The 42,625-nt window shown below is 67.4% G+C and carries 42 protein-coding genes and 1 riboswitch; of the genes, 18 read left to right on the plus strand and 24 right to left on the minus strand.

Going from position 1 to position 42,625, the window contains the following annotated elements:
• On the plus strand, positions 1-230 hold a 230-nt coding region (locus ACAM49_RS16765; RefSeq protein WP_369636442.1), incomplete at its 5' end, for a cytochrome P450.
• Positions 231-368: 138 nt separating this feature from the next.
• Here ACAM49_RS16765 and ACAM49_RS16770 read toward each other — a convergent pair.
• The 4 genes from ACAM49_RS16770 to ACAM49_RS16785 form a co-directional block, all read right to left on the minus strand.
• Positions 369-752, minus strand: coding sequence for a response regulator transcription factor (locus ACAM49_RS16770; RefSeq protein WP_369636443.1), 384 nt, complete (start codon positions 750-752; stop codon positions 369-371).
• Positions 753-935: 183 nt separating this feature from the next.
• Complete coding sequence (locus ACAM49_RS16775; RefSeq protein ID WP_369636444.1) at positions 936-1,658, minus strand: MFS transporter; 723 nt, start codon at positions 1,656-1,658, stop codon at positions 936-938.
• A 10-nt stretch (positions 1,659-1,668) separates the two neighbouring features.
• A complete protein-coding gene (locus tag ACAM49_RS16780; RefSeq protein WP_369636445.1) occupies positions 1,669-1,845 on the minus strand; it encodes a hypothetical protein in 177 nt (58 codons plus the stop codon).
• 75 nt (positions 1,846-1,920) lie between these two features.
• Positions 1,921-2,448: a YiiD C-terminal domain-containing protein gene (locus tag ACAM49_RS16785; RefSeq protein ID WP_369636446.1), complete on the minus strand. Its 528-nt coding sequence runs from the start codon at positions 2,446-2,448 to the stop codon at positions 1,921-1,923.
• A 185-nt stretch (positions 2,449-2,633) separates the two neighbouring features.
• Here ACAM49_RS16785 and ACAM49_RS16790 point away from each other — a divergent pair, with 185 nt between their 5' ends.
• Complete coding sequence (locus tag ACAM49_RS16790; RefSeq protein WP_369636447.1) at positions 2,634-3,824, plus strand: NAD(P)/FAD-dependent oxidoreductase; 1,191 nt, start codon at positions 2,634-2,636, stop codon at positions 3,822-3,824.
• A 67-nt stretch (positions 3,825-3,891) separates the two neighbouring features.
• Here the strand turns inward: ACAM49_RS16790 and ACAM49_RS16795 are convergent, their stop codons facing one another.
• The 3 genes from ACAM49_RS16795 to ACAM49_RS16805 form a co-directional block, all read right to left on the minus strand.
• On the minus strand, positions 3,892-5,934 hold the full coding sequence (locus ACAM49_RS16795; RefSeq protein WP_369636448.1) for an MMPL family transporter: 2,043 nt from the start codon (positions 5,932-5,934) through the stop codon (positions 3,892-3,894).
• Positions 5,935-6,116: 182 nt separating this feature from the next.
• Positions 6,117-6,929: an amidohydrolase family protein gene (locus ACAM49_RS16800; RefSeq protein WP_369636449.1), complete on the minus strand. Its 813-nt coding sequence runs from the start codon at positions 6,927-6,929 to the stop codon at positions 6,117-6,119.
• A 39-nt stretch (positions 6,930-6,968) separates the two neighbouring features.
• On the minus strand, positions 6,969-7,886 hold the full coding sequence (locus ACAM49_RS16805; RefSeq protein WP_369636450.1) for a LysR family transcriptional regulator: 918 nt from the start codon (positions 7,884-7,886) through the stop codon (positions 6,969-6,971).
• A gap of 394 nt (positions 7,887-8,280) precedes the next feature.
• On the opposite strand from ACAM49_RS16805, the gene ACAM49_RS16810 reads away from it, so the two are divergent.
• The 4 genes from ACAM49_RS16810 to ACAM49_RS16825 all read left to right on the plus strand — a co-directional run bounded on the left by ACAM49_RS16810 (position 8,281) and on the right by ACAM49_RS16825 (position 11,470).
• Complete coding sequence (locus ACAM49_RS16810) at positions 8,281-8,826, plus strand: HNH endonuclease (protein WP_369636451.1); 546 nt, start codon at positions 8,281-8,283, stop codon at positions 8,824-8,826.
• A gap of 63 nt (positions 8,827-8,889) precedes the next feature.
• Complete coding sequence (locus ACAM49_RS16815; RefSeq protein WP_369636452.1) at positions 8,890-9,156, plus strand: WhiB family transcriptional regulator; 267 nt, start codon at positions 8,890-8,892, stop codon at positions 9,154-9,156.
• A 208-nt stretch (positions 9,157-9,364) separates the two neighbouring features.
• Positions 9,365-10,969 carry a substrate-binding domain-containing protein gene (locus tag ACAM49_RS16820; protein ID WP_369636453.1) on the plus strand — a complete coding sequence of 535 codons (1,605 nt, stop codon included), beginning with the start codon at positions 9,365-9,367 and terminating at the stop codon, positions 10,967-10,969.
• 90 nt (positions 10,970-11,059) lie between these two features.
• On the plus strand, positions 11,060-11,470 hold the full coding sequence (locus ACAM49_RS16825; protein WP_369636454.1) for a hypothetical protein: 411 nt from the start codon (positions 11,060-11,062) through the stop codon (positions 11,468-11,470).
• A gap of 80 nt (positions 11,471-11,550) precedes the next feature.
• Here ACAM49_RS16825 and ACAM49_RS16830 read toward each other — a convergent pair whose 3' ends face one another.
• Positions 11,551-12,444, minus strand: coding sequence for an NAD(P)H-binding protein (locus tag ACAM49_RS16830; RefSeq protein WP_369636455.1), 894 nt, complete (start codon positions 12,442-12,444; stop codon positions 11,551-11,553).
• 67 nt (positions 12,445-12,511) lie between these two features.
• On the opposite strand from ACAM49_RS16830, the gene ACAM49_RS16835 reads away from it, so the two are divergent.
• From ACAM49_RS16835 to ACAM49_RS16845, 3 genes are all read left to right on the plus strand, one after another.
• Positions 12,512-13,318 carry a LysR family transcriptional regulator gene (locus ACAM49_RS16835; RefSeq protein WP_369636456.1) on the plus strand — a complete coding sequence of 269 codons (807 nt, stop codon included), beginning with the start codon at positions 12,512-12,514 and terminating at the stop codon, positions 13,316-13,318.
• Positions 13,319-13,405: 87 nt separating this feature from the next.
• Positions 13,406-13,903, plus strand: a complete 498-nt coding sequence (locus ACAM49_RS16840; RefSeq protein WP_369636457.1) for a DUF2510 domain-containing protein — start codon at positions 13,406-13,408, stop codon at positions 13,901-13,903.
• 37 nt (positions 13,904-13,940) lie between these two features.
• Positions 13,941-14,087, plus strand: coding sequence for a hypothetical protein (locus tag ACAM49_RS16845; RefSeq protein WP_369636458.1), 147 nt, complete (start codon positions 13,941-13,943; stop codon positions 14,085-14,087).
• A 1-nt stretch (position 14,088) separates the two neighbouring features.
• Here the strand turns inward: ACAM49_RS16845 and ACAM49_RS16850 are convergent, their stop codons facing one another.
• A complete protein-coding gene (locus ACAM49_RS16850) occupies positions 14,089-14,586 on the minus strand; it encodes an Lrp/AsnC family transcriptional regulator (RefSeq protein ID WP_369636459.1) in 498 nt (165 codons plus the stop codon).
• 99 nt (positions 14,587-14,685) lie between these two features.
• On the opposite strand from ACAM49_RS16850, the gene ACAM49_RS16855 reads away from it, so the two are divergent.
• Positions 14,686-15,888, plus strand: coding sequence for an MFS transporter (locus tag ACAM49_RS16855; RefSeq protein WP_369636460.1), 1,203 nt, complete (start codon positions 14,686-14,688; stop codon positions 15,886-15,888).
• Here ACAM49_RS16855 and ACAM49_RS16860 read toward each other — a convergent pair.
• On the minus strand, positions 15,824-16,540 hold the full coding sequence (locus ACAM49_RS16860; protein WP_369636461.1) for an alpha/beta fold hydrolase: 717 nt from the start codon (positions 16,538-16,540) through the stop codon (positions 15,824-15,826). The genes ACAM49_RS16855 and ACAM49_RS16860 overlap by 65 nt on opposite strands.
• 111 nt (positions 16,541-16,651) lie before the next feature.
• The gene (locus ACAM49_RS16865) at positions 16,652-17,674 is read right to left on the minus strand and encodes a GlxA family transcriptional regulator (protein WP_369636462.1); all 1,023 of its coding nucleotides are present in this window, start codon (positions 17,672-17,674) and stop codon (positions 16,652-16,654) included.
• 75 nt (positions 17,675-17,749) lie between these two features.
• Here ACAM49_RS16865 and ACAM49_RS16870 point away from each other — a divergent pair, with 75 nt between their 5' ends.
• Both ACAM49_RS16870 and ACAM49_RS16875 read left to right on the plus strand, forming a co-directional pair.
• Complete coding sequence (locus ACAM49_RS16870) at positions 17,750-18,358, plus strand: TetR/AcrR family transcriptional regulator (protein ID WP_369636463.1); 609 nt, start codon at positions 17,750-17,752, stop codon at positions 18,356-18,358.
• A 93-nt stretch (positions 18,359-18,451) separates the two neighbouring features.
• The gene (locus ACAM49_RS16875) at positions 18,452-18,775 is read left to right on the plus strand and encodes a nuclear transport factor 2 family protein (RefSeq protein ID WP_369636464.1); all 324 of its coding nucleotides are present in this window, start codon (positions 18,452-18,454) and stop codon (positions 18,773-18,775) included.
• A gap of 74 nt (positions 18,776-18,849) precedes the next feature.
• On the opposite strand, the gene gcvP is transcribed toward ACAM49_RS16875, so the two are convergent.
• The 7 genes from gcvP to ACAM49_RS16910 all read right to left on the minus strand — a co-directional run bounded on the left by gcvP (position 18,850) and on the right by ACAM49_RS16910 (position 25,971).
• Positions 18,850-21,690: an aminomethyl-transferring glycine dehydrogenase gene (gene gcvP / locus ACAM49_RS16880; RefSeq protein ID WP_369636465.1), complete on the minus strand. Its 2,841-nt coding sequence runs from the start codon at positions 21,688-21,690 to the stop codon at positions 18,850-18,852.
• Between the two features lie 160 nt (positions 21,691-21,850).
• A riboswitch (glycine riboswitch) is annotated at positions 21,851-21,946 on the minus strand.
• Between the two features lie 129 nt (positions 21,947-22,075).
• Positions 22,076-22,642 (minus strand): MerR family transcriptional regulator, encoded by a 567-nt coding sequence (locus ACAM49_RS16885; RefSeq protein WP_040807816.1) that lies wholly within the window; start codon positions 22,640-22,642, stop codon positions 22,076-22,078.
• A gap of 218 nt (positions 22,643-22,860) precedes the next feature.
• A complete protein-coding gene (locus tag ACAM49_RS16890; protein ID WP_040807814.1) occupies positions 22,861-23,334 on the minus strand; it encodes a bifunctional nuclease family protein in 474 nt (157 codons plus the stop codon).
• Positions 23,335-23,401: 67 nt separating this feature from the next.
• Complete coding sequence (locus tag ACAM49_RS16895; RefSeq protein ID WP_369636477.1) at positions 23,402-24,175, minus strand: MerR family transcriptional regulator; 774 nt, start codon at positions 24,173-24,175, stop codon at positions 23,402-23,404.
• Positions 24,176-24,219: 44 nt separating this feature from the next.
• The gene (garA, locus tag ACAM49_RS16900) at positions 24,220-24,687 is read right to left on the minus strand and encodes a glycogen accumulation regulator GarA (protein ID WP_213555026.1); all 468 of its coding nucleotides are present in this window, start codon (positions 24,685-24,687) and stop codon (positions 24,220-24,222) included.
• A gap of 185 nt (positions 24,688-24,872) precedes the next feature.
• Positions 24,873-25,277, minus strand: coding sequence for a glycine cleavage system protein GcvH (gcvH, locus tag ACAM49_RS16905; protein WP_369636478.1), 405 nt, complete (start codon positions 25,275-25,277; stop codon positions 24,873-24,875).
• A gap of 67 nt (positions 25,278-25,344) precedes the next feature.
• Complete coding sequence (locus ACAM49_RS16910; protein ID WP_369636466.1) at positions 25,345-25,971, minus strand: CDP-alcohol phosphatidyltransferase family protein; 627 nt, start codon at positions 25,969-25,971, stop codon at positions 25,345-25,347.
• A gap of 150 nt (positions 25,972-26,121) precedes the next feature.
• Between ACAM49_RS16910 and ACAM49_RS16915 the strand changes: the two genes are divergently transcribed.
• Together ACAM49_RS16915 and ACAM49_RS16920 are read left to right on the plus strand one after the other, a co-directional pair.
• Positions 26,122-27,828: a GMC oxidoreductase gene (locus ACAM49_RS16915; protein WP_369636467.1), complete on the plus strand. Its 1,707-nt coding sequence runs from the start codon at positions 26,122-26,124 to the stop codon at positions 27,826-27,828.
• 106 nt (positions 27,829-27,934) lie between these two features.
• Positions 27,935-28,828 (plus strand): nuclease-related domain-containing protein, encoded by an 894-nt coding sequence (locus ACAM49_RS16920; protein WP_369636468.1) that lies wholly within the window; start codon positions 27,935-27,937, stop codon positions 28,826-28,828.
• A gap of 1 nt (position 28,829) precedes the next feature.
• On the opposite strand, the gene ACAM49_RS16925 is transcribed toward ACAM49_RS16920, so the two are convergent.
• The 3 genes from ACAM49_RS16925 to ACAM49_RS16935 all read right to left on the minus strand — a co-directional run bounded on the left by ACAM49_RS16925 (position 28,830) and on the right by ACAM49_RS16935 (position 33,783).
• Positions 28,830-29,483 (minus strand): phosphatase PAP2 family protein, encoded by a 654-nt coding sequence (locus ACAM49_RS16925; RefSeq protein ID WP_369636469.1) that lies wholly within the window; start codon positions 29,481-29,483, stop codon positions 28,830-28,832.
• 47 nt (positions 29,484-29,530) lie between these two features.
• Positions 29,531-31,681, minus strand: coding sequence for an efflux RND transporter permease subunit (locus ACAM49_RS16930; RefSeq protein ID WP_369636470.1), 2,151 nt, complete (start codon positions 31,679-31,681; stop codon positions 29,531-29,533).
• A 194-nt stretch (positions 31,682-31,875) separates the two neighbouring features.
• On the minus strand, positions 31,876-33,783 hold the full coding sequence (locus ACAM49_RS16935; RefSeq protein ID WP_369636471.1) for an acyl-CoA dehydrogenase: 1,908 nt from the start codon (positions 33,781-33,783) through the stop codon (positions 31,876-31,878).
• A gap of 99 nt (positions 33,784-33,882) precedes the next feature.
• On the opposite strand from ACAM49_RS16935, the gene ACAM49_RS16940 reads away from it, so the two are divergent.
• From ACAM49_RS16940 to ACAM49_RS16955, 4 genes are all read left to right on the plus strand, one after another.
• A complete protein-coding gene (locus ACAM49_RS16940; RefSeq protein WP_369636479.1) occupies positions 33,883-35,313 on the plus strand; it encodes a threonine/serine exporter ThrE family protein in 1,431 nt (476 codons plus the stop codon).
• A gap of 54 nt (positions 35,314-35,367) precedes the next feature.
• Positions 35,368-36,357: a hypothetical protein gene (locus tag ACAM49_RS16945; RefSeq protein WP_369636472.1), complete on the plus strand. Its 990-nt coding sequence runs from the start codon at positions 35,368-35,370 to the stop codon at positions 36,355-36,357.
• A 101-nt stretch (positions 36,358-36,458) separates the two neighbouring features.
• Positions 36,459-38,669: an MMPL family transporter gene (locus ACAM49_RS16950; protein WP_369636480.1), complete on the plus strand. Its 2,211-nt coding sequence runs from the start codon at positions 36,459-36,461 to the stop codon at positions 38,667-38,669.
• Positions 38,670-38,671: 2 nt separating this feature from the next.
• Positions 38,672-40,087 (plus strand): DUF2252 domain-containing protein, encoded by a 1,416-nt coding sequence (locus ACAM49_RS16955; RefSeq protein ID WP_369636473.1) that lies wholly within the window; start codon positions 38,672-38,674, stop codon positions 40,085-40,087.
• A gap of 3 nt (positions 40,088-40,090) precedes the next feature.
• On the opposite strand, the gene ACAM49_RS16960 is transcribed toward ACAM49_RS16955, so the two are convergent.
• The 3 genes from ACAM49_RS16960 to ACAM49_RS16970 form a co-directional block, all read right to left on the minus strand.
• Positions 40,091-40,819: a TetR/AcrR family transcriptional regulator gene (locus ACAM49_RS16960; RefSeq protein ID WP_369636474.1), complete on the minus strand. Its 729-nt coding sequence runs from the start codon at positions 40,817-40,819 to the stop codon at positions 40,091-40,093.
• A 15-nt stretch (positions 40,820-40,834) separates the two neighbouring features.
• Positions 40,835-42,070 carry a cytochrome P450 gene (locus ACAM49_RS16965; RefSeq protein WP_369636475.1) on the minus strand — a complete coding sequence of 412 codons (1,236 nt, stop codon included), beginning with the start codon at positions 42,068-42,070 and terminating at the stop codon, positions 40,835-40,837.
• Positions 42,071-42,187: 117 nt separating this feature from the next.
• Positions 42,188-42,514, minus strand: a complete 327-nt coding sequence (locus tag ACAM49_RS16970; protein ID WP_369636476.1) for a hypothetical protein — start codon at positions 42,512-42,514, stop codon at positions 42,188-42,190.
• Positions 42,515-42,625 lie beyond the last annotated feature (111 nt).

The following is a 42,625-nucleotide window of genomic DNA, read 5'->3' on the forward strand; positions in this document are numbered from 1 at the left end:
CCCAACGCCACTCCACCCTCCCCTTCGGCGCCGGCAAACGCATGTGCGTAGCCCACGTCTTCGCCAACACCGAAGCCGCCCTCTCCCTGGCCACCATCGCCCAACACCTCACCCTCACCTCCGCCACAACCACCCCCATCCACCCCCAGTTCTCCTTCACCGGCGGCCCCGACGGCCCAATCCCCATGCGGGTGACCCCGCGACACTCCGAAATGCCAAGTGAGCGTTGAATCCGTACGCCGATACACGAAGGCAGGACCTTGCAGACTCTTGCCGCCCGCAGCCGACGCTACTCAGTTACGAGGCCGGAACACCTCCGGCCCAACGTTTCTCGGTGGACATCGGCGATGCCGATCATTCGAGACCTGTCAGGCAGACGTACTTTGCACCAAGGGACGCCCCCTGTCCCGGCACGCCGCACCCTCGGGCGACAGCTGGAACGCGTACGAGACAAGCCCGGCTTGGAGTCTGGACTCGACTTCCAGCTTCGACAGAATCTGCGTGACATGCGCTTTGACGGTGCGCTCGGCGATGCTGAGCTGTTGCGCCATGGCGCGGTTGGACTTTCCCGCGCCGAGCATGAGAAACACGTCGAGTTCCCGCTCGGACAGATCCTTCACACGCTCGACCTGATCACGCCAGTACTCGACACCAACCTGATTCGATGGTTCGGTCGCGCCTACCGGTTGCTGCCACCCTGCGTTCTCAGTCGCTGCAATGAGATCCAACCGAAAATCATCCATCTTCGACATCCCCCACACTCGAAGGTCGCACTGATGCCTCCGACGAAGAACGCGCACGCAGCCGCGATCCAACCGCCACGACGCTGCCATTGAAATACCTTGCCCCCCAATACTATTCGAGCTCTAGCCACAGGACCAGCACCTACCGATAGCCACAGGTCGGCGACCCGCGGCTATCGGTATGCACATCACCTAGTGCTGACCAGCCAGATCAGGCTGGACCTCCTTTTCGACCGTCGGGGCCGGCGTGGTAGCGACCGGCTTCATGACAGCGAAGAACGCCGCGGTGACGACGCAGACCACCAACAGGATCACGGTGAGGTACAGCGAGTCGGTCAGCGCCGAAGCGTACGGCGCCTTCAAAAGATCTGGCAGTGGTCCGGACTCGCCAGCCGATGCGGGAAGCGAATGCGCCGCCAGGCGTGCGGTCAGCAACGCACCGATGCCGGCACTGCCTAGTACCGAACCGACTTGGCGGGTGGTGTTGTAGACACCGGAGGCCGCGCCCATCTGCTCCAGGGGCAGGCTCCGGAGCGCGGTCGCCGGCAACGGCGCCCAGATACAGGAACTGCCGATGCCGCAGAGTACCGACATGACGAGCATCAGCGGAATGGACCCGTCCGGAGTGGCGAGGTACACGAACCAAAGCACCGCCAGCGTGAACAGGCCGAAGCCGAAGGTCAGCAGGTAGCGCGGCTGCACCTTGTCCGAGATCTTGCCAACCACCGGGGACAGAATGGCGGAAACGACTGCCATCGGCGCGAATACGAGCGCCGCCTTGGTCGGGGACAAGTCGCGTACGGCCTGCAGGTAGAAGTACGACGGCACCATCTGAGCGGTCATGGCCGCGCCGAGCGCACCCGTCGCCACATGGCCGAGCGAGAAGTTGCGGTTACGAAACAGACCCAGCGGCACAAGCCGAGATTCACTGCGCGGCAGCGGTTTCGACCGCTGGTACAACACCGCACAAGACCTCGGCAAGGGCGCTGATCAGTGCCTCCGCGCGCGCCGCGGACATCAGGCCCTCGACATAGCCGAGATGCAACGACAGCTCCTCGGCGCCGATGCCGACGGTCAGCATCAGCAGGCCGCTGATGGACATGCCGGAGACAAACTCCGCACCCGAGATCTCCCAGTCGCCGATGCGGGACGGAAACCGGAGCGCGCGCAGACGTGACTATGTGGCGTTGGAGTTTCCGGCGATGATCACATCGCACACGTAGTCGAAGGTGAACTCGGCGACCAGCGTGGCGTTGTCGTCCAGTAGTGACACCTTGCCCGGTAGTTCGAAGCGTGCCGATTCCGTCGCGGACAGGATCGGTGCGAGGTCGGGTCCGGCTACGGTCGCGATGGCGCGGATGCGGGCCAGTGCCGGTTTGCGATAGGTGGCGGTGGCGGCGCGCAGTACCAGGCGCTCGATCGTGTGGAGGCGCTGGGCGGCCGCGCCGACGACGGCCGCGGCGCCGGCGATGTCGGCGGCGGTGAACAGGGCGCCGGCGTGGACCGTGCCCATGTGGTTGCGGACCTGCTCCACGGCGGGAATTTCCACCACTGCCCGCTGGGGGCTGATCTCGGTGATGAGGGTGCCGACGTGGGCGCCGAAGGGCACCATCGTCTGCGATACCGCGCGTAGGTATTCGTAATCGATTGCGGAGTAATCCAATTCCGGATAGGCGGCGGCCAATCCGGCCAGTGTTCCAGTCATCTCCGCCTTCCCTTCCGGCTTTCCGTGACGGTGCTCATGGCGCCAGTCTCGGCCGGAGACGGGGCGGTTCGGCGGGACGATCGCCGATGTCTATCGGTTGAATCGATTCGGGCAATCACCGCGCCGCATGGCGTACGTCACATCAGGATGTGTCATGTTTCGGTGGTCCGCGGTGTCTCGAGGGCATGACTGAACACAACACACACCACAAGGTTGTCGTTATCGGGGGCGGCTATTCGGGCACGGTCGCGGCCAATCGGCTGCGGCTGCGCGCCGATGTCGATGTCGCGCTGGTGAATCCCCGTCCCAGGTTTGTCGATCGGGTTCGATTGCACCAGTTGGTGGCCGGGACCGGGGAGGCGACGATCGATTACGGCACGCTGCTCGGTACAGGCATCGAGCTGGTGGTCGACAGCGCCACGCGCATCGAAACCGCCTCTCGTAAGGTGCAATTGGCGTCCGGCGGCGCGCTGGACTATGACCACGTGATCTACGCGGTCGGCAGCACCGCCGCGATTCCGTCGATACCCGGTGCCGCCGAGTTCGCCTACCCCATAGCCGAATTCGAGTCCGCCCGGCGGGTGCACGCCAGGCTGGACGAGTTGCCGCTCGATGCCCCGATCACCATCGTCGGCGGCGGGGCAACTGGTATCGAGACGGCCGCCGAACTGGCGGAACGGGGACGTGTGGTCACGCTGGTGTGCGGCGGCACCCTGATGCCGTCACTGAGCGCGCCCGGTCGCCGCTACGTCGCCAAATGGCTGACGCGGCACGGCGTCGTCATACTCGAGGCCGCCAGAGTCACCGAGGTTCGGCCGGACGCAGTCGTTCTCGCCGACGGCGGGGTGCATCCGAGCGCACTCACCATCTGGACAACCGGCTTCGGAGTCCCGAAGCTGGCCGCCGACAGCGGGCTGCGCACCGATGCCCTCGGCCGTCTGCTCACCGACGAGACACTGACCAGCCTCGACGACCAGCGCATCGTCGCGACCGGCGACGCCGCCGCACCCTCGGGCCACCCCCTGCGAATGAGCGGCCAAGGCGCCGGCCCACTCGGCGCCCAGGCCGCCGACACCGTACTGAGCCACATCGCGGGCACCGAACCCGCACCGATCGACATGGCCCTGCTGGGAACCTGCGTCAGCCTCGGCCGCCGCAGCGGCATCCGACAGCTCGCGCGCAAGGACGACATCGCGATCAACCTCTACATCGGCGGCCGCGCAGGCGCCAAAATCAAGGAAATGACCTGCAACATCGGAGTAACCAAGATCCGCCGCGAGGCCCGCACCCCGGGCTCACTGTCCTGGGTCAAAGGCGGCCCACGCCCCGAACAACCCGCCCCCACCGCACATCTGACGCCCGCGAATCGGCGATGAGATGGTGCGTCGTGAGGCGGACGATCAGAGCGGATCGTCCGCCTCACGAGCCCTGCTGGGTGAGTGGTCAGGCGTTTGATTCGGCCAGTTCAGGCTCAGGTTCGAGCGGTTGGGTTCGGCGGGACAGGGCGCTGGGCCACCAGATTCGGTCGCCCAGGTCGAGGTTGAGGGCGGTGACGAGGATGGAGCGGACTACCAGGGTGTCCAGGAGGACACCTACGGCGATGACGATGCCCATCTGCGCGAAGGTCACGATGGGCATGGTGGTGAAGACGGCGAAGGTACCCGCCAAAACCAGGCCGGCGGAGGTGATTACGCCGCCGGTCGCGGACAGGCCGATGAGTGCGCCTCGGCGGGTGCCGAACTGCTTGGCTTCCTCGTGCACGCGGGACATCAGGAAGATGTTGTAGTCGATGCCCAAGGCGACGAGGAACACGAAGGTGATCAGCGGCAATCCGGGGTCGGCGCCGTGGAAGTCGAGCGCGTGGAACAGCAACGTGCTCGCTCCTAGCGCCGCGAAGAAGGACAGCACCACGGTCAGGGTCAGCAGCACCGGCGCGAGCAGGGAGCGCAGGAGCAGCATGAGGATCGCCATCACGACCACCAGGACCAGCGGGACGATCACCTTGTTGTCGTGTGACGCAGAGCGTTTGATGTCCAGTTGGATCGCGGTCGTACCGCCGACCTTGGCCTCGGCCCCGTCCACGGCGTGCACTCGCTCCCGCACCCGGTCGATGGTCGCGTCGGCGGCGCGGCTGTCCGGTGCGTCGGCCAAGGTGCCTTCCAGGTACGCGTAGCCGTCCTTGGTCACGGCGGGAGTCGCGGACACGATGCCCGGCGTCCCGGCCAACGCCTCCCGAACCGCCTCTGCCCGAGTCTGTTTCGCGACCACGACCACCGGGCTACCGGTGCCGATGTCGAAGTGCTTCTGCATCACCTCGGTGCCGCGCACGGCGTCGACCTTGGTGGTGAACGAGTCCTGGCCCGCGACGCCGTTGGTGTCGAGCCCGGTCATTCCGAATGCCAAGGCCACCAAGGCCACTCCGGTGACCGCCCACACGGTCCGCGGCCGCTTCGCGACGAAATTGCCTATCCGCGCCCACACCCCGGTCGCGGTGTGATCCTCGGTGCCGAAGTTCGGGTGACGCGGCCAGAAGATCCACCGACCGGCGATGACCAGCAGGGCGGGCAGCAGCGTCAACATCGCGAGCAGACCCACGGCGATGCCGATCGCCGCGACCGGCCCGATTCCGGCGGTGGAATTCAATTCCGCGACAAGCAATGTCAGCATCGCGATGATCACGGTGGCGCCGCTGGCCAGCACCGCGGGCCCGGCCCGATGCAGTGCCACGGCCATCGCCTCGTGCTTGTCCTCGTGCCGCCGCAGCTCCTCCCGATACCGCGCGATCAGCAGCAGCGCGTAATCGGTTCCGGCGCCGAACACCAGGATCATCAGGATCGCCGCGCTCTGCGCGTTCACCGTCAATCCCAGCTTGGTCGCCCCGAACACCGCGCTCTGGGCAATGGTCAACGCGACCGCCGCCGCGATGATCGGCAGCAGCCACAGCATCGGCCCGTAGGTCACCAGCAGGACCACGATCACGACCGCCGCCGCGGAATACAGCAGCATTCCGTCGATCCCCTTGAACGCCTGCCCGAACTCGGCGGCGTAACCCGCCGGGCCGGTCGGCAGGAACGACAGCCCGTCCGGCCGTTCGCCGGCCGAGTTCTTCAGGGCTTTCACGGTGTCCGCCAGCAGATTCCAGCCGCCGCTGCCCATTCGGATCGGCACCACGGTTTCGAGCGCCTGACCGTCCTTGGCGACGATCGGCCCGAACACCTTCTCCTCCACGACGTGGTTCACCGTCTTGAATTTCGCCGCGTCGGCCTCGGCGACGACCTTGTCCGCGTCGGTGATGCCTCCGGGCCGTTCGTAGACGATCACTACCGGAGCTTCGTCGGCGTTGCCGAACTGTTCGGCGAGATGGTAGGCCTGCGTGGATTCGGCCCCGCCGGGAAGCCAGGCCACATTGTCGTTCTTCTGCGCACCGGTGAGCTGCTGCGCGAAGGCGGCCAACGCGATGAACGCGATGACCCACACCCCCACCACAACCCACTTGCTGCGACGGCCACTCGGAATTCTGGACAATCGACCTAATAAGTCGGTCATATCGGGATCAGTCGGCGCAGACATACGCCCCCCTGTCAGTCATGTGGACGATGACGCGAATAACTATGGTCGCCAGCGGCTTCCACCGCATCCGGGGAAACCCTGAGGGGGTCGTCTGGTGTTTACAGGCCGAAGACGCGGCGCGCGTTGCCGTCGAGATAGAGGGCACGCGTTTCGTCGTCGAGGCCCAAGGCGTCGAGGTCGTCGAGGGCGTGCTGGGGGAAGATCATCGGGTAGTTGGTGCCGAAGAGGACCTTGTGACGGCCGGTGCCGGATTTCATGTATGAGATCAGTTCGGGCGGAATGCGTTTAGTGGTGCAGGCCGAGGTATCGATTACGACGCCGGGGTGTTTGCGGGCTACGGCGATCATTTCTTCGGTCCAGGGATAGCCGATGTGGCCGCAGACAATGGTCAGTTCCGGGAAATCGATAGCTACCTGATCGATGTATGGGATGGGGCGGCCGACTTCGGAGGGACGGAGGGGTCCGGTGTGGCCTACCTGCGTGCAGAAGGGGATGCCAAGGTCTACGCAGGCGGCATAGAGCGGGTAGAAACGGCGGTCGGTGGGTGGGGTTTCCCAGAGCCACGGCAGTACTCGCAAGGCCCTGAAACCCTGATCCTGTACACGGTGCCGGAGTTCGCGGACGGCCTCCATGGGGCGGCGCAGATCCACCGAGGCGATGCCGGAGAAGCGGTCGGGCGCTTCGGAAACCCATTCGGCCACTTCGTCATTGGAGATGAGGACACCCTCGGGTGCGGTCCAGGCCGAGAGCAGGGCGTGGTCGACGCCGGCCGCGTCCATGGCGGCCAGGGTCGACTTCAACGGGATCTCGCCGGTCGGGATTTCCGTGCCGGACCAGCGACGCAGGGAGTCGAACATGTCATGGGCGAGAAAGCGGGCGGTGGGGTGCTGAGCCCAGGCGTCGACGGTCATCTGCGCATGCTCCTTCGCGTGGCGGGCGGCCGCCCTCCATCATGCCGGGGCGAGCGCGGCGGGTTCCTCCGATTCCACACATTCCAGGAAGGCGGCCACGGCCGGATTCTGTTCCTCCGCCCGCCACACCGCGTACAAATCGAGAGTGGGTACCGGATCCAGAAGTTTGACCGCGACCGAATTGCTGCCGGGCGCACCCATTCCCATGGAAATCGCGCGCGGCAGCGAGGCGAACCCGACCATGGGCCGCACCGACACCATGTGTGCCGTCGCACCCGGATCGTCGGCGTGATGGGCCACATTGAGCGTGATCCGCGTCTGGGCCGCGGCGCGGAAGATGGTGTCGTACATGGCCGGACACTGCTCGCGCGCGAACAGCACGCAATCCTGCCCCTGTAGCTCCGCGAACGGCACACCCGGCCGGTCGGCCCAGCGATGTCTTCGCCCGACCACCGCCACCAGCGGCACCCGGTGCAGCAGCCGTCGATAGCGGAATTCCGCCGTGCTCGGATGCCAGTACACCAGGGCGATGTCGAGGGAGCCGTCCGAGAGCGCCGCCAGCTGCGGCCCGGTCCGCTTCTCCCACAACGACACCACGATGTCGGGATGCCGCTCGGTCATCCGGACCAGCGTCTCCGGCAGTACATGCCGACTCGCGGGCAGGTTGTAGCCGATGGCCAGGCTGCCCGACCACCCCTCGGCGGTGGCCTTGGCCGCCCGTGCCGCCCGGTCCATCTGGGCGACGATCTGCCGGGCCTGTAACTCGAATTCGCGCCCGGCCGCGGTCAGCCGAACCTCGTGGGAATTCCGGGCGACCAACTGGACCCCGAGCGACTTCTCCAGCTTCTGCAACTGTGCGCTGAGACTGGGTTGGGTGAGGTGGAGGCGCTGCGCTGCGCGGCCGAAGTGCAACTCTTCGGCAATCGTGATGAACGAAACGAGATGTCGGAACTCCATGACGCCAGGCTCCTTCCGAGTAACCCTGACGGTAGCGGCGGCAAGTAACCGATGATGAATCGCGACCGCACAGCCACCCCCGATTCGGTTGCCTCCCAGTGAACCCCCACTGTGATTCCCGTCTCCCCGGAACAAGCCGGGGCGCTCGGTCGTTGTCTCTACACGGGGAGAAATCCGCTCGCATACGGCACGGCCGTTGTGCCACCATGTGTTTCACCGAAGATCAACCGACCGCCACGGTCGTGACCAGCAGGAAAGGAGGAGACGGCTTGATTACCGAGAGCCCCAAGCGCGGCGATGACCGAACGTTCGGCCGTCTCCAGGCCCGCGCGTAAAACCCAGGCCCCACCCTCTTCCCGCTAGTTCCCCTTTTTCACGAAACATGGTGACCCCCATGCTGTTCCGTCATGCCGAAGACCCGGAGATAACCACCGACAACTGGATACACGCCGGAGTGCTGCTGCTCAACGCCTCCTACGAGGCGCTGACCACGATCCGCGCCGACCGTGCCGTGGTGCTGCTGCTCAGCGGCGCCGCCGAGACGGTCACCGATCGCGCGCCGCACTTCCCCGTCCGCTCGAAGCACCTGGAGCTGGCGCTGCCGGAAACCATCCGCCTGCACCGCTACATCTACCTCGAGCACCGGATCCTCGTGCACGACGACGACAGCCGCGCGACCCTGCCCGCGATTCTGCGGCGTGATCGCTACCGCTGCGGGTACTGCAACGGCTGGGCGCGCACCGTCGACCACATCCGCCCGCGGTCCAAGGGCGGGCCCAATACCTGGGCCAACCTGATCGCCGCGTGCGGTCCCTGCAATACCTACAAGGCGGACCGGACTCCGGAGGAGGCCGGGATGCGCCTGCTGTGGGAGCCCAAGGCCCCCAATGACAGAGAGCGTGCGCAGCGCCAGGTCTGGAAGGAACTGGCCGCCTCGTGAACCGAATCGACTGAACAGAAGTAATCCATCACGCGTGATCGGACATGAAAGGAGCGAGATCCGATGACGAACACTGCACTTCGGGAGCCGACCCTGGCGGATCTGCTCCCCATCTCCGACTCGAAGGACTACTGGCAGCACGCGGCCTGCAAGGGTGACCCGAACCACGAGGCGTGGTTCCCGTACCCCTCGCAGGACTTCGACTACGCCCGTTCGATCTGCGAGTCCTGCCCGATCCGCCGCGAATGCGGTGACTTCGCGGCCCGCACCGGCCAGTCGGGCGTCTGGGGCGGGCACGAATACGACCGCGGCAAGATGATTCGCGATTAACCCACATCGGGTGCGGCGGTCCTCTCCACGGAGAGGACCGCCGTTTTCGTATTCCGAACCGGCACAGTCGGGCCGGTCGGATTGCGCGTAACCGCCTGGTACAGGTGGTGACCAGGGGTTCAACATAGGATGGTCGATCGTGGGTACTCATCGCGCCGCGGGCGGGTCACGAGGTGTCAGCAAAGGACCAGTTATCGCAATTGCCGCGGTGATCGTGCTAGCGCTCGCCGTCGTGGGCTGGGCTTGGTTATCGGATCGGTCCAAGGAGCGCGATTCCCGCGCCGCCGCCTCCTGCGTCGAGGGCACCACCACCCTCGCGGTCACCGTCGATCCCGACATCCTGGCCCCGGTCAAGTCCGCCGCCGATCGCTTCAACGCCACCAAACCGCACGTGCGCGACCACTGCGCGCAGGTCAACGTCACCGCCCAGCCGTCGGCCGCCATGGTCGCGGGCTTCACCTCCGGCAAGCCGTGGGATCCGGCGCTGGGCCCGCAGCCCGCGCTCTGGATTCCGGACTCCTCGCGGTCGGTCGAGCAGATGCGGGTACCGGGACTGATCGCCGGGACGCCCGTGCCGATCGCCGTGAGTCCTATTTCTCTCGCGGTCCCCGATGAACTGCGCACCGCCCTGGAAACCGGCAAGGTCCACTGGTCGGATCTGCCGAAGCTGCAGAGCGGTTCACTCGCCGATATCGGGCTCGCGCCCTGGGGCAAGCTGCGCCTGGCCCTGCCCGCGGGCGACGCCTCGCTCGCCGTCGCGACCGCGGTCGGCTCGGGCGTCTCCGGCACCGATCCCCTCGACGCGAAGGCGGTCGCCACCGGTCAGGTCGTCTCGGCCGTCTCGAACCTGGCCGCGAGCGCACCCCCGGCCAAGGATGTCGCCACCGCGCTCACCGATCTCGCCGCCAATATCCAGGCGAACGCGCCCGTGCACGCGGTGCCCGCCACCGAACAGCAGATCCGCGCCCGCAACGGCCTGACCGCCTTCCGCCCCGACGGCGCGGGCCCGGTCGCCGACTATCCGGCCGCCCAGCTCACCGGCTCCTGGGTGGACGCGACCCAGAATCTGGTCGCCAGCCTGTTCGCCGACTTCCTGCGCGCCCCCGAACAGTCGAAGCTGTTCACCGACAACGGTTTCGGCGCCGCTCCCCCGGCCACCGCCCCGGCGCCTGCGAAGGCCGTGCTGGACAAGGTGAATCAGATCCTCGCCCATCCCGTGCTCGGCGTGCAGGCGACCGTGCTGCTCGACGTCTCCTCGTCCATGACCGCCGCCGAGGGTTACGGCACTCGGCTCGCGAATTCCGTTGCGGCACTGGATTCCACGATGGGCGTGATGCCGCCGGAGTTCGGGCTCGGCGTGTGGGAGTACTCGAAGAATCTCGACGGCAACAACCCCTACAAGGTGGTGACCGCGACCGCGCCGCTGAGCAACGACCAGCGCGCGGCCATCAGTCAGGGCCTGGCCACCGTCACCGCGAGCCCGTCCAAGCCGGACCGCACCTATCCGACCCTCGAGGCGGCCTACAAGAACGTCGTGGCCAACTACGCGGCCGCGCGCACCAACTCGATCCTGCTGATCACCGACGGCCCGGAGGACGATTCCCCCATCACCGGGGACCAGCTGCTCGCCGATATCGCCGCCGCGACCGACCCGGCCCATCCGGTGCGCGTCGACGTCATCGTGGTCGGCGGCGCGGGCACCCAGACCCTGCAAACCCTGACCCAGCGCACCGGAGGCACCTACACCAAGGTCGGCACCACCGCCGATCTCCCGTTCGGAACCGCTGTCTCGCAGGCACTCACCACGCCATGACCCGAGGGCGATCCGACCGCGGAAACCCGCACCGCAACACGTCGGTATCGGTTGTCCGGTCAGCCAGCAAACACGTGGCATATTCGGCGAATGGCACACAGTACCGGTCCTGAACCGACATTGAAGCAGGGCTTGGCAGCCGGAACATCGATCGCGGCGGGCATTCTGCTCATCGTGATCGGTGTGCTCTCGGTCCTGCAGGGCATTTCCGCGGTCGCCTCGGACGACCTGCTGGTAGTCGGCTACGACTACATCTACAAACTGAACACCACCGGCTGGGGCTGGATCCACATCGCCCTCGGCGTCATCGAGATCTGCGTGGCCATCGGACTGCTCATGGGCACCACCTGGGGCCGCACCGCCGCCATCATCCTGGCGGCGCTCTCGATCGTCGAGAACTTCCTGTGGATTCCGTACTACCCGGCCTGGTCGCTGCTCATCATCGCGCTGGACGTCGTGGTGATCTGGGCGATCGCGGCCTACAAGCCCGCGTCGAGCTAGATTCCGGCGTAGCAGGAAGCGCCCCGACAGTTGCGGAACCGTTGGGGCGCTTCGCTATTGAACGGGCCGGCGGCGATCGCTCAGGCGCCGACCGCCGGTGCGAGGATCTGCTCGCACCACTCCCGGAAGGTGGTCGGGCTTCTGGTCGCTTCGGTGCGCACGACGCCGTCGTCGAGGCCGTTCTCCTTGGCGCGCATCATGTCGACGAAGGCGGTGGCCATCGCCTCGCTGGTGCCGCGCGCGGTCAGCGTGGCACGGAAGTCGTCGAGGGACTCCCATCGGTAGCTGATCGGGCGGCCGAGTACCTCGGACATGGTGCGCGCCAGGTCATTCGGCGACAGATCCTCCGGTCCCAGCACCGGCACCTCGCCCACTCCGCTCCAGGAGCGGTCGATCAGCAGGCGGGCGGCGGCCGCGGCGATATCGCGGGTGGCCACCATCGGCGCGGCACGGTCGGGGGCCACCGTGCCGGTGAACACGCCGTTGTCGCGGATCGAAATCGCCTGCCGCAGAAGGTTGTCCATGAAAGTGGGATTCGTCAGCGCCCGATAGGCCACGCCCGTGCTCGCAATGAGGTCGTCCATGGCGAGCGAGGCCGTCACATGTCCCGCGCGGTCGGCGACGGGGGTGCCGCGGCCCAGCGCCGAGACGCCGACGACGTGGGCGACCCGATGTTTGGTGAGCGCCTTCGCGGCCGCGGCGGTGAATCCGGAGAACGGGGTGTCCTGGCTCGGGGCGGAGTGGTCGGGCGGTACGAGCCAGAAGACGGCGTCCGCGCCGGCGAAGGCCCGGTCCACGACGTCGGCGTCACCGTGCGATCCGGTGACGATGTCGACGCGGGAGCGGACCGCCTCCGGCAGTTTCGCGGGATCGCGCACGATGACGCGCAATTCCTCACCGCGAGTGGAGTTTTCGAGCAGGATCTCGAGCAGTTGACTGCCGATGTGACCGGTGGGGGAGGTAATGACGATCATGCTTCGAGTCTGCTGAGGCCGCGACGCGGCGTCCAAGACCCTTTCCATCGATTGATACCCTGAGGGTATGGATCTGGATCTGCGCAAGCTCCGCTACTTCGCCGCCGTGGCCGAGCACCGCCATTTTGGCCGGGCCGCGGAAAAGCTCTACATCGCCCAGCCGGTGCTGAGCCGCCAGATCAAGGCCTTCGAGCAGGAACTGGATTGCGCCCTGCTCGTGCGCACGACCCGCACCGTGGAGCTGACCGCCGCGGGCAGGCAACTCTACGAGGAGGCCCAGAGCATCCTCGCCGCCGTCGATGCCGCGGTATTGCGCGTCCAGCATGCCGACCGCGGGGCGCGACGACTCGTGGTCGCCTTCTCCCCCGGTCTGCGGATCTCCGAGGCCATCCGCGAATTCGCGAGCCTGCATCCCGACGTCGAAACCGATATCGTCCCCGCCCGCTGGTGGGAACGCGACAGCCCCCTGCGCGACGGCCGAGCCCAAATCGGCTACCTCCGTCGACCTTTCGACGACACCGGCATGCGCACCATCCCCGTCGGTCTCGATCCCAAGGTGGCCTGCATGCCCACCGCGCATCCGCTCGCCTCGCGCGACTCCCTCACCGAGGCCGACCTCGACGGCGAACAGATCCTCGACTTCTCCACCCGCCGCACGGCTTCCCTGGAGGAGAAATTCGAACTGATCGCCTCCGGACAGGGCCTGTCCGTGGTCCCCCTCAGCCTCGCCCGCGCCTACACCCGCCCCGACGTGGTCCACCGCCTCGTCACCGACGCCCCCGCGTCCGAAACCTGCCTCGTCCTCCCCGCCGGCCAGCCCGACAAACTCCTCCGCGACTTCCTCGACATCGCTCTCACCACCCTGCGCGGCTGATCCGCTCACCCCAAAAGTCGTCCGGGTGAGGATTTCCCACCCCTGCGGTGGGTGGGGGCGGCGGCGTGGGATTTCTACGCTGAGGCCATGACGCAACCGCTTCCGCCCGCGGGCTGGTACCCCGAGCGCGGCGTTCTCCGGTGGTGGGACGGCTATCGGTGGACCGAGCGCAGTCAACCGCTGCCGGTGAGAACCACAGCGACACAGCAGGTTTCGGTTGATCCGCGGGTGCTCCGGGAACTGGTACTGGTGTTTCGGCACAAAGCGGAACTGATCGAGCATCACGGGTGGGACATCGTCGACGGTGATGGGGCGGCGGTCGGATCACTGGTGCCGATCGGGGCGAAAACGCTGGAACGGCTCGCCGGTTCGAATGTCGAACTTCGGGACGAGCACGACGCGCTGATCCACACGATCACCGACGGCGTCGTCCGGTTCAAGTCCGTCGCGCGCATCGCGGGGCTCGGCAAGATCACCCAGGGCTGGTCGGCGAGAAGCAAGTTCACGCTCAGCGACGAGAACGACCGGGTTCTGGGCACGATCCAGTGCACCCGGCTCCTGGTCCACCCGCTTCGCGATCCGTGACGCCGACAACGCGCAGATCGGCACCATCGATTACCAGGTGGTGCCGCAGAACCGCATTCTGATCGATCGATACGAAATGTGGGTCCGCCTCGATCGCCCGCTCACCGATCCCCTCGCCGGTTTGGTCCTCGCCGCAGTCCCCCGCGCCTATCGCGCCATCCGCTCCCGCACCACGGGAACCTGATTCAGCGCTGAGGCCAGCCGCTCGGATTGCTCACGGGGCGGTCCACTTCGACGGGGACGATCGAGCGCGTCTCGTATTGGGTGGACAGGACGATGTGGGTTTCGATGGTGCCGTGTTCGCCGATGCGCTCGGCCAGGCCCTCGAAATGCTGGAGGGTGGCGGCGCGGACCTTGAGCAGGGTGCAGTGGCTGCCGCTGAGCTTGTGGACCTCGACGACCTCGGGATAGTCCTCGGCGGTGCTGGTTTTCAGCAGGCATTTGCCCAGGGCGCAACGTAATTGGATGAAGGCGAGGACGGGCAGGCCGGTGCGCCGGGGATCGACGCGGGCCTCGTAACCGGCGATCACGCCCGACTCCTCGAGGCGGCGTACCCGATCGGCCACGGCGGGGGCGGAGAGGTGGACGCGGCGGGCCAGTTCGTTGTACGAGAGGCGGGCGTCGGCTTGGAGTTCGGCGAGGATGTTCCAGTCGGTCTCGTCCAGGGGTTTGTTCGCGTGCAAACCGATTCCTTCCGAACGCCTTGCGATCGGCAACCGGAGCGGCCGAATCTCCTTGACCATCATATTCTTTGCCACCCGCACGGCTTCTAGCGTTTTCTCATGACCGCAATCGAGACCGAGCCGGTGCTCAAACGCCGGTGGCTGGTGGCGCTGTTCCTGGGCGCCGCGGCAATGAGCCTGACCATGGTGACCGCCTCCACGATGGGCACCCTGGTGGCCGCCGACGCGCTGGGCCCGGCCTGGTCGGGGTTACCGAGCGCGGCCGGTGTGCTCGGAACCGCGCTCGGGGCATCGGGATTGACGGCGGTCATGGCGCGCCGGGGTCGGCGGGCGGGTCTGGTGAGCGGATACACCGTCGGCGTGGCCGGTGGGCTGTGCGCGGTGCTGTCGGCGGTGACGGTGTGGTTGCTGATCGTCGGCATGGTGCTGCTGGGCGTCGGCAATGCGGCGGCTCAGTTGTCCCGGTACGCGGCCGCCGACCTGCGGCCGGGACGGCCGGGTGCGCTGCTGTCGGTGGTCGTGTGGGCGGGAACCATTGGGGCGGTGGGCGGTCCGCTCCTGCTGGCCCCGCTGTCGGCGGCAGCGGTGGCGGTGGACCGTCCCGCGCAGACGGCCGTCTTCCTGCTCGGCGCGGTCTCCGTGACGCTCGCGGCCCTCACCGCGACCACCCTGCGCCGCGACACATCCACCGCCCCAACGGATTTCCCGACCCGTCGCCCGCCCATGCGGCTGGCCCTGACCGCCATGCTGGCCGCGCAGGTGGTCATGACCACGATCATGACCGCCGCGCCGCTCGCCATCCACGAGCACGGCCACGGCCTGCACATCGTCGGCGTGATGATCTCCGCACACACCTTCGGCATGTTCGCCCTGGCACCCCTGTCCGGGCTGCTGTGCGACCGCTTCGGCGGCCGTCCGCTGATCGTGACCGGCCTTGCACTACTGGCGATCTCGGCTGCGGGGGCCACCGTGGCGGGCGCCCTCGGCGGCCCCCTGCTCGCCATCGACCTGTTCCTGCTCGGCTACGCCTGGAACCTCGCCTACATCGGAGCCAGCAACCTGCTGGCGGGCAACCTCCCCGAGACCGAACGCATGCACATCCAGGGAGCCGTCGAATCACGGGTGTGGGGCGGATCCGCCTTGGCCACACTGGCATCCACCGCGGGCTACGCCCTCGGCGGCTATCTCCTCCTCGCCGCCGTATCGCTCGCGATCCTGGCCATCCCGGCGGCCCTGCTCAACCGATCCCGCGCACCGCGCGCAGGATCACCTCGGCGGCCGCGTCGGGACGTGACACCGTGACCGCGTGCGAGGCGGCGACCTCGGTGGTGTCGGCTCCCGCGCGCTCGGCCATGAAGCGCTGGGCCTCCACAGGGATGTTCTTGTCCTCCGTGGTGAGCAGCGCGAAGGACGGAATGGTCGTCCAGGCGGCGGCCGCGGCCGGTTCCTGGAGGGCGGCCAGGGCGACGGGGCGCTGGGTCACCGCCATGGTGGCAGCGATGGGCGCGGGAACATCTCCGGCGAACTGCTGCGGGAATTCGTCTCGGCGGATGTAGAGCTCGGTGGCCTCGGTGCCGTCGGCCGCGGGGTAGGAGGCGGGGCGCGTGGTCGGGCCGAGGGTCGAGCCCGGGAACTTGTCGGTCAATTCCAGCGCGCTCTCACCGGCCGCCGGAATGAAGGCTGCGAGGTAGACCAGCGCCTTGACCTGCGATTTTCCCTGTGCGGCAACGCTGATGACGCTGCCGCCGTAGGAATGCCCGGCCAGCACCACCGGGCCGTCGATGCTGTCCACGACGGAGGCGATGTAGGCGGCGTCGGACGTGAGGCCGCGCAAGGGGTTAGCGGCGGCGAGCACCGGGATGGCCTCGGCGGCCAGAATTTCGATGACGCCGTTGTAGCTGGAGGAGTCGGCGAAGGCGCCGTGCACCAGCACCACGGTCGGGGTGGTCGTCATAGGGGATCGAATCCTTTCCGCGACACCGGAAGTCAGGTGTGGTGCCGCGGATTCAGTTTCATCCGGAAACATCTCGCCGTGCCCCGCCGTACGGGCCGTGAAGTCCACGATTCAGGACACGGCAGCAATGGGGGCTTCCGGCCCGTCCGCCCAGCTCGCCGACCCGGTGGTCCGGAAGCGCTGCTGATACGCCCGCGGCGAAATGCCCAGGCGCGCGATGAAAGTCCGGCGCAGCGCCTCGCTGCTGCCGAAGCCGGCGGCCATCGCCGCCTCGGTTACCGACGCGCCGTTGTGCAGCAGGTCGCGGGCGACGCCGAAGCGGATGAAGGCCACGTATTCGGCCGGGGACCGCTCCAGTTCGGACCGGAACAGCCGGGTCAGGTGGCGCACGCTGACCCGCGCGTGCGCGGCCAGGGTCTGAACCGTATGAGGGAAGGCCGGATCCGCGCAGATCAGATCGACGACCCTGCGCACCAGCGAACTTCGCGGCACCGGCCCGGCCAGCGAGGCCGAGAACTGCGACTGGCCGCCCGCCCGCTGCATGTACACAACCAGCAGCTGGGCCGTGCGCCGCGCGACATCCGCGCCGTGATCCTCCTCGACCAGCGCGAGCGCCAGATCCACCCCCGCCGCGACACCGGCCGAGCTGTACAGGTTCCCGTCCCGCACGAAGATCGCGTCGGCGTCCACCTCGACCGCCGGGAATCGGCGGGCCAGATCCGGCGCGAACTTCCAATGCGTGGTCACCCGCCGCCCGTCGAGCAGCCCGAGCTCGGCCAGGATCGCCGTCCCACTGCAGATCGACACCAGTCGCCGCGTGCGCGCGGACAGCTGCCGGGCCGCCGCGAGCACCTCCGGCGTCACGAACACCGAGGACGGCAGCTCGCTGCCCGGAATCACCACGGTGTCGAACCGCCCGGCCTCGGCCGCGGACCCCGCCACCGCCACCCGCGCCCCGATCGAGGTCTGCACCTCGCGCCCGTCGGGTGAGAGCAACACCACCTCGTAGCCGTGCACCGCCTGATTGGCCTCCATGAAAACCTCGGCGGGACCGGCGAAGTCGAGCATCTTCACGCCGTCGAAGACGAGGATCCCCACCCGGCGGCGGGTCGAATCGGAAGATATGGGTGACATATCCACGAGTATTCTGGAGGCGCGCCTCCAGAACAAGAGAAGTGCGCGAGATCGCATATTGATACGGTGATCCCCATGGGCAGACCACGGCAGTTCGACGAGCAGACCTTGCTCGACGCCGCGATCGAGCTCTTCTGGGCCCGGGGCTTCGACACCACCTCGGTCGAGGACGTCTCCCGCGCGACCGGCATCGGCAACGGCAGCCTCTACGGCGCCTACGGCAACAAGCGCGGCCTGTTCCTCGCCGCCTTCCAACGCTACTGCGACCAACGCGCCCGATTCGTCCGCGAGGTCATCGAATCCGCCCCCGGCTCCGCCCGCTCCGCCGTCCGCACCCTCTGCCAGGCCGTCATCGACGACTGCGCCGCCCACCCGGACCGCCGCGGCTGCCTCATGATCAACAGCATCGCCCACCTGGGCACCCGCATCCCCGAGGTCGCCGCCATCGGCGAGCGCACCACCGCCGCCATGGAAACCGGCGTAGCCAACCGCCTCCGCACGCCCATGGCCACCGCAGGCCCGGTAGACGAATCCCTGCTCTCGGCCCTGAGCGCCAACATCATCATGACCACCCAGGGCCTCATCCAACTGAGCCGCATGGGCGTGACCTCCTCCCGCCTAAACGAGATCGCCGACGTGTCCTGCGAGATTCTTCCCCCGGCCTGGGCCGACCGGCAGCCGTGAGGCGATGCCGCGTGATCGGCCGCCGACGCGCCGGTGCGATCATGCTTCGTATCGAGTGAGATCGTTCCCCCGCCGACGCAAGGGAGTGAGTTCATGAGCATCGCCATCGAAAAGCTGACCAACCCGGCCGTACGGGCCTTTGTCGAAGCGCTCAACACCGGCGACCGGGCCGCCTTCGCCGCGGTTCTCGCGCCCGGGGCGACGATGTCCGACGACGGTTCGGATCGCAATGTCGACGACTGGACCGAGCGGGAGATCTTCTCCTCGAACGGGCATATGGATATCGAGTCGCAGACCGCCGACGGCCTCGGCCTGATCGCCGACTATCGCAATGACACCTGGGGCGCGATGCGCACCGCGTGGCGGTTCGTCGTCGAGGGCGGCAAGGTCAGCCGGTTCGAGACCGGGCAGGCCTAGCGCCCCACCGGCGAAACAACGAGCGCCCCACCGGCAGAACCGATGGGGCGCTTGGTCGTTCGACGCTCAGGCGATCACTCCGCGTAGGCGTCCAGCGGCGGGCAGGAGCAGACCAGGTTGCGGTCGCCGTACGCGCCGTCGATGCGGCGCACGGACGGCCACACCTTGGCGCGGGCGTGCTTGACACCCTGCGGGTAGACGGCCTTTTCGCGGCTGTAGGGGTGGTTCCATTCGCCGACAAGGCATTCCGCGGTGTGCGGGGCGCCGCGCAGCGGGTTGTCGTCGACCGGCCAGACACCGGCGGCGACCTGGTCGATCTCGCCCTTGATGGCGATCATGGCCTCGATGAAAGCGTCCAGCTCTTCGAGGTTTTCGCTCTCGGTGGGTTCCACCATGAGGGTGCCGGCGACCGGGAAGCTCATGGTCGGGGCGTGGAAGCCGTAGTCGGCCAGGCGCTTTGCCACATCGTCGACGGTGACGCCGGTCTGCTTGGTGATCTCGCGCAGGTCCAGGATGCACTCGTGGGCGACCATGCCGTTGTCGCCGGTGTAGAGCACCGGGAAGTGCGGATCCAGCTTGCGGGCAATGTAATTGGCCGAGGCGATGGCGGTGAGGGTGGCGCGGCGCAGGCCGTCGGCGCCCATCATGCGGATGTAGGCCCAGGTGATCGGGAGGATCGAGGCCGAGCCGTACTTGGCGGCCGACACCGCGTGCGAACCCTGCTCCAGTGGATCGCCCGGCAGGTACTTGGCCAGGTGCTCGCGCACCGCGACCGGGCCGACGCCCGGACCGCCGCCGCCGTGCGGGATGCAGAAGGTCTTGTGCAGGTTCAGGTGGCTGACATCGCCGCCGAACTTGCCCGGACGCGCCAGTCCGACAAGGGCGTTGAGGTTCGCGCCGTCCACGTACACCTGGCCGCCCGCCTCGTGCACCAGCCCGCACAGCTCGGCCACCTCGTGCTCGTACACGCCGTGCGTGGACGGGTAGGTGATCATGATGCAGGCCAGCCGCTCGGCGTGGTCGGCGATCTTGGCGCGCAGGTCGTCGAGGTCGATATCGCCGTTGGGGCTGGTCTTGACGACCTCCACCCGCATGCCGACCATGGCCGCGGAGGCGGCGTTGGTGCCGTGCGCGCTGGCGGGGATCAGGCACGTATCCCGGTGCGAGTCACCGCGATCCAGGTGGTAGCGGCGAATCGCCAGCAGGCCCGCGTACTCGCCCTGGCTACCGGCGTTGGGCTGCAACGAGACCCGGTCGTAGCCGGTGACCGCGCACAGCCAGCCCTCGAGATCGGTGATCAGCTTGATCAGGCCCGGCGCGTCCTCGACCGGCGCGTACGGGTGCACCCGGTTGAAGCCGGGCCAGGTGATGGACTCCATCTCCGCGGCCGCGTTCAGCTTCATGGTGCACGACCCCAGCGGAATCATGCTGCGGTCCAAGGCGATGTCCTTGTCCGAGAGCGCGCGCAGGTAGCGCAGCATGGCGGTCTCGGTGCGGTACTTGGTGAACGCCGGGGCGGTCAGGAACTCCGAGGTGCGGACCTCGATGTGCGGGCGCTGCTTGCCGTGGAAGAGTGCGCCTTCCGGCCCGACCGGGATCTCCGCGCCGAAGCAGTCCAGCACCGCGACCACATGGGTGTCGGTGGTGACCTCGTCACACGCGATGGCGACGTGATCGGCGTCGACGAGCCGCAGGTTGATCCCGTGCCCCTTCGCCTTGGTCACAATGGCTTCGGCGCCGCCGGGCACGTTCACCAGCACGGTGTCGAAGAAGGTCTGGTGCACGACCGCGTCGCCGAGCCCGGCGGCCAGCCACTGCGCGTGCCCGTGCACCCGCCGCGCCAGCGAGCGCAGCCCGTCGGCGCCGTGGTAGGAGGCGTACATGGCGGCCAGAATCGCCAGCAGCACCTGCGCGGTACAGATGTTCGATGTCGCCTTCTCACGGCGAATGTGCTGCTCACGGGTCTGCAGCGCGAGCCGGTAGGCCAGGCTCCCGTCCGCGTCCACCGACACGCCGACCAGTCGGCCCGGCAGCTGGCGCGCGTGCGCGGAATGCACCGCGAGGTATCCGGCGTGCGGCCCGCCGTAGCCCAGCGGCACACCGAAGCGCTGTGTGGTGCCGAAGCAGGCGTCCGCGCCCTGCTCCCCCGGCGGCGTAATCAGTGTCAGCGCAAGCAGATCCGCGCCGACCGCGACCAGCGCGCCCCGCGCGTGCGCGGCCTCGATGACCGGAGCCCAGTCCACGATCCGCCCGGACGCGCCCGGCTGCTGCACGATCACGCCGAAGAAGTCGCCCTCGGGCAGCGCGTCATCGGCCAGGTTCGCCTCAACGATCTCGATGCCCAGCGGCTCGGCGCGCGTATACAGCAGCGTCCGGGTCTGCGGGAAGAGGTCGGTGTCGATGAGCAGCCGCTGCGACTTGCTCTTGCGGTTGGCCCGCTGCAGCAGGGTCATGGCCTCGGCCGCCGCGGTGGCCTCGTCCAGCATGGACGCGTTGGCCACCTCCATGGCGGTCAGATCCGCGACCATGGTCTGGAAGTTCAGCAGCGCCTCGAGCCGGCCCTGGCTGATCTCCGGCTGGTAGGGCGTGTACGCGGTGTACCAGGCCGGGTTCTCGACGAGATTGCGCAGCAGCACCGGCGGGGTGAGGGTGTCGTAGTAGCCCAGCCCGATCATGGAGGTGGCCACGGTGTTCGAATCGGCCAGCGCCGCAAGCTCGGCCAGGGCCTCGTGCTCCGAGAGCGCCGGGGGCAGCGCGTCGAGGCCATTGCCGGCGGGCGCGTCCAGAATGCTGGCGGGCACGGCCTTGGTGGCGAGTTCGTCCAGCGACTCCACGCCCACGGTCTCCAGAATGCGGCCGGTCTCACCGCTGTCGGGGCCGATGTGGCGGTCGGCGAAGGATCGAGTCCAGATCACGGCTGCTCCAAGGGGTGGGCGGGTATCGACCCGAGGGCCGATGCTTCGTCTGCCCTCCCCCTCTGTCCTCGATGCCTGAGAGATTCGGACCCCGGCCTTGCGGCCGTTGACCTTTCACCATGGGCGGGTGACGCGCGGCCACCGCTTTCCAGAGGCGTCGAAACTCCGCACGGTCCCTTGTGCCTGAGAGATTGACGGGGAGGTGCTGCTCCTTCGGCGTCCGAGGCTACCCCCGGAACTCTCCCGCACGGCTGCGACGCACTCGCCAGTTTAAAGGGCGTCAAGTTACGGCAATGTTGCCTGGGCTGCGTTTCACATCGCGAGCCCACCCGGACAACGAAAATGCGCGCCGCCCAACGGACGACGCGCATCGAAAAACGGATGTCTAGCCGGTCTTGCTCATCCGGGCCTTGCGGCGGAAGGACAGCTCGTCCTCGGGGCGATCCGAGGTGGAGCCCGCTTCGGCGCGCTCGGCCGGGAAGTTGGCGATGGCCCCGGTCAATTCGCGCATCGCACCGCTGACCGCGATGCCGAAAACGCCCTGTCCGCCCTGCAGTAAATCGACCACTTCCTCGGCGGAGGAGCACTCGTAGACGGTGGTGCCGTCGGAGAAGAGGGTGATGCCGGCGAGGTCCTCGACCCCGCGGCTGCGCAGATGGTCCACGGCGATGCGGATGTTCTGCAGCGAGATACCGGCGTCGAGCAGGCGCTTGACGATCTTCAGGACCAGGATGTCCTTGAACGAGTAGAGGCGCTGGCTGCCGGATCCGGTGGCACTGCGGATGGACGGGACGACCAGTCCGGTGCGGGCCCAGTAATCGAGCTGGCGGTAGGTGATCCCGGCCACCTGGCAAGCGCTGGGCACGCGGTATCCGACCAGTTCGTCCGGCACCGTGTCATCGGGGAACAGCCCTGGCTGCACCACATCCTGAGGTTGCGGTTGATCTCCCACTGACTACTCCCTTACTGCTTGCCTATCAGGGCTGGGCTCTGTCAATCGACTCTGGAGCGTTGGCCTATCAATCGAGGCTACTCTCCTGATTGTTGCGGGAGAATCGGGTCCGTCCAAGCATGATCGGGCCGCGTGTTTTTAACCCTAAACCTGAGGTAGAGACACGGATTTGTCTCGTTTCGAGCTCAGCCCAAGATCATCGCCAGGTCAGCAGTTGGTCAGCTGTCCGTGGCCTTGAAATCATCGGGAGATACCGATTCGAGAAACTCCTTGAACTTCTCGACCTCGTCCTCGCGCTCGTCCGGCATGACCAGTCCGGCCTCCTCGAGCACCGGCTCCTCGGCATAGATCGGGCAGCCCACCCGCAGCGCAATGGCCACCGAATCCGAGGGCCGCGCGGAGATGCGTAGGTCGTTCTCGAAGACCAGGTCGGCGTAGAAGGTGCCCTCCTGCAGATCCACGATCCGCACTTCCTTGAGGGTGTGGCCGAGCTCCTTGATCAGGATCTTGATCAGATCGTGGGTGAGCGGGCGGATCGGGGTCACGCCCTCCTGCTCCAGCACGATCGCGGTGGCCTCGGCTTGGCCGATCCAGATCGGTAGGTAGCGATCACCGGAGACTTCACGGAGCAACAGCACGGGCTGATTCTGTGGCTGCTCGACACGGATGCCGATCACACGCATTTCGCTCATCGCACTGCCTCCCAAATCCACACCGGCCGCCAGCCCCCGGCTGTAATACCGAGTCTAGGCGAAGATTTCAGCCGCCGAGGGAAGCGCGCACAGAGGTCTTCACCAGGCAGGTGTGCAGCGTCAGCGACAATGCCGCCAACTCGCGCACCGTCTCCTCGGCCCGCGCGCGGGCATCGGCGTCGCGGCTCTTGGCGATCGGGGCCGCGATCTGTGCGACCATGGCGGCCTCGCGATCGGCGGCCAGCTTGAAGGCGCGCAGATGCCTTGCCTCCAAACCGAATTCGCTCAGCGCCTTGGCGGTGCGGGCCAGCGTGACCGCGTCACCGTCGAAATAGCCTGCCGCGCCGGGGGTGATCAGGTTGGCGCGGATCAGTTCGGTCAGGAACTTCTCGTCGATGCCCGCCTGATCGAGCAGATCCGCCCGGGTGATCCGGATTTCGTGATCGAACCGGAGTTCCTCGGGCGATACCTCACCGGGCACCGCGTTCAGCCGCCGCAGGCGGCCATTGCCGTTGGCGGCCAGGCCATCTGTCGAATCGGGCATGCCCCCGACCCCTCCCACGGCGTTCGCCCGGGCCCGGGCCTCCCGGACCCCGAGCGTCGCCGCCCCGCTGTCGATCGCTTCGAGCTGTTCCTTGATCACCTTCAGGGGCAGGTACTGATCCCGCTGCGCGGTCAGCACGAAGCGCAGGCGCTCGACGTCCGCCACGTGAAAGCGGCGGTACCCCGAGGGCGTGCGCTCCGGGCTGATCAGACCCTCCGATTCCAGGAATCGGATCTTGGAGATGGTGATGTCCGGAAAATCCGGACGCAGGAGATCCAGCACGGAGCCGATCGACATGCCTCCGCGCGTCCACTGCGCTGCGCCAGTCATTCCGCTCGGTCCTATAGCGCCGAGTCGCTCGTCGCCGGTCGCGGACCCGTCAGGAAGACGAGGCGGAACTTGCCGATCTGGACCTCGTCACCGTTCTGCAGCTCCGAGGAATCCACCGGCTCCCGATTGACGTAGGTGCCGTTGAGGCTGCCCACGTCGACCACCTGGAAAGTGTCGTCGTCCTGGCGGAATTCCGCGTGGCGACGGCTGACGGTGACATCGTCAAGGAAGATGTCGCTGTCGGGATGGCGTCCCGCCGAGGTGGTCGGCTGGTCGAGCAGGAAGCGCGAACCGGCGTTCGGGCCACGCTTGACCACCAGCAGGGCCGCGCCCGCGGGCAGGCCCTCCACTCCCTGTACCGGCTGCTCGCCGGTCTGCTCGGTGCGCGACGTGTCGACCTCGTTCAGGAAGTCGGCGCGGAACACCGAAGTGGTCTCTGCTGCCGTCTCCTGGTAACCCGGGTCCTTGTTCTCGCTCACCCTTGCTCTCCTCCTCGAACCGAATAATCCATGCAAGCAATTGGTGCCCTCAGCGATGCGGCACTCCGGCCGCTCCCCGCTTCGGGTAGGTCCGGAAAATCCGGGCACCGGCTGCGCGCACTTCTGTTGGCATTGACCGTACCCTGCCAGGGCGTACCCGTGCAGGTAGAACTGTGAAGGCTCCTTCAGCCTCCGATAACTCCTTGATAACCTGCGGCATCCAGGAGCTTTCCGAGCGCGGCGTCGAGCGCCTCGGCGGAGTCGGCCTCGATCTCGAACAGCCAGCCGTCGCCGTAGGCGTCGGAGTTCACGGTCTCGGGCTCGGCGTCCAGAACCTCGTTCACCGCAACGACTTTCCCGGCGAGCGGGGCGTAGATGTCGGACACGCTCTTGGTGGACTCGATCTCGGCGATGCTGTCACCGAGCGCGACATCGGAGTCGACACCGGGCAGCTGCACGAACACGACGTCACCGAGCTGCGACTGCGCGTAATCGGTGATCCCGACCCGCACCCGGGTCGGACCCACTTTGCTCACCCACTCGTGTTCTTCGGAGTAGCGCAAATCCTCGGGTACTGCGGTCACAGGCAGTGTCCTTTCAACGGGCGTTCCTCTCGGGATCGTCGTCGATCCGTCGGGCACACCCTATCGGGAGTGATCATGGTGTGGCACGGGCGGTATCGCTCGGGCCCGCGGGCGGGATCGCTCGGGCCACGGCGACGGCCTTGCCGACGTAGAGGATTCCGGTCCAGACGTAGACCGCCGTGCCCCAGACCAAGAATGCCCCACCGAAGGCGCGGCCGAAACCCGCGGCGGCCCAGTCCATCTGACCCGCCAGCAACCACGGCAAAGCGGACATGAGGGCGAAGGTGGCGGCCTTGCCCAGGTAGATGACGTCCGGCGGGGGCAGGTCGCGGCGTTTGTAGATGCCGAGGGTGACCGTCAGGATGGCGTCGCGGCCGACCAGGATGAGCACCACCCACCAGGGCAGAATGCCGCGAATCAGGAAGCCGCCCAGGGTCGCCAGCAGGTAGAGGCGGTCCACCAGCGGATCGAGCAGGGCGCCCAATCTGGACGATTGGTCCAGCAGCCGCGCCAGCTTGCCGTCGAGCCAGTCGGTGATACCGCTGAGAACGAGCAGGGTGAAGGCCCAGCCGTCGGCCTTCTCGACCAGAAGCAGCCACAGGAAGACGGGGACGCCGATCAGCCGTATCACGCTCAGCACGTTGGGCACGGTGAATATCCGGTCGCTGTAGACCGGTTCGGCGTTCCGCTCGGTAGTCACAGACCGGTCTTACCGCAATCACCGCGGCATCTCCATCCGGGCACGCCGCCTGGCCACCCCCGCACCGAACAGATATGGTCTGCGCCATACGCAGGTGAGAGAATCAGACCCGATCCTTCTCATCCAGGGGTTGCAGGGAGAGGAAAGACCATGCCCGACTTCGACTACGACGTCGTCGTTATCGGTTCAGGATTCGGGGGGAGCGTTTCGGCGCTGCGCCTGACCGAGAAGGGCTACCGGGTGGCCGTGCTCGAATCCGGCCGCCGGTGGAACGCCGAGGACATTCCCAAGACGAACTGGAATGTGCGCAAATCGATCTGGGCGCCGCGGCTCGGGCTGACCGGGACGCAGCGGATCAGCGTGCTGGGCAAGTGCGCGGTGTTCTCCGCCTCGGGGGTGGGCGGCGGATCGCTGATCTACGGGAACACGCTCTACGAGCCGCTGCCGGCGTTCTACAGCGACAAGCAGTGGGCTCATATCACCGACTGGCGCGCGGAGCTCGCGCCCTATTACGACCAGGCGCAGCGCATGCTGGGTGTCGCGCCGAATCCGCGCATGACCCCCGCCGATGACGTGATCCGTTCGGTGGCAGAGGATCTCGGGGTCGCCGACACCTTCCACGCCACCAATGTGGGCGTGTTCTTCAACGAGGCCGAGCCGGGTGTCGAGGTGGACGACCCGTACTTCGGCGGGGCCGGGCCCCGGCGCAGCGGCTGCATCCACTGTGCGCGCTGTTTCACCGGCTGCCCGCACAACGCCAAGAACACCACGCCCAAGAACTACCTGTACCTGGCCGAGCAGGCCGGTGCGCACGTGTTCGAGCTGACCACCGCCACCAAGGTGCGGCCCATGACCGGCGGCGGGTACGCCATCGAGACGCAGCGTTCGGATCGCTGGGTTCGCAAGGGGCGCAAGGTGTTCACCGCCGAGCAGGTGGTGTTCGCGGCGGCGGCGCTGGGCACCCAGAAGCTGCTGCACAAGATGCGCGACGAGAACGTGCTGCCGAATCTGTCACCGCGGCTGGGTGAGCTGACCCGCTCGAACTCCGAGGCCATCCTCAACGTGGTGAGCAAGGCGCGCGACGATTTCGCCGAGGGCATCGCCATCACCTCCTCGATCCATCCCGAACCCGACACCCATATCGAGGTCTGCCACTACGGCAAGGGCCAGAACGGCCTGTTCCCGCTGTCGGTGCCGCTGGTCGACGGCGGCGCGTTCCGGTTCCTGCGGTTCCTGCTGGCAATGGTGCTGCATCCGGTGGTGTTCGCGCGCAGCCTCAATGCGCGCCGGGCCTCGGAGAAGTCGGTCATCCTGCTGGTCATGCAGTCCCTGGACAACTCGCTGACCTCGTTCCGGCGGTGGGGGCAGCTCAAGACCAAACAGGGCACGGGCAAGCCGAATCCGACCTGGATCCCCCTCGCGCACGAGGTCGGGCGGCGGTTCGGGGAGAAGGTCGACGGGGATGTGCAGATGCTGGCCATGGACGTCTTCAACATCCCGGCCACCGCGCACTACATCGGCGGCTGCGTGATCGGCGAGGGGCCGGAAAGCGGTGTGGTGGACCCGTATCAGCGCGTGTTCGGGCATCCGGGGCTGCACATCGCCGACGGCTCGGCGGTGACGGCGAATCTGGGCGTGAACCCGTCGCTGACCATCACCGCGCAGGCCGAGCGCGCAATGGCGTTCTGGCCCAACCGAAACGAGGCCGACACCCGTCCGGAGCTGGGCGCGCCGTACCGGCGCATCAACCCGGTCGCGCCCAAGCACGCGGTGGTGCCGGACTTCGCGCCCGGCGCGTTGCGGCTGCCCATCTTCCCGACCGAATACCCCACCGATCCGGCCCTGCCCGTGAACTGACATCCGGAGTCCCCACGAACCGAGCGCGGCGGCGTGCCCGGCGGTAGTTTGGGGCGTTGTGCCCGTACCATTCCCGGTATCGATTCGACGAGGAAGGTGAGAGCCGATGCTCGTCCGAGTGCAGAACGCCGCCGGCACCCACGCCGAGAAGGTGCTCATCGATTGGCTGCGCACCTGGAAGGGCACCACCGATCCCAAGGGTGTCGCGACCGTGAATTGCAGTCTGTTCCACGGTGATCGGCTGCATCCCTTCGACGCGGTGGTGTGGACGCCCACCAGCTGCGTGGTGATCGAGGCCGAGGCGCTGTCGGAGAAGCTCGACGGTGAGCTCGAGGTGCCGGTCAACGGCCCGTGGCGGGTCGGCGACCGGATCATCGGCTTCGAGGGCGGCGACAAGCGCACCCCGCTGGACAAGTCCCGCGATCACACCTTCGCACTGCAGAACTGGCTGGCCGAGCGCGGACTCGGGCAGCGCGTCATCCACGGCATCGTGCTGGTGGTGCCGCCGCCCGGGTCGAATCTGCGGGTCAAGCAGCTGTGGAGCGATCCCAGCTTCCAGGTGCTGCTGGGCGACGAGCGGGCGCTGCGCGACCACTTCACCAGCCTGCTCTCGCGCGGGCGGCCGCAATGGTCGGCCAACGATGTGGCGTGGGCGTTCCGCGGCCTGGGCATCCTGCCGTATCTGCCCGCGCCGCAGGACCTGCTCAACGAGGGTTTCCTGGGTCCGGTGGACGTGACGCTGTGGCACGGCGGGCCGCAGCAGGCCCAGGCCGAGGCGTTCGCGGAGGAGCAGGCGCGGCTCGAGCGCGAGGCCGCGATGGCCGGGCACGGCATCCACATTCCGGAGCCGTGGTTCAGCCCGCGCAAGCTCTACCCGCGCACCGGCGACCGGGTCGAGGTGGGGCGCGGGTTCATGCGGGTGATGCTGACGCTGGGGTTCATCGTCGCACTGGCGTGGGGAATCTGGTTCGTCCTCGCGCTGGCGTGGTCGACGCTCTAGCTCAGCGTGAAATCGATACTGCCGCAGGCGTAGCCGTGAAGTAGCGGAACGGCAGATACAGCGCTGTCACGAGTGCGACGGCGGCCGCCGTTCCGCCCAGAACATCGGTCGGATGGTGGTATCCGAAGCCCACCATGCCGATCATGACGGCCGGGAGCACCACGATCATGACGATGGTGGTGACCGTACGGACGCGCGGAGATTCGCTCACCAAGGCGAAGGCGGTCACGACGGCCACCAGCTGGACCGTGTGGCCGCTGGGATAGGCCAGGTAGTGCTGGAGCTCACGGCCCCAGAACGGCTTCAGCGCAAAGGTATTCACCGCCACCACCAGCTCGGGCGCGATCAGCGCGAAGCCCGCCTGCCACCACTGCCGCCGATAGGCGAACCAGGCGGCGGACGCGAGCAGCAGCGGCAGGACGACGTAGCTGTTGCTCGGGAAGATCAGCGCCGAGTACATCCACCGGTGCGCGTCCAGGGCCGAGTGGATGTGGCGCTCCAGGCTCAGGTCCACGCTCGTCGATCCGCCGCCGGACGGAAACGACAGCGGCACAAGCAGAGTGACGACCACTCCCGCCAGCACGAGGGCGGGCAGGGCGGCGCGACGGGGCCAGGTGCCGGGCTGCGCCGGGGCGGGGGTGGTCGATCTGGTCACGCCTGCACGATAGCGACGCTCCCTGCGTCACTCTCGCAGGGCAGGTGTCACTCTCGCAGGGCGGCTCGTTCCAGGAGCCGGCGCGAGCGGGCGGGGGCCCACCAGTTGGCGGTGCCCATGACGCGCATGAAGGCGGGCACCAGCACCATGCGGACCAGGGTGGCGTCCATGAGCACGGCCAGCGCCAGGCCCAGGCCGAGCATGCGGTTCATGGTGACGCCGCTGGCGGCGATGCCCGCGAAGACCACGGCCATGAGCAGGGCCGCGGCGGTGACGATGCGGCCCGAGCGCGCGATACCCAGCGCCACGGCGGTGTCGTTGTCGGCGCGGGTCTTCGCGGACTGCTCCCATTCCTCGGTGAAGCGGGCCAGCAGGAACACCTCGTAGTCCATGGACAGACCGAAGGCCACGCAGAACAGCAGGACCGGCAGGGTGGCGATGGTGTATCCGGTGGCTTGGGTGCCCAGGCCGCCGAGATGGCCCCACTGGAAGATCCAGACGAGTGCGCCGAAGGTCGCCGCCAGTGAGAGTGTGTTGAGCACCAGGGCTTTCAGCGGCAGCACCACACTGCCGGTGAGCAGGAGCAGCAGCACGAAGGTGACGATGGCGATCCACGCGACGGCCTTCGGGAAGCCCTGGGCGATGCCCTGCCCGGCGTCCTCGGTCTGCTGGGCGAGGCCGCCGAAGAGCACCGGGGCGGGCGCCGCCACGGCACGTAAGGCGTCCAATTGCTCTTGCGCCGCTTGCGAATACGGATCGAGTCGAGTGGCGACGGACAGATGCACGGAGTCCAGCCCGGCCGCATTGGGATCCCCCGGGCCGACCAGTTGGCCATTGCGGAAGGTGCCCGCGTGACCGATGACCGCGTCGACATCGGCCACCTTCGACAACTCGGCCGCATAGGCGACCGTGTCGTTCCGCAGGCCGCTCACAATGATCTGTACGGTCCCGGTCGCGTTGTCGTCGAACCGATCTCGCAGCACATCACCCACCTGACGGGATTCCAGCGTGCCGGGCAGTACCCGGTCGTCGGGCAGGCCCAGCTTCAAGCCGACGATCGGTGAGCCCAGCAGCAGGAGCAGGGCCAGGATCGGCAGGGCGTACAGCGCGGGCCGCCGCTGCACACGGCGCGACATCCGGTACAGCGGGCTCCGGTCGACGGGTGCGGCCTCCCGCAACGGTCTCCGGTTGATGCGGTCGCCCAGCAGCATGAGCAGGGCGGGCACCATGGTCAGGGTCAGCAGGATGGACAGGGCCACCACCGCGAGCCCGGCCGAGGCCAGCGAGCGCAGGAAGGCCATGGGGAAGAACAGCATTCCGATCAGCGCGATGCCGACGGTGCTGCCTGAGAACGCGACCGCGCGGCCGCCGCGCTTCATGGCCACGGTCAGGGCCGCGGTGCGGTCGCTCCCCCGCGCGATCTCCTCGCGGTAGCGTCCGATGATCAGCAGCGAGTAGTCGATGGCCAGGGCGAGGCCGATGGCGGTGGTGATATTGAGCGCGAACACCGACAGCTCGACCGCATAGGTCATGACGTACAGCACCGCGCTGGCCCCCGCGATGGCGACCACTCCGGTGACGAACGGAATGACCGCCGCGACAAGGCTTCTCAGGAACCACACCAGCAGCAGGAAGGTCAGCGGCAGCGCGATGGCCTCGGCGACGGCCAGATCCTTCTGGGTCTGCTGCCCGGTATCGCGCCACACCATGGCCTGCCCACCGGCGCGCACGGTGACATCGTCACGGCTGCCGGTGAATTCGGATGCCAGATCGTGGGCGATGCCGGGCGCGGAGTTCTCGTCACCGCGCACGGTGGCCACGATGAGCCCGATCTCGCCGTCCGTGCTCAGCAGCGCCTTGCTCAGCATCGGATCGGTCCACGGCGAGACCGCCCGGGAGATCCGCGAGTCTCCCTTCAGCTGCTGGGCGATCTCCTTGCCGCGGGCGGTCGCGGCCGGACCCGAAGCGCCGCCGGGCGATTCGACCGTCAGCACCAACTGCATCCCCGACATGCCGTAGTCGCGTTCCAGAATGTCGGCGACTTTGGCGGACTCCGACTCCGTGGACACGAACCCGCCGTTGGACAGCCGCGCCGCCGCCTGCGAGCCCAGCGCCCCGCACAGCACGAACGCGATCCCCACCAGCGCCAGCACCAGTTTCGGCGTCCGCAGCGCCGGTGTGATCAGCCGATCGATCATCGCGTGGCCTCGCCATCGTGCGATCGGACGCGTACCGAGATCATGACTCCCCCTCGCGGCATTGCGATCCCCCGCTCGCGCGGGGACGATATCGATCACATCTTGGGGTACGACGGCATGTAGTAGATGTGCGTGTGGTCAACCTCTCAACGATGCACGGCGGCAATAAGGTTCAGTGTGAACGGCCGCGCGGGTCAGTCCAGCATGGCGGCGCGGAGCATGCCCTCGGGGACACCGAGGCCCTCGATGAGGGTGAGGGCTTGGGGGCGCAGGCGGTCGACGAGTTCGTTGACGCCGCGGCGGACGGCCTTGGCCCGCTCGACCGACATGAAGCGGTGCATGATGTACCAGGCCTGGTTCTGCTCGATGGTCCAGTAGACGTAGAGGTCGCAGACGGAATCGGCCAGGGCACGCGCGTCGGGGTCCTCGATATCGGCGATGCCATCGATGAAGGCCTCCAGCACCATTCGCTCGATGTGGGCGGTGCCGGCGGCGAGGATGTGGTCCTGGGCATTGTTGAACGCCTCGAACGGACCGGTCTCCTTGGCGCGGGCGCGCAGGCGGTGCGCCGCGGTGCGGACCATGTAGTCCTCACGGTCGGCGAAGAGCTGCAGCTGCACCGAGCGGCGGGAGAGGTCGGCCTCGTCCACGGTCTCGTCGCCGCGGTCACGCAGCCGCTGGATCATCTGCCGCACACCGGAACGCTCGCGCACCACATCGCGGGCGGTGGTGGCGGCGAAGCGCACCCAGCCCAGTGCGGCGAGATCGCGAACCTCCTCCGCATAGGCAGTCAGCAAGTCTTTGGCTACCAGCTGGGTGAGGACCACGTTGTCACCCTCGAAGGTGGTGAAGACATCGGTGTCGCCTTTTAGGGTGACCAGCCGGTTCTCGGTGAGATAGCCAGCGCCGCCGCAGGCTTCGCGGCACTCCTGGATGGCCGCGGTGGCGTGCCGGGTCTGGGCCACCTTGAGACCGGCCGCGCGATTCTCCAGCGCACGCTGGGCGCGCGGATCCAGATCCTGGCCCGTCTGCACCAGATGCATGCGGCGCACCAGGTCGTTCTGCGCGAAAGCCAGTGCGTAGGAACGGGCTACGAGCGGCAGCAGGCGGCGCTGATGGCTGCGGTAGTCCAGCAGCAGCGTCTCCTCGCCGGTGTCGGGATCGGCGAACTGGCGGCGCTGTTCGGCGTAGCGCACCGCGATGGACAGCGCGACCCGCGCGGCCGCGGCGGCCGCGCCGCCGACGCTGACCCGCCCGCGCACCAGGGTGCCCAGGGTGGTGAAGAAGCGTCGGCTCGGGTTCGAGATCTCGGAGGAATAGGTGCCGTCCGGCGCGACATCGGCGTACCGGTTGAGCAGGTTCTCGCGCGGAATTCGCACCTGGTCGAACACGATTCGGCCATTGTCGACGCCGAGCAGCCCGCCCTTGAGGCCGCAGTCGGAGGTGGTCACGCCGGGCAGGTCGCTGCCCGCCTCGTCGCGGATGGGCACCAGGAAGCAGTGCACGCCCTGGCTCTCGCCGCCGGTGATCAACTGCGCGAAAACCGCTGCCATGCGGGCATGTTCGGCCGCGCCGCCGATGTAGTCCTTGCGCGCGGACGGAGTCGGGCTGTGCACCACGAACTCCTGGGTGGCCGGGTCGTAGGTGGCGGTGGTCTCCAGATTCGCGACATCGCTGCCGTGCCCGGTCTCGGTCATGGCGAAGCAGCCCAGCAGTCGCAGCGAGACCAGATCGTCGATGTAGCCGCGATGCCTATCTGTGCCGAGGTTCTCGACTGCGCCACCGAAAAGTCCCCACTGCACACCGCTTTTCACCCACAGCGACAGATCGTTGTAGGCCAGCATCTCCAGCGCGGTGACCGCCGCGCCCGGATCGGCCGGGCGCCCGTCCACGTGCCGGAAGCCCCGCTCGACCCAGCCGTAGGACGCGACCAGGTGCATTTGTTCCAGGACACGGGCTCGCGCCGCCTTCATGTCGAGGGACGGATCACCGTAGAGGCGGTCGTCGTCGATGCTCGCCCGGGCTTCCTCACGCACCTCCCGCCAAGGGCCGTCGAGTGCCGCGCGTAGCTCTTTCGCAATCGAAATGTCGCTCGTCGCCATACTCGAAAACACTACTGCCCGGGCACCACTGACCCCGGTGATCTTTCGCACCCGTGTACGGTCGGGCTTGTGACCAACGAGTTGGCTACCGACGAGCAAGTGGGGACGGCCCCCCGGCTGCGCGCCCGCTGGCAGCGGCTGCTGACCGGTGCGGTGGACCGGGTGACCGCCGAACATCGCGCCACCGTGGACACGGTGGTGGAAGCCCCCGCACCGCTGCAGCCCATCGACCTCACCGATGACGCGACCGTGACCGAGGTGCTGGATCTGGCCGAGCGGGTGGGCGAGGTGGTGCTCGCCTCGGGCACGGCCGTCACCGACACCACCACCCAGATCGAATTCATCGCCGCCACCTACGGGCTGTCCAAATGCGATATCGACGTCACCTACAACTCGATTCGCATCTCGGCCGACCGCGGCCCGCGACTACCCCCGGCCTCCACCATGCGCGTGGTGCACTACCGCTCCCTCGACTTCACCCGGCTGGCCGCCGTCGATCGGCTCACCCGCCGCATCCGCCGGGAACTGGTGCCGCCGCAGGAGGCCCTGGAAGCACTGGACGAGATCACCTCCGCGCCGCATCCCTACCCGCGATGGTCGGCCACGCTCGGCTGGGCGCTGATGGCCGCGGGCGTCGCGGTGCTGCTCAACGGCGGCTGGCTGATCGCCCTGCTGAGTTTCGCGACGACCACCGCGATCGACCGCACCAACCGGGTCTTGAATCGGCGCGGGCTGCCCTTCTTCTTCCAGCACATGATGGGCGGCATCATCGCCGCCACGCCCGCGGTGCTGGTCTCCACCTTCGCGTCGAGCCTGCATCTGGATCCCTCGCTCATCATCGCGGCGGGAATCGCGGTGCTGCTGGCCGGTTTACAACTGGTCGGCGCGGTGGAGGACGCCATCACAGGTGCGCCGATCACCGCGTCGGCCCGCATGCTGGAGGTGGTCATGATGACCGGCGGCATCATCGCCGGTATCGCGCTCACCCTGCGAGTGGCGGAGGTGTTCGAGGCCTCGGTGCCCTCGGTCGACATGATCTCCTCGCGCGATCTGACCAATCTGCAGATCAAGCTGATCGCCGGTGCCGTGACCTCGGCCGCGTTCGCACTGGCCTGCTACGCCGAGCAGCGGGCGCTGGCCGCGGCGGCGTTCAGCGGTGCGGCGGCGACGGTCGTGTATCTGCTGATCCAGCACTTCGGGTTCGGGCCGATCGTGGCCTCGGGCGGTGCGGCGACCGTGGTGGGTCTGGCCGGTGGTCTGCTCGCGCGGCGGGCGCTGACCCCGCCGTTGGTGGTGGCGGTCGCGGGCATCACGCCCCTGCTGCCCGGTCTGCGGGTGTACCGCGGGCTGTACGCGTTTCTCAATGACGAGTTGCTGATCGGGTTCAATCAGCTCTCGGGTGCGTTCGCGGTCGGGCTGGCCCTGGCCGCCGGTGTCACGCTCGGCGAGTGGATCGCCCGCGACCTGCGCCGACCCCGCATCGTGAGGCGGATCGGCAGCATTCGCCGGCCGCGCTTCGCCTCCAGTTGATCACTGCCCGGTTCGTCCGTTAACGTCGGTCCGCTCGACCGAACGTGGGGACGAATGAACAGCGAGAACGACGATCTGGCGAACCATCCGGATCTGATGGGGTCGGAATGGGCCGACCGCATCGCGCGCATAGAGAAACAGCATGCGCGCCGCCAGCGCTGGTCGAGCCGAAACCGCCGGATGCGCCAGTGGATACCGGTGACCGCGGTGCTGGTGGTGGTGCTGGGTGCGTGGGTCGCGTTCAATCGGCCGAATCTCGGGGCGGCCGGGGTGCCGAGTTCGGGGCAGCCGAGTACGACCTCGACCAAGCGGGCGCCGGAATCCGTGCGGGTGAATCTCGCGATGCCGTTTCTCAATACTCCCGCGGCGGGCTGGGCCGACGGTGCGGAGGGATTCGTGGCTCCCGTGCCCGCGCCGGTCGGGCGGTTCGACGCGGACGCCGTCGCGTCGGCCTACGAGCGCACCCGCCAGGCCCTGATCACCGCGCGGGTCGACCGCGCCACGCTGCTGGCCAATGACACCGCGAAGGTGCTGAGCCAATTCGCGCCCAAATTCCGCGAGTACGCCGAGAAGCAGATCCGGGATACGCCCGAGGACGGCAAGGGCATGTTCGTCACCGCCCTCGCGCCGGGCCAGCAATTGCTGCCCGCGCAGCCGAAGGTGAACGGCACCATGGCCGCCCAGGTCAATGCGGAAGGCGATCTCGCGGTGCACACCAATTACGTGGTGGCCTACGCGTTCGATCCGGGTAATCCGCAAAAGGTCCGCCAGGCGATGGACATCGTGGTGGTGCAACGGTGGGAGATCGATTACACCTTCGTCGGCGCGACGGACGGCTCGGGGCGGCCGTATGCGGCCGAGGCCCAGGGCATCTGGCTGCGCAACGGCCAGGGTCACACCTACGCCGTGGATTGTTCCTGGGCCAGAAAGGGTTTCCTGGCCCCTTCCTTCGGCAACGGCTACGGGTTAACACCGCCCGAGCACAACTCCGATTACTACTTCGACCCCACCCATTCGATTCCCACCACCGATGGCTGCCACTGATCGGAAATAGCTGAATTGCATTGTATTGCAACGTTTTTCACTTCTCGTGATCTTCACTGTTACCGTGTCGTATGGGCATGAGGCGACCGCGTGATCGAGATGTGTTCGCGCTATGGGGCAAACTCGTAGCGCGCTACCGGTTCGTCGTGCTCGCCCTGGTCGCGGCCGCGATGCTGGCGCTGGGCGGCTACGCCTGGGGCTTCGAGAGTCATCTCAGCGCGGGCGGTCTGGACGATCCGAGTTCGGAGTCCGTGCTCGAATCGCAGCTGTCCGCCGTCAATTTCGAGGCGACCCACGATGTCGATGTGGTCGTGCTGTACAAGGCGCCCGAGGGCACGACGTTCGATGATCCGGAAGTCAGTCAGCCGGTGGTCGACGCTCTCAACGCGCTCCCCCAACGCTTTCCGAACGAGATCGCGGGTGTGAGTTTCGCCTACTGGCAGAATGTGAACTCCCTGCGCGGGCCCTCCGCCGCCTTCGCCAGCAAGGACAAGACGCGCACGATCGCGGGTATCGCCCTGAAGGAGATCGACGGCGGCGATCTCGCGGCGGAGTACGCGAAGGTGAAGGGCGCGTTCACGGTTCCCGGGATCGAGGTGCAGGTCGGTGGGTTGCAGCCGGTCGCGACGGCGCTGACCGACACCATTTCCGCCGATACCCATCGGATGGAGCTGCTGGCCATTCCGGCGGTGGCGGTGCTGTTGTTCTTCATCTTCGGCGGCGTGGTGGCCGCGTCGCTGCCGCTGTTGATGGGTGTGCTCACCGTGTTGGGCGCGAACGGGATCGTGCGGTGGATCACGAACTATACGGAGGTGAATTCCTTCGTGGCCCCGGTTGTTTCGATGATCGGGCTGGGGTTGGCGATCGATTACGCGCTGTTCATCGTGAGCCGGTTCCGTGAGGAGGTGGCCGCGGGGTATGACACGCCGACGGCGGTGCGCCGCACGGTGATGACCGCCGGACGCACGGTGTTGTTCTCGGCCACCATGATCGTGGCCAGCCTGGGCGGCATGCTGATCTTCCCGCAGGGGTTCCTGAAGTCGATCGCCTACGGCGCGATCGCCACGGTCACCCTGGCGGCTTTGACCGCCGTCACGATTCTGCCCGCGATGCTGGCGATCCTGGGGCGGCGGGTGGATGCGCTGGGTATCAAGCGATTCCGGCGCACGCCGTCGGCGGCCGAGGTGGAGAACGGTTTCTGGGGGCGGTCCACCGACTGGGTGATGCGGCATCCGCGCAAGATCACCGCGGTGCTGATCCTCGGATTGCTGCTGTTGATCGTGCCGGTGCGCAATATCGCCTTCGGCGGGTTCAGCGAGAAGTATCTGCCGCCGGACAATACGGTGCGCGTCGCCCAGCAGCAGATCGACTCCTATTTCCCTTACCGCAAGTCCGATCCGATCGAATTGATCGTCAAGACGGACGACAGCACCCAGGTCGGGCCACTGCTCGCGCAGGCGAGCAAGGCGCCCGGGCTGCTGCCCGCCGGGTTCGACATTCCGACCCGGTCGAAGAAGCAGCCGGATATCTACCGCACGTCGGCGTTCCTGGTCGATTCGACCAAGTACGACAAGACGATCGATTACATCCGGGCGCTGCCGGTTCCCGACGAGGTGACCCTGCTGGTCGGCGGCGTGCCGACCATTCAGCACGATGCGATCGCGGCGCTGCTGAACCGGCTGCCCTTGATGATCCTGCTGGTGCTGGCCTTCACCACCATCCTCATGTTCCTCACCTTCGGATCGCTGGTCCTGCCGCTCAAGGCCGCATTCATGAGCGTCCTCGGCCTGGGCTCCACCCTGGGCATCCTCACCTGGATCTTCACCGAGGGTCATGGCGCGACCCTGCTCAACTTCACCCCCCAGCCGATCCAGGCCAACATCCTGTTCCTCATCATCGCGATCATCTACGGGCTCTCCACGGACTATGAGGTATTCCTCTTGTCCCGCATGGTCGAAGCCCGCGCCCGCGGTGCGACCACCGAGGAGGCGATCCGGTCCGGCACCGCACACACCGGCCGCATCATCACCGCGGCGGCCCTGATCCTGCTCGTGGTGACCGGCGCCTTCGCCTTCTCCGACCTGGTCCTCATGCAGTACATCGCCTACGGCATGATCGCCGCCCTGCTCATCGACGCCACCGTCCTGCGCATGCTTCTGGTGCCCGCCACCATGAAGCTTCTCGGCGACCGCGTCTGGTGGGCCCCGGGCTGGATGAAGCGCATCCAACGCCGAATCGGCCTGAGCGAACCCGTTCTTCGGGCCGAGCCCCAGCACCTCCGCGAACCCGAACTCGTCGACGCCAGGAGTTGACCATGACCGGAATCGACGAATCGGCGACCGGGTTGGGCCTGCGGCGGCTGCCGCCGGTGCGAGGGTTCGCCGAGTGGCCCGCCCAGGGGTCGCCGAAGAACGAGGGCAAGGCGCTGCGAAAGTCGGTGCCGCGCAGCGCACATGCCGCACTCGAGCTCGACGGGTCCCGGCCGCACGTGGCCGATGCCGTCGAGGAATCCAATCGCGGCCGGATCGCCGAGCTCACTCCGCTGCGCGCGGGCCGAATGGCGGCCACGCCCTTCGCCTTTCTACGCGGTTCGGCGGGTCTGATGGCGTACGACCTCGCGCGTACACCCATGACAGGGATCCGAGCGCAGATCTGCGGGGATGCGCATGCCGCCAACTTCGGGTTGTACGCCGATGCGCGCGGCGAACTCGTCATCGACCTCAACGACTTCGACGAGACCGCCGAGGGACCCTGGGAGTGGGACCTCAAACGGCTCGCCGCCTCGCTCGTACTCGCGGGCCGCGAGGCCGGGGCCGATGAGAACCGCTGTCGCAAAGCGGCTTTCGACGCGGCGGGCGCCTATCGCCGCACCATGCGACTGCTCGCCGAGCTGCCGGTGCTCGACGCGTGGAACGCCATCGCGGACGAGGAACTCGTCTCCCACGCCGACGCCCACGACCTGCTCGGCACGTTGAAGCGAGTCGCGAAAAAGGCGCGCGCCAACACCAGCGGGCGCTTCGCATCGACGTCGACCGAGGAGGCCGAGGACGGCGGGCGGCGCTTCATCGAGGCGCTGCCGGTGCTGCGCCGGGTGCCGGACGCGGAGGCCGCGGCGGTGGCGTCGGCCCTCGAGCAGTACGTGACGACAGTCCCCGAGGACCTGCACCCACTGCTGGCCCGCCACGCCGTGCACGACGTCGCCTTCCGCGTCGTCGGCACCGGCAGCGTCGGCACCCGCTCGTATGTCGTTCTCCTCCTGGACCATCGGGGCGAGCCCCTCGTCCTCCAAGTGAAGGAGGCCCGCCCGTCCACGCTGGTCCCCCATCTGGTGACCGCCGGTTTCGAGGCGCCGGACGTGGACCACGAAGGCCGCCGAGTCGTCCTAGGCCAGAAGCGAATGCAGGTCGTCAGCGACATCCTGCTCGGCTGGACTACGGTGCACGGCCGCCCCTTCCAGGTCCGGCAGTTTCGCAACCGCAAGGGCAGCGTCGACCCGGCAGAACTCCCCGCCGACGAAATAGACGACTACGCCCGCATGACCGGCGCCCTCCTGGCCCGCGCCCACTCCCACACCGCCGACCCCCGCCTGATCGCCGGATACTGCGGCAAGAGCGAGGAATTGGATCAGGCGATCGCCGACTTCGCCGTCGCCTACGCCGACCGTACGGAGGCCGACCACGCGGATCTGGTGGCGGCGGTGCGGTCCGGCCGGATCGCCGCGGAGATGTGAGACTCAGTCCGCGACCAGGCCGATGCCTCGGCCGATGTCGGCGAGGGTGGAGTCGAAGAGGACGTCGGGGTGGGAGATTTGGATGGGGTAGTTGTTGAAGACCTCTAGGGTTACGTGGCCGTAGAGGCGGGCCCAGAACTGGATCATGACGTAGCTGACGCCTAGGTCGAGCTTCTCGGCGGGGAACTTCTGGCCTGAATCCGCCAGGACGGCAAGGAGTTCGGTTTGGAACTTGATCAGGTCGTCGCGGAGTTCGGGCGGGATGAGGTCCAGGGGTGGGGTGACCACCTCGTATTCGGTGAGCAGGCGGCCGGCCGCGCCGAGGAAGATGCGGCCCACGGGTTCGCCGAATTGCTGCATGGCGCTGGTGATTCCGGCGGTCACCGGGGAGGCGAAGACGAGGGTGAATTCGCGGGAGTGGGTCAGGGCCCAGGTGCGGAAGCCGCGGCAGATGGCGAAGAAGCGGGCGCCCGCGTCGTCGGGGAGGTCGGCGATGGCGGCTTCGAGGTCCTTGGCCAGGTCGGCGCAGACGTCGGTGCGCACCGCGGCGACCAGATCGTCGCGGGATTCGTAATAGCGGTAGAGCGCGGGAGCGGTGATGCCCAGCTCCCGCGCGATGGCCCGCAGCGTGATCGCGTCCGGGCCTTGTTCGACCAGCAGTGACCGCGCGACGCGGCGGATGTCGGCGTCGCTGACCGCAGGCATCCGGCCGCGTCGACGGGGTTCACTCATGCTGGTTTCGACCACTCACTCGTACTTGACCTGCCAGCTCTTGATGCCGTTCAGCCAGCCCGAACGCAGGCGGACCGGATCGGAGACCTGGCTCAGGTTCGGCATCACATCGGCGATGGCGTTGAACATGAGGTCGATCTCCAGTCGGGCCAGGTTGGCGCCCACGCAGAAGTGGGTGCCGGTGCCGCCGAAGCCTACATGGGGATTCGGGTTCCGGAGGACATTGAACTCGAACGGATTCTCGAAGACGGTCTCGTCGAAGTTGGCGGCGGAGTAGAACATTCCGACGCGCTGGCCCTTCTTCAGCTCCTGTCCGCCCAGGACGGTGTCCTGGAGAACGGTGCGCTGGAAGGCGATGACCGGGGTGGCCCAGCGGACGATCTCGTCGGGCGCGGTGCGCGGGCGCTGCTCGCGGTAGAGCTCCCACTGGTCGGGGTGGTCGACGAACGCCTTCATGCCGTGGGTGATGGCATTACGGGTGGTCTCGTTGCCGGCGACCGCCAAAAGGATGACGAACCAGGCGAATTCGTCCGAGGCCAGGGCCTCGCCGTCGACGTCGGCATTGAGCAGCGTGGACATGATGTCCCCGTGGCCGTCCAGGTCGACGGGGCACTTGCGCTTCTCCTCGGCCAGGTTCCAGGAGTAGCCCATGACCTCGGCGGTGGCGACCTTGTGGTCACCCTCGAAGTCCGGATCGTCGTAGGAGATCATCTGGTTGGTCCACTCGAAGATCTTGCCGCGATCCTCCTGCGGAATGCCGATGAGCTCGGCGATGGCCTGCAGCGGCAGCTCGCAGGCGACCTGGGTGACGAAGTCGCCGGAGCCGGTCTTCTTGGCCTCGTGCACGATTCGCTCGGCGCGCTCGCGCAGCGCGTTGCGCAGGCTCTCCACCGCGCGCGGCGTGAAGCCCTTCGACACGATGCGGCGCAGCTTGGTGTGGCGCGGCGGATCCTGGTTCAGCAGCAGGAACCGCTGGACCTCGATCTCCTCGCGCATGATGTCGTCGTAGAAGCGGATGACCGCGGTGTTCTCCTCCGAGGAGAACACCTCCGGAGTCTTCGAGATCTCCTTGATGTCTTCCATCTGAGTGACGGCCCAGTACCCGTCATCCTTGAACCCGCTGCCCACCTGCGGAATCCAGGCAACAGGGCTGGTACGGCGGAGCTCGGCGAACTCCTCGACAGGCAGGCGAGTCGAGAGCAGATCAGGATCGGTGAAATCAATCCGATTGGGGATGGACGGCGCGGACACGGAACCTCCTTTGGAACACGTTCGCCGCCGAGTGTTCCACACCACACCCCGCTTTGTGAACACCTATTACTAAATAGCGTTCATTTGATGTGTCATGGCCGGTCGAGACGCAGGAGGTTATTGCGGCGGAGCCGGTTTGATGGCGATGCTGTGCAGGGCCTCGGGTGATGTCTCGTTGTCCGCACCATGGACGGTGAGCCCTACCCTGCGGACGATTCGCAGGGGTGTTTCAGGAAGCACAAGCGTGACGGAAGAGTTCTGAGCCTGCTCGGCGAAGTCCGGATTGCATGCCATCAGGGCCGCGTCGGGTGTCCAGTGGTAGCGGATCGACGCGTTGTCGGCTCGGGACCGGCCGCCGTCAAGGGTGATCGTGTGACCGCTGTATCCAGTGGTCGGGCCGGTGATAACCGCTCGGATGCCGGTGCTCCTATCGGGCGATGCCATGAGCGCGATCGTATCCGCGGGTTCGCGGAACGCCCCTATGGCGTTGCGGCCATGGCGTCGCGGACGATTCGGTCGACAGCCTTGGCGGTGGTGGGGAGGTCGGAGTGGGGG

Source organism: Nocardia sp. JMUB6875 (genome assembly GCF_041154655.1).
Lineage (GTDB): Bacteria > Actinomycetota > Actinomycetes > Mycobacteriales > Mycobacteriaceae > Nocardia.

What these genes read in the sequence shown, in the direction of transcription:
- ACAM49_RS16770 (WP_369636443.1), bottom strand. Translation starts at nt 752, where the DNA reads ATGTCGAAGATGGATGATTTTCGGTTGGATCTCATTGCAGCGACTGAG.
- ACAM49_RS16780 (WP_369636445.1), bottom strand. Translation starts at nt 1,845, where the DNA reads ATGTCCATCAGCGGCCTGCTGATGCTGACCGTCGGCATCGGCGCCGAG.
- ACAM49_RS16785 (WP_369636446.1), bottom strand. Translation starts at nt 2,448, where the DNA reads ATGACTGGAACACTGGCCGGATTGGCCGCCGCCTATCCGGAATTGGAT.
- ACAM49_RS16790 (WP_369636447.1), top strand. Translation starts at nt 2,634, where the DNA reads ATGACTGAACACAACACACACCACAAGGTTGTCGTTATCGGGGGCGGC.
- ACAM49_RS16800 (WP_369636449.1), bottom strand. Translation starts at nt 6,929, where the DNA reads ATGACCGTCGACGCCTGGGCTCAGCACCCCACCGCCCGCTTTCTCGCC.
- ACAM49_RS16805 (WP_369636450.1), bottom strand. Translation starts at nt 7,886, where the DNA reads ATGGAGTTCCGACATCTCGTTTCGTTCATCACGATTGCCGAAGAGTTG.
- ACAM49_RS16810 (WP_369636451.1), top strand. Translation starts at nt 8,281, where the DNA reads ATGCTGTTCCGTCATGCCGAAGACCCGGAGATAACCACCGACAACTGG.
- ACAM49_RS16815 (WP_369636452.1), top strand. Translation starts at nt 8,890, where the DNA reads ATGACGAACACTGCACTTCGGGAGCCGACCCTGGCGGATCTGCTCCCC.
- ACAM49_RS16825 (WP_369636454.1), top strand. Translation starts at nt 11,060, where the DNA reads ATGGCACACAGTACCGGTCCTGAACCGACATTGAAGCAGGGCTTGGCA.
- ACAM49_RS16830 (WP_369636455.1), bottom strand. Translation starts at nt 12,444, where the DNA reads ATGATCGTCATTACCTCCCCCACCGGTCACATCGGCAGTCAACTGCTC.
- ACAM49_RS16835 (WP_369636456.1), top strand. Translation starts at nt 12,512, where the DNA reads ATGGATCTGGATCTGCGCAAGCTCCGCTACTTCGCCGCCGTGGCCGAG.
- ACAM49_RS16840 (WP_369636457.1), top strand. Translation starts at nt 13,406, where the DNA reads ATGACGCAACCGCTTCCGCCCGCGGGCTGGTACCCCGAGCGCGGCGTT.
- ACAM49_RS16855 (WP_369636460.1), top strand. Translation starts at nt 14,686, where the DNA reads ATGACCGCAATCGAGACCGAGCCGGTGCTCAAACGCCGGTGGCTGGTG.
- ACAM49_RS16860 (WP_369636461.1), bottom strand. Translation starts at nt 16,540, where the DNA reads ATGACGACCACCCCGACCGTGGTGCTGGTGCACGGCGCCTTCGCCGAC.
- ACAM49_RS16865 (WP_369636462.1), bottom strand. Translation starts at nt 17,674, where the DNA reads ATGTCACCCATATCTTCCGATTCGACCCGCCGCCGGGTGGGGATCCTC.
- ACAM49_RS16870 (WP_369636463.1), top strand. Translation starts at nt 17,750, where the DNA reads ATGGGCAGACCACGGCAGTTCGACGAGCAGACCTTGCTCGACGCCGCG.
- ACAM49_RS16875 (WP_369636464.1), top strand. Translation starts at nt 18,452, where the DNA reads ATGAGCATCGCCATCGAAAAGCTGACCAACCCGGCCGTACGGGCCTTT.
- ACAM49_RS16890 (WP_040807814.1), bottom strand. Translation starts at nt 23,334, where the DNA reads ATGAGCGAAATGCGTGTGATCGGCATCCGTGTCGAGCAGCCACAGAAT.
- ACAM49_RS16895 (WP_369636477.1), bottom strand. Translation starts at nt 24,175, where the DNA reads ATGTCGATCGGCTCCGTGCTGGATCTCCTGCGTCCGGATTTTCCGGAC.
- ACAM49_RS16915 (WP_369636467.1), top strand. Translation starts at nt 26,122, where the DNA reads ATGCCCGACTTCGACTACGACGTCGTCGTTATCGGTTCAGGATTCGGG.
- ACAM49_RS16920 (WP_369636468.1), top strand. Translation starts at nt 27,935, where the DNA reads ATGCTCGTCCGAGTGCAGAACGCCGCCGGCACCCACGCCGAGAAGGTG.
- ACAM49_RS16930 (WP_369636470.1), bottom strand. Translation starts at nt 31,681, where the DNA reads ATGATCGATCGGCTGATCACACCGGCGCTGCGGACGCCGAAACTGGTG.
- ACAM49_RS16935 (WP_369636471.1), bottom strand. Translation starts at nt 33,783, where the DNA reads ATGGCGACGAGCGACATTTCGATTGCGAAAGAGCTACGCGCGGCACTC.
- ACAM49_RS16945 (WP_369636472.1), top strand. Translation starts at nt 35,368, where the DNA reads ATGAACAGCGAGAACGACGATCTGGCGAACCATCCGGATCTGATGGGG.
- ACAM49_RS16955 (WP_369636473.1), top strand. Translation starts at nt 38,672, where the DNA reads ATGACCGGAATCGACGAATCGGCGACCGGGTTGGGCCTGCGGCGGCTG.
- ACAM49_RS16960 (WP_369636474.1), bottom strand. Translation starts at nt 40,819, where the DNA reads ATGAGTGAACCCCGTCGACGCGGCCGGATGCCTGCGGTCAGCGACGCC.
- ACAM49_RS16970 (WP_369636476.1), bottom strand. Translation starts at nt 42,514, where the DNA reads ATGGCATCGCCCGATAGGAGCACCGGCATCCGAGCGGTTATCACCGGC.